The organism is Photobacterium frigidiphilum (assembly GCF_003025615.1).
In the GTDB taxonomy this organism is placed as follows: Bacteria; Pseudomonadota; Gammaproteobacteria; order Enterobacterales; family Vibrionaceae; genus Photobacterium; species Photobacterium frigidiphilum.
In genome coordinates, this window is sequence record NZ_PYMJ01000043.1 from 1 (window position 1) to 43,131 (window position 43,131).

Genomic DNA, 43,131 nt, shown 5'->3' on the forward strand with positions numbered 1-43,131 from the left:
TCAACGGCGGCTACAACCTGCAATTTAAAGCCCAAAGTATAATCGCGTTGAGTACGTTTAACGGAGGGGGTGATTGATGTAGTCATAATAAGTCCTAAATGTGTAAACACATTTCAGGACGGGACAATTATTCAATAAAAAGCCACCGTTCAGTCAACTGGGCGGTGGTTTTTTTTAGGGGAAATATGGCCTATAGAATCAGTTATTAGTTTGTTTCTGCTGAATAGGCGATATGAAACTTGCCACTATGTTAAATGTTTTTAACATGTCATTTGTTCCGCTTACTATTTTGTGTATTGTTTGTTTATATTGTTTATTTTGAATAAAAAGTGAATATACCGCACTGGCATGGTGCGCTCCTGCCTTAAGTTAGTGCGTTTTAATGCGGTGAATTATAAGAGTCGTTATCAGTTTCATATTTAATTCTGATGATTACACGCATGAATACCTGTTGCATATCAGTGGATTGCTGTGAATAAATAGTTATATTTAGCCATTGAGTAGAGTAGATTACCTTGTGTGAATGTTATCTTTTTGTGCTTGTTGTCACACGGAATGGTGTTACAAAATAAAAAACTTAACAATCTGCTTACAATCTGTTTATTATGCTGCTGAACATTATTTACCAAACTATATAACAGGGAGTTTTATGCAGGAGTTTGTAGATTTTCTAAACGGTATTATTTGGAGCCCAATACTCATTTATTTGTGCTTGGGTGCTGGTTTGTTCTATTCCATCGCAACACGCTTTGTACAGTTAAGGCACTTCCGCGAAATGTGGAGACTGCTTCTATCTGGTAAAAGTTCCGATAAAGGTATTTCCTCTTTTCAAGCATTAGCAGTTTCGTTATCGGGACGTGTAGGTACAGGTAACATTGCAGGTGTTGCAGCGGCTATCGGTTTTGGTGGTCCTGGTGCAGTTTTCTGGATGTGGGTTGTAGCATTTCTTGGTGCAGCAACAGCGTACACTGAATCAGCGTTAGCACAGATTTATAAAGAAGAAGATGAAGACGGTCAGTTCCGTGGTGGCCCAGCTTACTATATTGAAAAAGCAATGGGACAAAAATGGTATGCATGGATCTTTGCCATCGCAACCATCTTTGCATGTGGCATTTTGCTTCCTGGCGTTCAATCAAACAGTATCGGTAATGCAGTAGAAGCTGCATTTGGCCCTGGTGAAATGATTGAAACGGCTATTGGAACAATCAGCTTTGCGAAGATTTTGACGGGTACTGTAATCTCTATCTTTCTTGCTTTCATCATCTTTGGTGGTGTTAAGCGTATTGCTAACTTCACACAGATTGTTGTGCCATTCATGGCATTGGCATACATCGTTGTTGCTTTCATCATCATCCTTCTAAACATCGGTCAAGTACCGGCTGTTTTTGCAATGATTTTGGGTGATGCCTTTACGCCGATGGCTGGCTTTGGTGCTGCGATTGGTTGGGGTGTTAAGCGTGGTGTTTACTCGAATGAAGCGGGTCAAGGTACTGGTCCTCATGCTGCTGCGGCTGCAGATGTTGAGCACCCAGCGCAGCAAGGTCTTGTTCAAGCGTTTTCTATCTACATTGATACATTACTTGTTTGTTCAGCAACGGCGTTCATGATCATCATCACTGGTGCGTATAACGTACACGGTGGTGCTGAAGGTGTATTCCTTGTCCAGAATCTAGCAGCAAATATTGGTGCGAATGGTCCTGTATTTACACAAATGGCAATTGAAAGTGCAATGCCGGGTATTGGTAAACCATTTATCGCCTTTGCGTTGTTCTTCTTCGCATTTACTACGATTCTTGCTTACTACTACATCGCTGAAACGAATATCGCTTATATCCGTCGTACGTTTAAAGTGCCGGGTCTGATGTTTATTCTGAAAGGCGTACTGATTGTTGCTGTGTTCTACGGCACGGTGAAAACCGCAAACCTTGCATGGGCGCTGGGTGATGTTGGTGTAGGGCTAATGGCTTGGTTAAACATTGTCGGTATTCTGATTGTCTTCTTCTTAGGTAGACCTGCGCTTAAGGCTCTTAAAGATTATGAAGCGCAACAGAAAGCGGGCGTAACTGAATTTACGTTTGACCCTGTGAAGCTAGGCATTAAAGGTGCAGACTTCTGGGAGAAGAAACTTAAATCTCAGGGTAAACCAAAGGCAGTTGAAGACGTTGTTGATGGTGAACCAGTTAAGCCACTTGCTTAATAACGGTTAACTTATAACGTGAAAAAGGGCTAGCCATTGTGCTAGCCCTTTTTTTTTAGGACGAGACAGGGCTTGGTTAGAACGAAAGTTATTCACATTCTATTTATCTGATTTTACGATATCTACGCTAGTACAAGAAGCAATGCTAGCCCGAGCTCATGAGTCGATAGAGTTTGTATTCATTCCATTATAATAAATTTAAATTATCATTTTTATAAATAATGATAATTTAAATAGATTAAAAGAGGATCATATACTCACCCCATCAAGACGAACAATGAATCAATTATCTGAATCTGGAGCAAATTATGAAAATGAATCATGTCGGAATTATGGTGGGTGACATGGATAAAGCTGTTGAGTTTTATACCAATGCTCTTGGTCTTAAAGTAGTAATGGGCAATACCAAAGTTGAAGAAGAGCGCGAAACAGCAATCGGTAGAATGTGTGTTGCTGTTTTTGGTGAAGGTTTTAAAGGCTTTAACATTGCACATCTGGTCACTACTGATGGTATTGGTGTTGAGCTATTTGAAATGAAAGAGCGCCAAGAGCGTCACGAAGTTGATTTCTCTCGAATCGGTATTTTCCACTTTTGCCTTCAAACAGATGACTTCCATGGTGTTATTGAGCGCACTGAAAACTTTGGCGGTAAAGTACGCATGGATATTATGCGTTACCACCCAGAAGATAATAACAAGCAAGCTAAGATGGTGTACCTAGAAGACCCATTCGGCAACCTATTTGAGCTTTATTCGCATACTTATGAAGAGACTTATGCGTCTGAGTATGAGTAATTAATAACACAAAGAACAATGATGAGGGTTGGCCATAGCGCCAGCCATTTTTTGTGCTGCCTTTGCTTGAATTCAATCAGCTATCGCCCTAATTGAGTAAAATCCACATTCACTAGGGGCTAAAACACGTCATTCCTCGAAGATGTAGATCTAGTAAAGTGTAGGACTAATTTATGAAGGCTGATGCTAAAGCGTTTCTGCTCCAAGACGTTTTAGAACGCATCTTTTTGGCGATAAATCTGGCTAATGTGTTTAGATACTGTACTTCAATACTGTACTTCAATTGGGCAATAAGCTGCTGCCCAATTACGAAATAGGTTGTTGGACAAAGTAATCAAAACATTTGTGCCCCTTTATCATTTACAGTAAAAGCTCATTCCACACATAGTTCCCCCCCCTTTGTTCCTTACAACAGTTAATGAGATGGTACGAGGAATTTTTCCGCAATTCGTCGTTCATACACACACAAGATACTTATTCTAATCGGAACAAGCCTAGTAGGGTGAATCCGCTAAGGTAAAAGGAGCTAAAGTGGGAACTTGGATCACTACAAAAAATCAGTGCAGTTCTTTTCTAAGTGACAGAATTGGATATAAATCTGGGTTAGCGCTCTCAAAAATGGATATGCTAGAGCTGCTAGATAAAAAAGACCCTTTAGTTGAAACTATCAGTAGTGATAGTGAAGAACTCGTACGTATTAAATCAGATCATATTGTTGATTCATTTCAAATTATATTCCATCGACTTGGTGTGACTGAGAAGCCATTTGTTGGTCATGGACCAACAATTCTTGATATTGATTACATGAATAAACCCAATGAACGTGCACTTTTTCAACGCGTATTACAATATTTAGGCGAAACTCACTTTGATCAAGGTAAACATTCGATATTTGATGACTTTGACGAAGATACATACTTCAAATATGTACAGAGTACATTTGGTGATGATGCCCTAAAGATTGCTAGCAAATTAATTCATTTAATAAAAGAGAGCGAAGAGGCTAGTCCATGGGACTGGCTGAGAGCTAGAGTTGTAGAATGGAAATCACCCATAGAACTCAAGAGCTTATTTGATAGTGAATCTCTTTCTGCTATGTATGGTTCGTTTCTAGATCAACGATATATAAATTTTCTAGCTCAAAATTCAGATAAAATTTCTACGATGCATTGGCGAAAATTTGAAGCGCTGACCGCCGAATATTATGAAAGTTCAGGGTATAAGGTTGAACTTGGCGCGGGTAGAAATGATGGAGGGGTAGATGTAAGGGTATGGTCTCCAGAATCAACTATGGAAGATGCTCCAGTCACAATCGTTCAATGTAAAAGGACGAAAGCTAAAATTGATAAAGTTTTGGTTAAGTCGTTATGGGCTGATGTTGTTTATGAAAATGCAAAAAGTGGTGTGATTGTTACTTCCTCTTATTTTTCACCAGGTGCAAGAGAAGTATGCAAAGCCAGAAAATACCCTATACGATAAGCCAATCGTGAGACTGTAATTAGCTGGATAAATGAACTAAAAAGAACGGGTAAGGGAGTGTTCATGGGTGGGTAATTTCACTTAACAAATTATTCAACAGCGAACGTTACGCTGATAGAGGAGCATTATTATTAATGAACGTTAATGACTACACAGTTAGCATTTATAAGTTGTACTACAAAGTAGCAAAGGAAGGCTCTGTCGCAAAGTTCTGTAGAAGTACAAGTGTACTGATTTTCAGATACAGTTAGGCTGCTAGCGCGTAAAACTGCTCCCAAACAGATAAGCCTTCAGGGTTGTCGATCTGTCCATTTTTATCTACACCAGCTAATGTGGCCTTTGCTCAACAATATTGTTCAGATACTTAATTGAAAGGATCTCAATAAGGCTCAGCATGCGGCCGCTATGCCAAAGCTCAACGTTGAGATTGTGCAGTGCCAATGCACTCATGACAGACCCTGCTTTTGCAGCTGAATTTGTTCGTCGAACAGGTATTGATGCTCTCGCCGTTGGTACCGCTCACGGTCTTTACAAAGCAGAGCCGAAACTCGATTTTTCTCGCTTAGAAAAAATTCGCGCAGTCGTTGATATTCCATTGGTATTACACGGCGCGTCAGGTGTGCCAGATGACATGGTAAGACGCTGTATCGACCTTGGTGTGTGTAAAGTGAAGTTGCTACTGAATTGAAAATTGCGTTCTCCGATGCCGTAAAACAGCACTTTGCTGAGAACCCAGAAGCGAATGACCCACGCAAATACATCACGCCAGGTAAAGCGGCGATGAAGCAAGTCGTTATTGATAAAATTCGCATGTGCGGTAGTGAAGGCAAACTTTAAATTAATACCACAACAACAAATCGGTGTAATTCCCCTTATTAAAACTTCTTATATAGGTTGCCTCCACGTGAGGCAACTGCATTACTTACGGTGAAATCGTTTTCAGTAAGGGATTACAACCAACAAAGCTCAATTCGCAAATGCGCTTCGTCTTCGTAAGCAAGTACTGATTGAAAGTGAGCACTTTTATCGATCTGTTCTGAAAATATATCTTTATACTCTGGTGAACCGACAAATAATATTTGAGTTGTTTTAATCGTCAACCCTTCCTCGTCGAAAATAGCTTTCAAATCAGATTCAATCACACTGACAAGCATTCCTCATATGCAAATGCTATTGCTCGCTTGAAAAAAGAGGGGCGATTACGAGCAGATGTCGAACAGCGGCAGTAAGTTTCGTCGAACTGCCCTGGATTGCGTGCGGGTTGGGCCACCTAATCATGAACATAGCGATTCTTATTTGTTAGCTTACTCTAACCAAAGTTGAGCTAACGACATCACACCCATGTTGTCCATTTTCTTACCATGTAGTTTGTCTGAGATGTTGTAGAAGGCATGATCACGCCATAACGGAATGTAGTGACAATTTTGAATTAACCAATCTTCTCCACGGTAAAGTTTTTCCATAAAATCAGTATTATCACTACTTTCTTGCATTATTGTATCAACAAAAAGTAACAGGCTACGTCGCTCTTTTGCATTTAAACAGGTTTGAAAAATATTACCTGTGAGTAACCATTCGTAGTATTGAAAAGACAGATTATTACCAAAGACATAACAGCTATAGTACAAATCAACACCGTCACTACCATTCCATGGATAATTAGTTCTTTCGACGACATGATGTGAAACTGAAATACCATGCAAATCAAGGTAGTCAAAGAGTGGTTTTAACTCCCATTCATCCCCTTTTCGATATTGGACCGAAATAGTTCTCTCTGGCTTTTTCATCGTATGATGAAAAAGATGAAAGGCTCTTTTTTGATGGTAAGGCATAATACTATTGGCAAGTGAGTTGATTAGTGTGTTGTGATCTACAGCAAACTGTCGAATCTTGTGTATTAACCAAGCTCTTTCATCAATACTTAATTGATTCTTATGGTTGGCAAATTCTAAAGTCGCACAAGCATGCTGCTCAACAGAATGGGCGTTTTCATGGTCTTCTGGTTGAACGGGACATTTTTCGTAAACATGCCCTGATTGAATTGCTTCTTGATGTTGTGTAGACCAAAATTCCGCACGTTCAATTAACCCTCCAATACCAAAATAACGGTCAAATTTACTCAATATCCAATGATCTTTTTCCTGGTGCGAGAGGCTATATGCCCCTGTTCCAATAGCTTGTTTAAATTGATCTTCAGAGACCTTTGTTTGAGTCGGATCCATATAAAAGACCGCACTATGGATATCAGTCAATAGGTGTAAAAATGTGGGATCTTTTTGTTTCAAATGAAAGATGACCCAATCATCTTTTATTTCTATTTTTTCGATATGACGATATAAAATCAGATAGGGATGTTCTGCTATACAACGATAATCAAAACAACTTTTTATATGCTGTGGCCTTAATCGTTCACCATTATGAAAATAGATATCAGGACGTAATCGGAAGTGGTACTGATTATCCTTAAAATAATAATGATGTGCGAGGTGAGGACGAATTTTTCCTGTGTCTTCGTCATAACGAACGAGTGTGTCGAAGACTGCTTCTAATAACAAGATAGAACTGGAAGACCGTGCGTACATAGGTCGACATTCTGGGAACGAATAAGACACGATATACAGTAAGGTATTTGCTTTTGATAACTCAACTTTTGTTTCATTCAACCAAAGGGGAAGCTTCTTTTGCAAAAGAGTGCGCTTTTCAAAGTGCTCAGCGTATACGAACGCCTCATTGATTTTCCCTGAACAAACTTGATATTCAAGCTGTTTCAGTAGTATTTCTTCAAAAGACATTGGTAGTGATAGGGAAGATTTATTACCGCGCCCCCGCCCTGGCACCCAGTCAATAAAACCTTTATTTTTCAATGTATTCATTAACTTACTGGCGTTTCTATCTGAGCAGAAAAAGATACCTGTCAGTTGATTCATATCGACATAAGATGGCGTCTGGCCAAAAGCACTATACAGTTGCTTCAAACGCTGTAAGTGAATCAATGAGATAAAAGGGGAACCTTGATTAGACATCATATCGTTCTTTATTCCGGTGAATCTTTAGATAATAAACATACAAAGAATAAGGAGCAGGTAACTATGAACCCTATATATTATCCCCGTTATACCTTAAATGCTGAACGTCACGCAACTAGGCTTAAATGCCGCTCAACAGTGAAGAAGAAGAAAAACAAAACACATCAACACGCTTTTTTACTCGGTGTTATCATCTTATGTTGGCTTTGTTACACTGTTACTAAATGACAACTTCACGAATGTGACTGATGTATTTATTGAAGAATATTAGCCATTCCTGCTGCAGATTGAAAAGGGCTTTGAGTGGTTTGTCTGGATGCATAGACAGGAAGATACCTGTCTATGTTTATGATGAATAGTAAAACTAACAGGTCGTTAGTTACTGCCGCAGGCAGCCTACGTTCATTTACTATAGACTCAGAAAGTTTGTTTATATTTAACTTCCAGGACCAAATCCAGAACCATTACCTAAACGTTTATTATCATTTGCACCAAGCCCACCAATCCCAGTTCCACAATTGTCTTCACCTGGTGTTCCTACTAATAATTGATCGCCATCTGAATCTAGTGCAAGTGCTGAACCAAACATATCACTAGGGTCAGTATTAGGCGTTTTTATATATGCGTCTAATATCCACTTATCAACTTGTTTTTTATAGATATAAACGGCACCAGAATCTCGAGCACTATTGTCATTTAATCCTGGGTTAACATAAGTGCCACAAACAGAATTGTTACCTAAACGTTGGTTTAAATTTTTACCAGTACCACCAACACCTATTCCACAATTATCTTCACCTGTTGCCGCAACAGCAATTGTATTATCATCGGCACTAATATGGATAACGCCACCAAAGTTATCTTCTAGACTAGGGTTTGGTGCTTTAATATACGTTGTAAACGTGAGAAGTTTATTACCAGATGCTGTAATAATATTATTATTATTATTTGCAAAATCACCATTACCTTCAAAAAGGTATACTGCACCTATATGAACTGAATTTAGTGGATTCCCCGAATCAGCATTACTCCCCATATCATATGAGTTACACTGAACTCGACTGTACGGTCCTATTAAATTAGCATGTTCCGTGGCCCCAATATTTGCTCCACAACCTGATTCACCAGTGGCACCAACAGCAAGAACTTGGCTGTTGCTTGAAATAATTGCTGCCTCCCCAAATTTATCAGAATAATCTGCATTTGGAGCTTTTATTAACGCTGTTCCTAACTGCCCTTGTAATGTTCTCCATTTCAAATAAACAGCACCTGAGTTTGTTAAAGAATCACTTCTTGGTTGGTTAAAAGCACTGTCTTCAAAAGGCGCGCCGATAACGATAGGTGAAAAACTAGAACTACTGGCTAAAGGTGCACACATATAACTAGCCAGTGTAATAGAAATTGCTGCTCTTAATATGTTCATAATTATTTCTCACATTAATATGTTTTTGAGCTTACTTTCTAGTTGCGAGTATTAAATTACTCTTAACAATAAAGCAATGTATAAAAAACAAACTAAAATGAAAGACTAATAAAGCGTACAAAAAGCAAGCTAAATTGGACTCGGAATCATAATTGGCACTTATTTCTGGGCATGTTGCAAAAAATTAGATAAGGTAGATCTAGCCAACCATTGGCTTAATGTTACGAGTAAATTACTTTAACATTGAATAAATGATTCATAAAAGCGGCTCTCTTCCGCACAAGGGTTTTACGTTCATCATGACGTAACCAACAATCAAATTGCCCTTTGTTCAACATCCGTAATGATTCGAATCCCTGGAGAGTTGGCCAAGCTCGCTTTCGTATTTTAAACCCACTGGTGGCTACAACGAGTTTCTTTATTGGGGCGTGATCAGACTCGATACCGTTATTGAGGTACTTCACTTGCCGCTGCTCGACATCTGCTCGCAGTCGTCCCTCCTTCTTCAAGCGAGCAATCGCATTGGCGTATGAGGAATGTTTGTCAGTTCTGTCGCAAATAGCAAATTTGGACGTTTTTTCATTTTTTAACCATCTGTTTTCAATCGATTTTAAATTTGGATTTTGGCTAAAAAACTCTATTTGCGACAGAACCAAATTCCTTACCATAAATCGAGCATCTATTATTTTGAAGTAAGTTTTTATTTATTAAAACATCAGACGGAATCATAGGTAGAAGTGTATTCAAATATATCTCCAAACCCTGATCAAATAGAGACATAAATATTAACGTTCCAGACGCATCATTTTTCTTGTTAAATTCAACATAAACATCATTTGAAGAAATGCGATTTTCACCTACTAAATAATCACTCGGAGTATATACAGCACCTTGCTCCAACATGTGACAACCATGTTCAATCATTTCATTCAGTGCTTTTTCGAATTCGACAGTAAACTTCTCTGTCTGCGCTTTTGTCAAGCGCGACCCTACATTAAAGCTTAATGCTCCTTGCTGAACCGCTCCATTTATATTCAATAACAAGGCATCACTATTTTGAGGTGAAATCGAATTACCACTGGCTTCATCTGTTATTTGCCATAATTATGATGTTCTTAATCCAAATACAATTATTCTCTATAATCATCATTTTGTTCAAATCGACATGACTTTCTGATCATTAATTTTGGTGGGAATATGAGGCTTTTTATTGGCTCTTCATTGCCATTCATTCGCGCTAAAATGATTTCACCGGCAGCTCTGCCAATTTCTTTCGCACATACCGACACTGTCGTTAAGGCAGGAAAGGTATCTGCCGATTCAGGAACATCATCAAAACCAACAACAGCCACATCTTTTCCTACAGTAAGCCCTAAATCTTTGATTGCTCGCATTACACCAAATGCAACGATATCTTGATAACCAATAATTGCGGTAATTTGAGGGTGCTTTTCAAGCATTTTTTTGGTTTCAAATGCCCCTTCAGATCGGCTTGCTCCACAGGAGCTAATGTATTTTTCATTGAAGGGGATACCGTGTTCTATTAGTTTTGACATGTATCCACCTAAGCGATGAGAACGCGTTTTGGATCTTTCTTGCCCACCGATAAAGGCAATGTGCTTGTGGCCTAGTTGGATTAAGTGCTCGGTGGCGACCTGTAGTCCTAAAAAATTATTGGTGCCAACAAAATCAAATTGTCCTTCCCCAACGGGACGAACAGCAAGTACAACAGGAAAGCCTCGTCCTCTTACTGTTTTGAGGTAATCAACATTGGTATCAGTGGCTGGGCACATCACCATGCCGCCCGCATTTTGGCTAATTAACGAATCTATAAACTTATCTTGACGCTCTACATTTTCTTCGGCGTTGGCTAAAAAAAGTAATGTGTTTTGTTGTTCCAAATAATGGCTAAGTCCTGCAATCATCTCGGAATAAAACGGGTTGGTAATATCAGGAATGACTAACCCAACAAGATTGCTCCGCTTATGGCGTAAATTGGCAGCCGCTTGATTATAAACATATCCAAGATCTTCAATTGCTTGCAGTACTTTACTGCGAGTGGCTTCTGATATTCGTCCTTTACTGGTTAAAACCATCGAAACTGTTGCGGTTGAAACACCGCAATATTTTGCCACATCAGCAATGGTTGGTTTTGCCATAAATGTCCTTACATTTGGGTTAACTTTGCGATTAATCGTTTAACCTAATTTGAGCAAAAAAGCGGCGAATAACTGTGACCGATATCGATAAATTGGTATGTTCAAAGGGTTAATGAATGATAAATGATGGGTTAACCGCGTTAACCTATTTGATGAGAAGCGTATTTGCTGATTAATATATTACCAACAGATTAACCAAGGGTGATGTATGAAGTATCTATCTGGCAACTCGAATTATGACAAGTTTCCTCATGTAGAAATCAAGGGATTTCCTAATCAAGCTTGGCAAGGTTGGTCAACGATCGTTGAACAAGTTAAGTGTCGAGAGAGTAATAATCAAAAGCATGTTTTGGTTATCGATACATACCATGGTGTTGATCATAACGAGTTACTAGAGCAGCTCATCACGCCATTAAAGCCTAGCCACGTAGTATTTACAGATGAAGCGAAATATAGCGAAGAACACATCTTCGAGATGCTAGAGCGCAATATTACCGATGATCGTGTGTTTGGGGTGATTGCGCCGCATAAATTAAATGAGTTCTTTGATGCTGAAAAACTCTCCGAGATCAAACATCAAATTGAAAGTGCAACAGATGGTTTAATTGTGGTGTATGGCCACGGGGCAAAATTATTTGCTGAAGGTGATACGTTCATCTACGCCGATCTTGCGCGATGGGAGATTCAACAGCGTTTCCGTCATGGTGAATTGGGTAATTGGGGGGTTGAAAATACCGATGAAGATGTCCTTCGTCGCTATAAGCGTGCATTTTTCATTGAATGGCGTGTATTCGATCGTTATAAAACGAAATTACTCCCTCAAGCTGATTTTCTGTTGGATACAAACGTTGCACTAACGCCGAAAATGGTGACGGGTAAAGCATTTATGGCGGGTTTAGAACAAACCGTACAACAGCCTTTTCGTCTAGTGCCATTCTTTGACCCAGGTGTTTGGGGCGGACAGTGGATGAAGGAAGTCTGTGATTTAGATGAAACGAAGCCAAATTATGCTTGGTGTTTTGACTGCGTGCCTGAAGAAAATAGTCTTTTGCTTAAATACGATGATGTGATTGTTGAAGTGCCTTCCCAAGATCTCGTATTACTCGAACCTAAGCGATTGCTCGGTGAAGAAGTGCACGCACGGTTTGGGGCTGAATTTCCGATCCGCTTTGATTTTCTCGATACCATGGAAGGTCAGCACCTTAGCCTTCAAGTGCATCCGTTGACCGAATACATCCAACAAGAGTTTGGCATGCATTACACTCAAGATGAAAGCTACTACATGCTTGATGTTGGTGATGATGCGAGTGTGTATTTGGGCACTAAAACAGGTACGAACCCTGGTGAGATGATGGCAGATCTTGAAGCAGCACAGCGAGGAGAAAAGACCTTTGACGATGAACGCTTTATAAATCAATTTCCAGCCAAGAAACATGATCACTTTTTGATTCCTGCTGGCACTGTTCACTGTTCGGGTTCTAATTCGATGGTGTTAGAGATAAGTGCAACGCCGTATATCTTCACATTCAAACTCTGGGATTGGGAACGTTTAGGTTTAGATGGCCAGCCGCGCCCTGTGCATTTAGATCATGGTAAAGAAGTTATTCAATGGGATCGCAATACGGAATGGTGTGAAGAGCATCTGGTGAATGCCATTACGCCTATTGCTGAAGGGAAAGGATGGCGAGAAGAGAAAACGGGGCTTCATGAGCGAGAGTTCATTGAAACGCGCCGTCATTGGTTCAGCCAGCCTGTTAGTCACAATACTGAGGGGAACGTTAATGTTCTGAACTTGGTGGAAGGCAAAGAGGCGCTGGTATTGAGCCCCGACAATTTATTTGCTCCATTTGTTGTTCATTATGCAGAAACCTTTGTTATTCCGGCTCAAGTAGGAGAATACATTATTCAGCCGTATGGGGCGAGTGAAGGGACAGAAATTGCAACCATTAAAGCATACGTAAGGGGTTAATTATGCTGCATTTTTTAATAGCAACTCATGGGCCACTGGCTAGTGCATTAATTTCAAGCGCAAAAATGGTGTTTGGTGAACTTCAGAATACATCGTGTGTATCGCTTACCGAAGAGGGCGGTATAGAGCAATTCAAACAAGACTTTAATACTGAGATTCGAGATATAGCCAGCCAAGTCGAGGGCATTGTGGTGCTCTGTGATCTGGAATGCGGTACACCTTATAACATTGCCTGTACTTACGCATTTGATGGGAGTTTTCCTGTTCCTGTCGAAGTAGTTACGGGCATTAATTTTCCAACTTTGCTGATGACGGCTGATTTTGTGGAAGAGTCAGATCCAGCATCCGTTGCACAGACATTACAACAAGAAGCGCTTAACACGATCGTGGTTGCAAAACCGGTGAGTGTTGAACAAGACGACGATTTTTAAGGAGCAAGCATGACTATTTCATTTGTAAGAATCGACGATCGTGTGATTCACGGTCAGTTAATGACTCGCTGGGCGAAAGAATTACCGTGTGATGGCATTGTGGCCATTGATGATGCAGTAGCTGCCGATCCATTACTCTCTCAGGTAATGAAAGGGGCGGTGACCGATGTGAAAGTCTGGTTGTTTGATGCAGATACAGCGATTAGTAAGCTGCCGAAAGTGATTGCGAGTGATAAGAAATATTTTGTTATTGCCAAATCACCAGTCACGCTGCAGAGAATCAGCGAAGCCGGTATCGATCTTTCTAATTTAAATGGAAAGATTAATGTAGGCCCAATGAGTGCACGAGAAGGAACGACAACAATAGGAAATAATCAGAGCGTAAACCCAGATGAAGTTTCAGCTTTTGAATACCTATCTCAATTGGGACATCAAATAGATTTCCGGCTTGTTCCGGATGCTAGCGCCTACAACTGGGATACCGCACAGAAAAAATTAAATAAATAACAGCGGTCCAAATTTTTTGACGTGATTAGAAGGAACAGATTATGTTTTTTGAAGCAGTTGTTATCGGGATACTGTGTTATCTCGGTGCGTTATCAACCCCTTGGTTGCTAGGTCTTACTGGTGGCTGGTACACATTAAGTCGACCACTGGTTTCTGGAATGTTGGTTGGCATTGTATTAGGTGATATTCAGACGGGAATAATGGTGGGTGTAGCCGTTCAGGCAGTCTATATTGCGATGGTGACACCGGGTGGTTCGATGCCAGCCGATCTTAACTTTGTCGCGTACCCTGCTGTTGCTCTCGGTATTATGTCGGGGCAGGGTGTCGAAGTAGCCGTCGCGATTGCGGCAACAATTGGTATTGCAGGAACCATTATTTTTAACTTCATGATGGTACTGAACTCTTATTGGAATCACCGTGCCGATTTGTCGGTAGATGATGGTGATGACAAGGGGGTATATATGAATACCGCTATTTATCCTCAGATCACCAACTTTTTGATGCGCTTCATTCCTACCTTTATCGCTGTTTATTTTGGCAATCAATATATCGAAGGCTTCATGGCAAGCTTGCCTGACTTGGTTATCAATACCATGACTGTACTTGGTGGTATCTTGCCTGCCGTTGGTATTGCCATCTTGCTAAAACAAATTATCAAAGAAACGTCGATGCTGATTTATTTCCTTGTTGGTTTTGTCGGCATTGTCTTTTTGAACCTCAATATGGTTGGTCTTGTGATGATCGGTGCACTGTTTGCGTTACTGCATTACAACTACAAGCCAGATCCACAGCCTACGGCTGTAACACCAAATCAAGTAATGGACGACGATGAGGATGAATTCTAATGACTACAAAACATGATCAACTCAGCACTGATATTAATGCCAAGATTGCGTTAGATAAGAAAGACCTCATTAAATGTTGGCGTTCATGGATGATGTACAACCTTTCATCAATGAGTTTCGAACGTTTAGAGTCATTCGGTTTTTGCCTTGGAATGATGCCAGCACTTAAAAAGCTTTATCCCAACAAAGATAAGCGTCAGGAGGCAATGAAACGCCACTCCTCTTTCTATAATACTGAACCACAGCTCGGCGCCATTATCAGTGGTTTGGCGGTGGGTTTAGAAGAAAAGAAAGCCAATGGTGAGCCTATTGATGGCGAAACCATTAATACGTTAAAAGTTGGCTTGATGGGGCCGATTGCCGGTATTGGTGATTCTATGGTACCCGGCATGCTTGTGCCTATTCTACTCAGTATCGGTATGGCCTTAGCTGCTGGTGGCAGTATGCTTGGCCCACTGTTTTATATCGTTGCGTTTAATGCCATCGTCATTGTCGGTTCTTATACCTTGTTTATGAAGGGGTATAAGATGGGGACGGGTTCAGTCGAAGTACTGGTAAGCCATAAATCGACAAAAATTAGAGAAGCGCTCTCGCTTCTGGGGGTTTTTGTAATGGGGGGCGTGGCGGCAAGCTATGTCAATCTTGGTACGGGACTTGAATTTGTGACCAGTGATGGTGTGAATATCAATGTTCAGGCGATGCTTGACGGTATTTTCCCTAAACTGATGCCATTAGTGATCGTTCTCGGAACTTGGTATGCAATGGCAAAGAAAAACCTAAGTCCAGTAAAAGCCATGCTGTCTTTGGTTGTTATCTCTGCCCTTGGTGTCGCGGTTGGCCTCTTTTAAGGTAAGCGAATAATGAGAGGGCTTTGGCTCTCTCTTCCCTTCTAAACAGAGAGATATCACTATGAATACCATTTCGCAGCAAGCGAAACGCTGTCAGGTATGGCTTTCTGAACACGCACTTCCACGATGGCATCACTACTTTGATAAAAAGACAGGCATTTTCCCTGAAGGCATTTATCAAGATGGCCGTGTTTACCAAGAAAACGTTATCCGCTTTCGTGTTCAGCCTCGTCAATTATATGTTTATGCTCATGCCACAGAGCTTGGTCTTATTGATGCTCGGCAAGAGATAGAGCAAGCAATTAATCTTGGCTTCCCTCAATTTCAAACTGAGAAAGAGACATTTGTATTCTCACTTGATGATGAACTGAACATTAAAAATGGTGAAACCAATGCTTATGAACATGCTTTTGCGTTATTAGGTTATGCATGGCATTACCGTTTGACGAGAGAACAAGTCAGCTTAGACAAAATGGAAGCCATCTATCAATGGTTTGAGTGTGAATTGGCAGACGTAGAAAATGGTGGGTTTTACTCATCAACACATTATTTTTCGTTACGCTGCCAGAATCCGCACATGCACTTATTTGAAGCTTTAATGGTGTGCTATGAACACACTGATGATGTTCAATGGCTGGAGAGAGCAAGAAGTATTTTTAATTTGTTTATAGACCGCTTTATGCAAGATGAGTATTTATGTGAGTTTTTTGATAGTCAGCTTACCCCGAAACACCCGCTAAGTAATCTCGTCGATCCTGGGCATCATTATGAATGGATTTGGCTGCTACATCATTATCAAAAGCTGACAAGAATCGATGTGTCAGTTTACATCGAGAGATTGAATCATTTTACTTCGATGTATGGGCATAACGATAACGGTTTGGTCAGAGATGAAGTGGAAAATAACGGGGCGGTATTTCGCTCAACATCTAGGTTATGGTGCCAAACTGAATATCTTAAAGCTCAGATAGCACTACAGGAACGCCACCCATCTCTTGAACGGGAACAACGTGTTTGCCAAGCTGTTGATGTGATTTTTAGTGCTTACTTGAATCCGGCTCAGAACGGTCTTTGGTTTGATCAACTGGATTGCGAAGGGCTGCCATTACAAAAAAACTCACCAGCGAGTACTTTTTATCACCTATTTCTAGCATTTTCAGAACTGCTTAGAATTGCAAAGTAAGGACGCCATATGAACGTATTAACACCTCCCAGTATTAACTATGTGACGGGTAAGATAAACGCTGGAAACCTTGTTGAGAAAGTAACGTTGTTATCATCGCTTGATGGTATTTTTGCCGATAAAGCTGCCTATGCATCGCTACCTGAGGATCGTGTTATATACAGTGTTGAAATGCTGCCAGCAGAATCTGCAGAAGGAGAGCTTAACTTTGGTGTATCACATATTGAAGCGGGTAGCGTTGGTGATGAATTTTTTATGACCCGAGGTCACTTTCACGAACGTATCGAGCAAGCTGAATACTATTTTGGAAGTGCTGGTGAAGGCCTGCTTATCTTGCAAACTCAAACTGGTGCAGTGACCATTGAAAAAGTCGTTCCGGGGAGTATTCATCATATTGGTGGCTCTATTGCGCACCGGTTAGTCAATACTGGAAATGAGCGACTATCAGCGCTTGCGGTTTGGCCATCAATAGCCGGACATAATTATGATGGCCTAAAAGTGCAAGGGTTTAATGTTCGAGTAATGAAAGATGAAGGTGGGTTTATAATTACTGAGTGTTTTTAATATTCTAGGTTAGCAAGAGAGCGGTATTCAATTATTTTATATTAAGTCGTTAGTGTTTTAATGTTACCTGTTACTGCTTGAGCCAAATTAGACTAATTACAAATATGGCCTGTGTATGTGAAGTGATATGTTATATGTAATTAATTTGACACTGTACTCGTGTCAGAAAATATGTTGGACTCAAATGCTCTTAGCATTTTTTTCGATGTTAATTACACATTTACATGATAAATAATTTTATTATTTATTTTACTAAAGTTTCAATTAAAAATTTTATTACAGGCCCTTGTTGCAAACCAGATTTCCATAAAAGGTCTACAACAGAAAATAATGGTGTGTTGTTGAACTCGGGCTTGAATTGAACTAGGGTTCCCATTGAAACTCTTTTGTCTAACATGCTCTTGGGAAGAAACGCCCACCCCAGATCTTGCTCGACCAGTCGTAGCATATCGTCTTGGTCAAACGCTTCCCATGTTTCCTGTGAAATCTTGTTAGCTAGAGTTAGCTGCTCATTATCTAGCATGCTGCTGCAGGTGATTTGACGTTCGGTAATTAGCAGTTCATTGTCTACGATCGTCATATCAGCAAACTTTGAATCAGGGCTGCAGACGCAACCCCACTCAATCTGTTGAATCGAGACAAAATCCATATTTTCAGGTACGGCTAACGAGGCAATATTTAGCCCTAAGTGGACCTCACCATTGATTAAGGCGTTGTTGAATTCTGAACCATAAAGTTTAACATTTTCCATTTAACCTATATTGATTGTTGGTGTGATACTAGAGCCTGATTCTTTTAAATATAGAAATAACTCAAGGCTAAACTATGAAAAAATCATAGTGTATATTTACTATTACAATCTTATTTTCAATCAATTCTATCGCGGCAGAAGGCACCATTGAAAAAGAAGGAAACTACGGTGATCCGACAGCAAGCTTTAGTACGGTAGGTATCAGTGCTAATAAAGATGCGATTCAGTTCAACGGTACGATGGGAGTAGGGGCAAATATCTACTTAATGGATATTACTCGAGACAACCATAGTCCTAAACTGTGTTCTTCCCCACGAACTATAATTGTTAAATGCGGTTTATTGTTGCCACTGTACTTTCAAATATTCGCATAACCAGTGGTTAATCGACTTGGTGTGGTTGGCTTGTGGATAGAGGGCATGGTATGCATAGACCAAACGCCGATCGAGTTCTGTTTCTAGCTTAACTAGATCATATTCATCCTTGTTATTTAGGTAAATGACCTCGGGCACTAAGGCGTAACCAACACCAGCATTGACCAATAATAGGTGCTGCTGGATAGTTTCAGCCTCTATGATAGTTCGTGAAAAGTTTAATTCTTCTTTATTCCGTTGTCCGACAGGCATGCTGAATGCGATTTGCCGATAGGACTCTAATACCTGTAAATCTATGATTTCTTTGTTTGCTAACGGATGTTCAGGGTGACAGACAAAGCAAGCTGGAATCGTACCTAATCCTAACGATGTGATCCCATTACCGTATTCCATGGTCATGATATTGAGAGCAAAATCAACTTTACCTCGCTCAATTAGGCTGATGATTCGATTGACAGATGGTTCGACAAAAGAAAATTGAGTTGTAGGGAATTGAGAAACTAGTTTGGCTACCAGTTGTTTGGTTTGCTTTTTATCGAACAGCTGTGGCAAGGCAATGGTTAACTCAGGTTCGACACCTGTACTAAGGCCATGGCAGAAGCTTTCTAGTTCATTGAATATATCTAAAGTCTGTTTACATCTTAATTGGATGATTTGACCGTGCTCGGTCAATGTAAGTCGCTTGGACGTAAAAGACCTATCAAACAGAGACAATCCTGTTTCATCTTCTAACTGTTCGATTAAACGGCTTATGGTTGATTGAGAGCAAAACAGTTTTTTAGCGGCTTTACTCATGGATCCCGCTTCGACAACTGTGAGGAAGGCTTTTAATTGGTTTGGGGCTATCATCGTCACTCTATCCGAAATGTGCATAGTAATGAGTTAATCATAATCCCTATATTGGTAGTAAGCTACTCCCGAACTTAAGAGATGCCAACCAGGAGAAGTATCATGAAAAAGGCTCTGTTAGCGACGCTTATACTTACCTTACCTATGTTTGCCAATGCTGAAGGTGAACATCATCCACTAGAAACTGTTAATGCACCAATGTTTGGTCAATCTCGTGATGCAATTGAAACGAAATTGAAAACTCATACGGTGAGTGGAAGTGCATTCACTAAAGCTTATGCAGATCAATTTGTTGAGGCGATAGGTAAAGTGGAGATATTAAAGGCTATTGACTCAGAGTTGGCGACCATCAAAGGAACTATAGAAGACTTTGAGGCGTTCAAACAAACTGCGACTAAACAATTGCCAGTATTGAAGGAATTTGATGCAGATATGCACGCATATGTATTCCGTATTGCTGAACTGCTCGATATCCCGGTAGAGGATTATTGGGTAAGCATGTATATGGATGGGGCTTGGGTCGAAGGTATGCAACCAATGGTTTCAAGAGTTTGGAATGGTAACCAAGCGCTATTAAAGTCAGCTTACGAAGATATGATACAAGGTCGTGGGGGATGTACCACAGCAGCCTGGACTAATGGAATTATCGGCGGCAACATGGATTTTTCCTCTTTATTCCTTGGTCATCAACAACTTATTCAATCTGATGATTTGATTTTTGAAGGGACCTATTACGGTGCTTTCCGTGCGATGGGTAAAAATATTGGTATTGTAGTGAATACTTTGGTCACAGACAGTACAGGTTATGGTGCTAACGGTCTACCACAGCAGATTATTATTGCTAGTGTGGCTAAGCGGGCAGTTGACGTAGGCCATGCTCGAGAATTACTGGCATCGGTAAAGGCAGAATCACCATTTAACTATACCCTCGCGGATAAAAAGGGCAATGCTGTTGCTTACAATATGGTGGAATCAGATCAACCGGTTACGGTTGAAGCTGAAAATGGAGCCGTTGTCCATACTAATCACCGTACCAGCTCTCGTGAAAAGTTACTTGCTGCGTGGGACAACGATTATCGTGTTGCCAATGAGCATGTTGGTTATTCAATAGCCCGCCGTGATTTGGCAAGTATATTGCTGAAAATTGTGCCAGAGAACGAACGTAATGTTGAATCGATGAAAACCATTTTGCGCACCCAGCCAATTTTGATGAAGGCAGCGAATGGACTGGATTTTGGTACCACGAATAGCTATGTGATAGATCTCAATGCAGGCTGTATGTATATGTCACCCGATCGCCCTGACCTGGTTAATTACGAGAAGTTTTGTTTTGATGATAAATAAGTACTAAGCTCGTTTTCATCCAATGATGATATCTAATAAGCCGCATAATGCGGCTTATTTTGTTTGCGATATAACAACTTGGACAATTCATTAATAGTTCTTGGAATTAATATTGTTATGCTTCTATGGAATTTTATTTGCGGGCGATGATATGTACAGTGAAGAACAGTTGACAATATTTGTCAAAGTGGTCGAGAGTGGTTCATTCAGCAAGGCCGCTTTGGCGTTGAGTCGTTCGCAGGCGGCGGTATCACTGGCAATACGTGCCCTTGAAGAGGTGCTAGGATATTGTGTTTTTAATCGCCATGGTAAAAAAATACAGCTAAATGAGCAGGGCGAGCAGCTGTATCGGTTGTGTCAGCGTCGGCAGATAGCATTGCAACGCTTATATGATATTGCTGATAATCTTCACCATGCCGTTGAAGGTGAAGTGACTATCTATATTGATTGCGAAGTGGATCCGTTACCGATGGCCGTTTTGCTAGAGAAATTCCATCGTTGTTTTCCTCTTACACAGATTGTGATGAAACAGACTTGGCAATCCGCCTCTTTGATTATCATACCTGAAGAGCGGCGAATGGGGGAACTGGAAGAGAATAGCTGGAATTGGCAGCGGTATGCAGATGTCACGTTATTGGCGGTTTCAGGACCTGCGGTGAATCATCGTCGGCAGTATATTGAGGTGCCTTGGGGGCCCCAAAGCCCGACATTACATCATGTGATGACTTCGAAACCGACGGCAGCGCTACAGATGGTATTGGGTAATATGGGTTGGTGTTGGCTTCCTAGTTTTTTGTTGGCGAAATATCAAGCAGGGCAGGATTACCACCAAGTCGAGAATATTGACCCTATCATCAGGCGATATGTATTGGGGGCAAGCAAAGATCGGGGACCTGCGTTGCAGTGGTTGGTAGAGCAGGTTACAGCGGATCAGGCTGGGGAGCTATAATATGGTGCAGAATGATTGCTTAAGGGCAATGCTTGCGGTTAAGCAAGCTGGTTCAATTTCTACAGCTGCCAAAATTGTAGGGAAAAGCCCCTCTCAGGTCAGCGCCTGGCTGAGCAGTTTGGAGATTGATATGGGGTTGACGCTGATTAACCGCGAAGGCTACCGCGCTAATTTAACCCCGGAAGGCGAAGTTATTGCACGATATGCCAAAGATGTATTGAGTGAACTTGAAAATATAGACAGTAAAATGACTATTCCTGCGTTGGCAGATCCAGCTCAGCTCAATATTGCATTACTCGATGCTTTACCAGTTGCCCCGTTTCGCGATGTAATGTGGCAATTGCAGCAGTATAAGCCGGACCTTGGTATCCAGATCGAGCATCTACATACTGGTGATATCTTGCAGGGTATTGAGCTGGGTGAGGTTGATTTCGGCGTGATCTTTTTTCATGGCAATGTTTATTCGGGTATCACTGAACATATTATGGGCTACACCGAGATTGTTACGGTTGTCGCGGCTGATCATGAATTGGCAAAGAACCCGCATGAATTTAGTACCGATGATCGACTTGGCCATCTGCAATTGTTACCAGCGAGTTATCTGGGCTTTGGCATCGATAAAGTGTCAAAATACTCGGAAAACTATTGGTTGCTAGATAGCTTCGAGATGCTGCTGTCCCTGCTCGAAAAAGGTGTTGGCTGGGCAGAGCTTCCTCGCCACTGGGTTGAACCCTTGCTGAGAGCGGGCAAGTTGATTCAATTAAAACCCAAGGGGGTGAGTCCGTTATGGTGGCCATTGCAGCTGGTATGGCGAAAACATCGTCCTTTAGATAGTACAGCTTTATGGTTGATTGAAAAATTGACCAGTCCGAAACCTGGCTTATCGGTTGCCGGTTTACCGTTCTGCGATTAATTTCAAAACATACATCGTGACCTGAAAAATGGTCACGACGATACCTTCTTAATCATCATTTATTTAGCCTCAGTTCAACTTTTCTGCCTTTCCTTATCTTTGATATAAATAATTCTGAATAAGTTTATTCGTACATTCGACTGCTTTTTGACTAAAAGCAAAAAAATGTTGTGACTGTGATTACATTTTTCTGCTCTACGCTCTTCCTCCTTATAAGTTTTATCGAACGACATCAACTTAGCTTTTTGGGCATAACTGAATAAAATTTCTTCAGTCCAATGATAACTTTCAGCATGCGTTGCTTGTTGATTGACACCAGAATGAAAGGATACACCTACGATGACTAACGTTGAACGATTCCTGAATCAAGTCCGCCAAAGCAGTTTGGGTATGAAGCGGCTAGTGGTGGTTGCTCCCCATGATGAAGCTACCCTCTTGGCAGTGGAACACGCCCGTAAAGAGCTGTCTATTGATGCGGTTTTAGTTGGTGAGGAGGAAAAAATCGTCGCTGCCGCAGAGCTAGCTGGGGTGTGTCTAATGCCTTATGACGTGGTGGCGACATACGGCGATTCTGCGGCAGCAGATTGTGCGGTGAGGCTGATAGCTGAAGGGAAAGGCCAAGTGCTAATGAAAGGACTGATTGATACGTCGATATTGCTCAAAGCGTTATTGAAGAAGGAATACGATCTGCGTACCGGACGCTTGCTTAGTCATGTCGCGTTACTACTTCCGCCTCAAGGGCATGGGTATTACCTGTTGACTGATGCAGGGATGAATATCTCCCCATCGTTGTATGACAAACAGCAGATCATTGAAAATGCCGTTGATATTGCGCATGCCCTCGGAAATGACAATCCAAATGTGGCTCTGCTATGCGCAAAAGAAAAAGCGTACGACAAAATGCCGGCAACCCTGGATGCGGTAGAGCTGCAAGCTCTCAATCTCGCTGGTGATATAACGGGTTGTACCGTCAGTGGTCCGTTGCAGCTAGATCTCGCGGTCTCGGCACAGGCAGCTATGATGAAAGGCTGCAAGGATCCAGTTGCGGGTAATGTCGATATCTTTGTCGCACCGACGATCGAAGTGGGTAATGTGTTTGGCAAGGCATTGAAATATATGGGTGGGTATGTTTATGCCGGGGTTGTCGTCGGGGCAAAAATACCTGTGGTATTAGTGTCGCGGGCTGATAGCGAACAAGAGAAGTTGCTGTCCATCGCGATGGCTTGCGTGTGTACGACTTCGATCCCAATGGAAGCGGGACGGATGATGCCAGAGATGGAGAGTGCATAATGAGAATTCTTGTTATTAACCCTGGCTCTACCTCGACCAAAATTGGTGTATTCGATAACCAAGCGAAATGCTTTGAACAGGTTTTGCGCCATAGTAGCGAAGAGCTGGCACAGTTCAACAATGTCACGGCCCAGTACGGATTTCGTAAACAAACTATTGTTGATGCGCTAATGCAAAGTGGTATCGCCTTGTATGAACTGGATGCGATTGCTTGTCGTGGGGGGGCGTGCAAGCCGATATCCGGTGGCACTTACCTGGTTGATGAGCAGCTTTGTCACGACCAAGCCAATAACCCTATTCAACATCCCTCTAGCTTAGCGGCTTTGATTGGCTTTGATCTGGCGAAAGAGCTTGGGATTAAAGCCTATTTTACTGACTCGCCAATGACCAATGAGCTCAGTGAGCTGGCGTCATTCAGCGGTCATCGCGACATCAAACGTCATGGTCGTTTCCATGCTCTTAATGCAAGGGCTGTAGCGCAGACCTACGCCCAGCAGTGTAACAAGCACTATTCGGAGTTAAATTTGATTGTCTGCCACATGGGGGGCGGGATCACTATCAGTTTGCATCAGCAAGGACGGGCGGTGGATGCGACAGATGCGATAGCCGAAGGACCGATGACCCCGGAGCGGAGTGGTCGATTGCCAGCTCGAGATTTGATTGATCTCTGTTTCTCTGGTCAGTACAGCCACGACGAGATGAAAAAGCTGTTGCAGGGTGAAGGCGGGGTATTTAGTTATCTTGGTACTGCCGATATGCGTGAAGTGGAGGCGGCAGCCGAGGAAGGTGATCGCGAGGCTCGCATGGTGCTGGATGCGATGATCTATCAGATTGCGAAAGAAATAGGGGCAATGGCGCCAGTTGTAAATGGTCAAATTGACGGTGTGATCCTCACCGGCGGCATTGCCTATAGCCAGTACGTTACCAGTGAGCTGAACAAGCGTGTTGGATATATCGCAAATATTGCTGTTTTCCCTGGAGAGATGGAGCTGGAAGCCTTAGCGGCAGGCGTTCTCCAAGTTTGTAATCAAAAGCAGCCCGCCAAGTGTTATGGCGACAATATCAAAGTAGACGTGTAAGTGACTTTACGACAATTAAGAGGACTGGTGTTTGTAAGCTCTGGCCTCGATAAGGATAAGCATTATGAATCAGCAAGTTAATTCAGTTTTTCAGACTATAGATGGTGAACAGTTTGGGGTTTATGAAACAGCGGTAGAGGCGATTGCCGCCAGTGCAGCCGCCCAGGTTGAATTTCAAAACGAATTTGGTACAGAAGCACGAAACCGCATTATTGCTGCTATTCGTCAAGTGATTCTCGACAGCGCAGGTCCACTGGGTGAGATGGCAGTAGAAGAGAGTGGTTTAGGTAGAGTTGCCCATAAAATCGCCAAAAATCAACTGTCCGCTACGGCAACACCGGGGACGGAAAGCCTGCTTACCCAAGCCATATCCTCCGATGATGGATTGACGATCGAAGAGCGTGCGCCATTTGGTTTGATTGGTGCGGTAACACCAGTGACCAACGAAATTCCGACGATTGTCAGCAATGTAATATCGATGTTAGCAGGCGGTAATGCGGTTGTTTTCAACGTCCACCCTTCAGCAAAAATGACGTCGGCAGTGGCGATTGATCGGATTAATCGGGCAATTATTGCCTCTGGTGGTCCTGCCGATCTAGTGACGATGATCAAAGATCCGACCCTCGATACTCTACAGGAAATTGTCCAGGCGCCGGAAGTTCGTTTGCTCGTGGGAACGGGTGGTCCAGGTCTGGTAAAAGCATTGCTTAGCTCGGGTAAAAAAGCCATCGGGGCTGGTGCTGGTAATCCACCCGTTGTCGTTGACGGATCTGCCGATGTAGCACTGGCTGGGGCATCGATTGTGGCCGGGGCTTCTTTCGATAATAACCTGCTGTGCATTGGCGAAAAAGAAGTATTTGTGGTGGAGCCTCAGGCAGAAGCATTGATCGACGCGATGATGCAATCTGGGGCTTATTTACTCAATACTGAACAAGTCGAGCAAGTCACAAACTTGGTACTGACCGCAGATGACAATGAAGAAATGGCGATAGCCTGCAGTTTTGGTATGGATCGCGAGTATCACCTACGCAAAGAGTGGGTGGGACAGGATGCGAAGAAGATTCTTGGCGCTATTGGTGTCGAGGTGGATACCCCGGTCGATTTGCTGATTTTTGACGCGCAGGTCAATAATCCGTTTGTCCAGCTAGAACAAATGATGCCAGTACTGCCAATCGTTCGTTGTCAGGGCTTCGCTCAAGCAGTCGATTTTGCCGTCGACGCCGAGCACGGTAATCGTCATTCAGCCTGTATTTATTCAAATAACGTCAATAACGTGACTTATTTTGCCAAGCGTATTGGAACTACAGTCTTTACTCAAAATGGTCCGACGCTCGTGGGGCTGGGCTACGGAGGGGCTGGAACAACTTCGTTCACCATTGCAGGGCCAACTGGGGAAGGCATCACCACTGCCCGAGACTTTACTCGAGTTCGTCGCTTTGCAATTGCCCAGGGTGGTAATCGTATTATCTGATTTTTTGTGCCGGAGGTGATGGCTTCCGGACATTTTATATTTCATACAAAAGGAAATGATTATGACTACTAGCTTTTATCGCCACCCTGAACTTTGGTTACCGGAAATTGCTGGCACCCACGTTGATCTTGACCATCTTGAGCAGCTGTATAAACAAGAAGAAGTACTGTACGAATCACGGATGACAAAAAGTAAAACGATGCATGAACGTGCCGTCAAATCAATGCCGAACGGCGTCACAAACTCATGGCAAAGTGTATGGCATGTACCGCATCCGTTTTATATTTCAAACTGTAAAGACAATTACGTTACCGATATTGATGGCAATGAATATATTGATTTTAATCTAGGTGATACCCCTGATTTTTATGGTCACTCACCAAAGAATGCCGTTACCGAAGGCATTATTGAGCTGTTGCAAAACAGCGGTATCAATACCTTGGTAACCAATGAAGATGCGATCGTTGCTTCTGAGTTGTTGACCGAGCGTTTTGGTCTGCCGTACTGGTTTACTGCTTTGTCTGCATCTGATGCCAACCGTTTTTCGGTTAAACTTGCTAAGCTGGCAACGGGGCGTAACAAAGTCATGCAATTTAATATGGCTTATCACGGTACGCTTGATGAAACCAACGCTTGGATGCCAGAAGAAGGTGTAGTGGAATATCGTGTACCTGAAATTTACCCAGGTCAAGATCCAAACCAATTTACCCGAGTCGCTACTTTTAATGACTTGGCTTCTGTAGAAGCGCAGCTGAAATATGGTGATGTGGCAGTGGTGTTGACTGAGCCTGCTTTGTCGAATTCGGGATTGACCCTGCCTAAACCCGGTTTCCACGATGGTCTGCGTGAGCTGTGCACTAAGTATGGTACGTTATTGTTAATTGATGAAACCCATATGCAGACCACGGCTCACCACGGTGCAACTGGTGAGTGGGGTTTACAGCCGGATATCTGGGTTGCCGGTAAATGTATCGCTGGCGGTATTCCATGCGGCGTTTATGGTTTTTCTGAAAGTGTGGCTGAGCTGTTCCAATCTACTATAGGCAAAGGACCCTGGCACATGGCGGGTTTGTTGGGCCAGCAAACGACCATGACAGGTAATGCGTTGTCTCTGCGTGCCTTGCGTTTGAATCTGGAGCATAACGTGACCAAAGAAAACTTTGCTCACATGATTGGTACCAATACCTATCTAACACAGAAGCTGAATGCCGTAATTTCCAAATACAATGTGCCATTAAGCACTGAGCAGGTTGGTGCGCGTACTTGGCTTCATTTCTGCGAAAGTACTCCGATAGAAATTGAAGATTGTGTTAGAGGGATCGGCATGGTTGGCCACTTTATTGATTACATCTTTATGTATCTGTTTAACCGCGGTGTAATGATCATTCCTTTCGGACTGAATATGTGGCTGGTCTCTCCGCAAACGACCAAAGCTGACTGTGATGTTTTTGCTAAGCATTTTGAAGGCGCGGTGATTAACATGTTCCAGCTTGATTCCGTGATAACAGAACCCTGTACCGAAGAATTTGAAGTGTAAGTGATTTACGAATTTGTCGCGGACCCGAAAGGGTCCGTATTTTTCGGATTTAAAGGGGCTGTGTATGTGGTTATATAAAATAATTGTTGGGGTGAATAAACAGCTGAAGAAGCTGATCCCTATTCCTTTTCCAGAGCTTGTTCATGGCTCTGGCTGTATCGCTGATGCGGGTGACTTGCTCACTGCGCAGGGCGTGAAAAGGCCATTAGTGGTAACAGATAAGATGTTGGTATCTTTGGGAATAGTTGAAAAGTTAACCCGTTCTTTAGAAAAACATCATATTGAGTATGCGGTGTTTGATGAAGTGACGCCAGATCCATCTATTGCTACCGTTAATGCCGGGTTTGAAGTGTATCAGTGGCATAATTGCGATGCCATTGTGGCTATAGGGGGGGGCTCTCCGATTGACTGTGCCAAGGTGATTGGGGCCAAAGTGGTAAAAAAAGCGGATGTGAAAGCGTTCTCCGGTAAATTAAAAGTCCGGAAAAGTTTGCCGCCATTTATGGCTATTCCTACCACTGCGGGGACGGGATCGGAAGCAACGATCGCAGCGGTGATCACCGATCCTGTAGCACGCAGTAAGTTTGCTGTTATTGATCCTGTTCTGGTACCCAAAATTGCGCTGCTCGACCCAGAGTTAATGGTGGGCTTGCCAAAGTCAATTACTGCTGCAACGGGGATGGATGCGCTGACCCATGCGATTGAAGCCTACTTAGGCTCATTCAGTAATCAGCTTACAGATCGCTATGCTAAAGAGGCTATCGTCACGATTTTTGACCAATTGCCGAAGGCGTATGCTGACGGGGGGGATCTGCATGCGGGTGGGAGCATGGCGATGGCCTCGTATCTTGCGGGGTGTGCCTTTACTCGAGCGTTCGTTGGTTATGTTCATGCTATCGCTCATCAGTTGGGAGGCTTGTATCATATTCCCCACGGTCAAGCTAATGCGGTTTTGTTACCCTTGGTGCTGCGTTTTAGCTTTCCTGAATGTCGACAACGCTTTTCTGATATGGCGGCGCTAATTGGGTTGTCTGATGGTGAGCAGTTTATTCTGGCGGTAGAGCAACTTAACCAGCAGCTTAATATACCGAATACGTTTGAACAGCTAAAAGCTGATGATATCCCTGAGATTGCACGGCGAGCGTTGACCGAAGCACACGGTACATATCCCGTCCCCCGTTATATGAGTCAGTCGCAATGTGAAAATTTATTAACACAACTGTTGCCATTATCATTGTCTCATTAGCCAGTGATAATGTAACAAATTGAACGACGAAGATGGCTATTCTATGAGTATATTTGAGCAAATTACGCATCACCAAATGGATGAGATTAGCACGGTTAATCAGTGTATTAAGTCTGATAGACGCCCCAAAAAACGAGACTTGGTTTCTGGTGTGATCTTAGATGAAGCGGGGTTGCCGATAGTATTACCGACAGTGGTTGATTGTCGACAACAGCTCATGCGGCACTGGGCGAAAAATCAGTATTTGGCGCCTGAAGGCACCGCGAGGTTCAATACAGCAGTAACTGAGCTGGTATTTGGTCGCGCATTGAGTGATGCGTTTTGTTCTCAACTAATTACTTTGCAGGCTCCTGGTGGGACAGGAGCTTTGCGATTAGCATTCGACTTTTATGCCTCGAGTCTCAACGGTAGACGTTTGTGGGTGGGAACACCTAGTTGGCCAAATTATCAGCAGATTGCAACTGCGGCGGGAGTGGAAATGGTCAATTTCCCGCAACAGACAACGGTGACGCAATGGCTGTGTGCCCTAGAGCAAGCACAGCCGTATGATGCAGTCTTGTTTCAGGCAGGAGCCAATAATCCGACTGGGATGATGTTGGATACTGAGGATTGGCATAAAATTGCTGATTTATGTCGTCGCAAACAATTGTTACCCATTTTGGATAATGCCAGTCAGGGGTTGGGACAAGATATTGAAAAGGACGCAGAGGGGATTCGGATCATGGCGCAGTCATGCCCTGAATTAATTGTCGCCAGCTCTTTTTCGAAAAATTTCATGTTGTATAACGAACGTGTTGGCGCTGTCTCTGTTAAAACCAGCGTACCCGTATTTGCCACCCAAGCTAAAGAAGAACTGCGCACTATTATTCGGGCTAACTACTCTTCGCCTGCGTCATTTGGCTCAGCGATAGTTGCTGAAATTTTAGGTGATCCGCAATTGTACCAGAAGTGGCTGGTAGATTTGGTTGCGGTCAGAGTAATGTTAGCGAAACGTCGTGACAGCCTGCTGGCAGCGCTCGATAATAGATGTAAAGAATCTTCTAGCGATGTGCAACGGTATGGGCTGTTTATCCAATTGAATCTAAGCTCGCAGATCATCCGTGATTTACGGGAAAAAGATGGCATCTATTTGTTGGATAATGGTCGATTGAGCCTTGCTTCGTTATGGCAACATGATATTGCGAGAATCACTACAATAATAAATTGCCGTAACTTTTTAAATACCAACCCATGCAATATAAGTGTGTATAACAAATAATCGAGAACTTATAAATGCATTTTGAATATCTAATAATTAGAAACTATTGGCTAAAGTAAGGAATACATAATTTCCTTCATATTGTGTTTTAAATGTTACATCATCTAGGTTGTGTCTGAGTAGCCATACATTAAACCAATATCCCATGCTGGGTTTAATTTATAATTAATACCCACCTCGGCATATAAATAATTGTCATTATCCCACCACTGGTACTGAGTTTTTATAGGTAATGAGACCTTTTCCGTAAAAGAATACCTTCCTCTAACGCTTAAGTTTGGCATTGCTCGCCAATGATCTTCTGTTGCGTACTTTCCTCCACCAGTATCATTGTCTCGCGGCTGGTTCATCTCGCTTATCACGCAGTAGAAAACCAATCACATCACCATACTTATCAACGGCTTGATAGTAATATGTCCATTGGCCTTTTACATTGATATACGTTTCGTCCATTCGCCATGAAGAAGCTACTGGCTTCTTCTTTTTGCGAGCTCGCTGTTCCAGTAATGGCGTATATTTGAGTACCCACCGATTCAATGTTGAGTGGTCAACAATGATGCCACGCTCTGCCAATATCTCTTCAATTTCACGGTAGCTCAGCTGTAGGTAAAATTATAGCAAACAGATTGCGATTTACGACACAATTTCAACGATAGGTTTTTCCTATCAGAATTATAAGTTTAATCTATTATCTTTCATCCATAGTTCTGTTTATTGTGTATCTATTGCTTTGTGAGGAAATTATTCTTTGGTGTCAGTTTTTCTATGGCCTAACACCAATCGCGCCAGCTTATAAGCTGTATTTTCAATAGCACTTACGCCAGAAAGATAGGTAAATGTATAAAATCTCCAGCATGTGAATGTAGAGCTATCCTTAATGTGCTCAACAAAGCCAAACTAAATAATCAAAAGAGTTATTAATGGAAAATGAAATCTTACAAGACCAATTAATACACGTGAAAGCAAATTATTGGATTCTTACAATATTAAGCGGAATATTTTTATCTTTACTTCTTTTTATGGTGACTAAAGGCCATTTTAATTATCTGACCCTAGCGTATGGGATCATATTCGGAGGCGTAGGATATTGTTCATTAATCGTATCAAAGCATGTTGATAAAATTAAGCGTAAAATAACAAATTTGTAATGATTTAAATTAATGATTTCAATGTAACGAACGCCACCCCATAAGGCTTTGTTATATTGAGATAAAAACCATTTATCAATCGAAAGAACGTTTTTTACTCTGTGATTTTTTCACAAACAGTGAAAACCTCAGCCTCACTGAATCTGATTCAACAACAGTGTTAAAGTGGTCATCTCTAACAAAATCCCACTCTCCATCAGCCCAATAAACGTTGCAGTCATATATTCGGCATCTAAGTTAAACTTGTGCCCTGATGTAAATCCGCACTTTTCTTCCTCATCAGAGCCTCTAAGGGCCGTGTCGCAAGACAGGTTTTAGAAGAGCAGGTAGCTTTGGGCATCCCGATGTGAGTAAAGCGATTTAAAATAGAACAACCGAGTAACATTTCCTTCGATTGATTTTCAAACTCTCTGCTGTGTAATGTATTGCCTATTATCTTCTTGTAACGTTGCATGGCAGTCTCTGAGATATTCCGTTTTCCATATTGCCGCACGCTCTGCCAACCGATAATGCCAAGGGCGAAGCAACCTATCAGGTTGCTCATCCGCTTTGGGGGATGAACCTCATCGGCAAACGTATTGTCTTTCGGCGGTATAACAATCTCAGCATCCGGGAAATGATTATCTAATGTCTTGTATACCGCATTGGTATCATACATTTTGTCGGCACTTACATGCTTGATATCCGTGATGATGGACTGACATAACGTCCCGACAACCTGATCATCTATTGTGTTTTTATCAATAAAGACAGCGCCTTGAATGAAGTGACCCTCATCAACAGCAAAGTGCGCCTTTCGCCAGCTTCGTTTTGCATTAACCTTATGTTTCTCCTGGTGCCACTCATCCTTCCCGAACCGCTTGAGTCCCGTAGAATCAATGGCTATCGCTGCAATTTTGTCCTCTGGTTGTCCATGCCAAGCTTCATTAGTAAGTTTTCAATGAATCTCTGAGCTTGACGTAGGGGAAGTTTATATACCAATCGAATGTAGTGGCAGGCCTCGATGGTGCTGTCAGGATATTTAACGGAAGAGCCGGTACCATCATAAACGCGTTCATCGTGTTGCCAATTATGGATGATCTCTTCAGAGATCCAAATGTCGAACCGCCCGCGTTGCCTGAGAGCCTGGTTGTACTCACGATAATTATTTAGCGCGTAGGTATGCTTCTTAAAATGATGGCGTTTGGCGTCATTGTGTTTGTAAGGCATGTGTTAAACAGCGAACCGGAATGAAGGGCTGGTTATGATAACTGAACTCAGTGTTAATGGAATAATTGGATATTATCTGAGCGCTTCAACAAAGCCGTTAATAAGTGAAATCTAATTTAGATTACTTCCTCTTACCATTTCTGCGCACTTCTAACTGTGAAATTAAACCTATAAATTGATGCTGATTTCGTACATTGGGACCAACGTATTATTTTCGATGTCAATTCGATTAATTTTTGAATAGTGACCACGTTGGTGAATATTGATTCTTATAAAAATGTATTATTTTAATATAATCGACTTCGTAAAATATAATGACATTAACCGAAATTAAATCAACCTTTAGTTTATTCAAACTAAATCCAGGAGAATAATTTATGTTATTAAAAAAACTGTCAATTGCTTTATTTCTTTCTGCATCTTGCTTTCAAGTAAACGCTAATGTTTGGGTGCAAGATAATATTGTTGTCGCGTCAAAAACCACCGATGCCGCGGGGAATACAATGCCAGAAACGATGACTTATGACTTTTCATATAGTGATGATGAGCTCTCTGCAGTTCATATGGTCATGCAGTCTGGTGATGCAGTTAGAAAATACGATGTTCTAACTGCAAGTCACTTTTTCAAATATGAAACAGTCGATGGGAATAAACGACTGAAAGCCATTTTGCTATTTGATCAAGGGCGGTTCCGACTAGATAACAACCAAGACTTTGAGCAAGATTTTTCATTCAAAAATACGGTTAAAAACCTGTTCATGCAGTCTATGACTAAGTGGATACTAGTTGTTTCTGAAAGGGACGCATTAGGCCGAGCGACGGTTGTAAATAAATATTATGTAGGGAGTGCATTAACTCGCAGCATGTCTACAAATGTTAACTCCGGACTCGAGCCACTAACAAACATAGAGATAACCAATCAAAATGTCGGTGACCCTATCGGCGTTTTCAAGATAACTTATAAAAGTCAAACCGCCGGAGCAGATTTTCAAGAAGTTAACACTTATAAGTTAGATTGGTCCCAGTGTTCAACTTGTCCAGCGCCACCAGTTGCAGATCCTATTCCTGATTATAATTATATACCGAGTATTGATTATAAATGGGATTACAAAAGTGATGGAGGGTTTACGACCACATTTGATTACCACGTAATTGATGCTGTGAATGATCACATTACTCCTTTCTACCAACAAGAAGTAAATATTGAAGATTTTAATAGTGCTTCAAATCGTCCACAGCGGATAGAAGAGTACGCCAACAATATCTATAACTTGGCACCTAACTCCTCACCTATTCTCTTATGGGAGTATACTCTTAACGATACGCAGTTGCCTAGTGGTGCTGTCGATGATTATCTATTTGGCTTGTCTATGATGGGGATAGGAACTCAACAGGAAAATTCCACAGATATTAGTTTTGGCAGCATATTACAAGGCGGTGGGTCTGGTGGATCCAATGGGCAAGGAGAGAACCCTCTTCTTGATGGCATGATCAGCTTCCTAGATAAGCGTTATCCTGGCCTTGGAACAGTGATTTCGCAAGTAGCTTCATTTGGCCCTGGGGGGGCTTTGTAGAATCGTTCAGATAACGCTCATTTATTCTAGTAGCACTGAGTTCAATTATCATGGCGAACCTTTTTAGACTGGTTCGCTATTTAACGGCTTTAGTGTTGCAACAAAGCCAATCATTATGGATGTTGAACAAAGGGCAATTGATTGTTGGTTACGTCATTATGGTGAGGTTTTGTTGCAAAACGTGCCATTACATTTGGGCTGTTCTTCTTTGGCCTGCAAAGTCATATTAGTCGCCAACTGGCGGCTTTTTTTTGAGGTAAGTTGTAATTTTTAGTGGTAAATATGCGGCGTGTTGTATATTGCTTTTTAGTTAAAAAGCCTCTTCCGCATTTTTACCCAAGTAAAGCCAACGTTATTACGTAAGGTGGGATGGATGATTCGGCAATTGCTTAAGCTCGATACTTTTAAATTTCGAAGTTGTTCTCTGTCTTATGCTTTATGGTCTGATGGGGTCATTGAAAAAGTGGTTACAAAAAAAGTATGATTGTTTTTTATAAAGAAATCCAAATTATTGATGATGAAATTTTTTGTGACGAGTTAATGGTTAGGTATGGATTCATTCGTATTCTGTTAATACTGGTTTGCCATAGATTTATTCATGCTTGTTTTATGAACAAGTTTCATGGTGTCGTTATCGTAATGGGCAACAAGGGTGGCATGTGTTAAATAGCCAACCCGATTTCATATTTTTAACAGCATTTTTTCTCCTGATGTGCACGTTTTTTATTATACTGATCTAATACGCTTGAAGGCATCTATCTCTCCATATAGCCGCGGAAAGTGGCTGATATATATCACGAAGGTATGTATCAAAGGAGCTGTACATGAACAAAATTCTGGTTGCTACTATTGTAGGGCTTTTTGCATATCTGGCTCAGGCCAGTGAGGAATTGCAGCTTTTTCATGCCAACTATGAAGCTTACTATCAAGGCGCTCACTTGGGAAATGGCGTCAGAAAGTTAGAGCGTTTGCCAAATGGCAAGTACCGGATGAGTAGCGAAAGCAAACTCAGGTTCCTGCTCATATCTGATACACGTTACGAGGCGACTGAGTTTATATATTGTGGCGGGCAGTTGCAGCCAGTCTCTTATTATTTTACCCGGAAAGGAACTGGCCGCGACCATCGAATGCTGGTTAATTTTTCCGCCAGGCAAGCCTGGGTGAACTATGACAATAAGAAGAAAGTGATTCAGGTAAAAGAGGTTTTATTTGATCCTCTTTCTTACCAGGTACAATTAAGGCTCGATGTAATGCAGGATAAATCAACCTTTACTTATCCGGCTGTGATTAAGGGTAACTTGCGTCAGCTTGATTTTGAAGTGGTGGGAGAGGAGTTATTGAAGCTGCCTTATGGCAAACTAAATACCATTAAGCTGAAAAAAGTCAGAAAAAACAGCAAACGCGAAACCTATATCTGGTTAGCCAAAGAGCTGAATTATATCCTGGTGCGCCTACAGCAAAAAGAAAACGGTAAAGAAGAAGCAGATTTAAGATTAGCCAGAGTCAAATTTCTATAAATGGCACTTGAGCCATGTGGCCGGACTTGTACTGAATAGGATGAGGATATGAACCAACAAAGTTTGAATTATATATTGACTGCGAGTTGCCCCGGACGCTCGGGTACGGTGGATGTTGTAACTCGCTTCCTACGGAAATTTGGCTGCTACATTACTGAACTGAATTCCTTTGATGATGCACTGAACCAGCGTTTTTTTATTCGCACGGTATTTCGCATGGAAGATAATGCCCCGCTTGATCAATCTGCGTTTTGCGCCACCTTTGCCGAGCGGGCCGAAGCGTTTGATATGGAGTGGGAACTGACGCCGTCAGATTACCGACCTAAAGTGGTGATAATGGTGTCTAAATACGAGCACTGTCTGAACGATCTGTTATACCGCTTCCGAACCGGCAATCTTCCGGTCGATATTCGAGCTGTGATTTCCAATCACCCTGATCTACAGTCACTGGCCCAGTGGCACGATATTCCTTATTACCACTTTCCGATCAACGCAGATACTAAGCCGCAGCAGGAAGCTCAGGTACAAGCCGTTTTAGATGAAACTGGCTGTGAGCTGCTGGTGCTTGCCCGCTATATGCAGGTGCTTTCCCATGAAATGTGCGTTCGCTGGGCGAGGAAGGCCATCAACATCCACCACTCGCTGTTACCTGGCTTCAAAGGGGCTAAGCCTTATCATCAGGCCTATAACAAGGGGGTCAAGTTGGTGGGGGCTACAGCCCATTATGTCAGCGACCATCTGGATGAAGGGCCGATTATTACTCAGGGAATGGGAACCGTAAACCATACCTATTATCCCGCTGATTTGGCTAGAAAAGGGATGGATGTCGAATCCCTGACATTGGCCCGAGCCATTCAATATCACGTCGAGAAACGCATATTTCTATTTAACGACAAAACCGTAGTGTTCGAACGCTCGTGAGCTGAAGGTTAGTTTTCACCAACAGTTTTGCTGAGAGGGTTACGCGGGGGGTGTTGCAACTAACCAGGTAAGACAGATCTACCCCAGTGATGGACCCAATGATTACTAGTAAATCGCCTCAACATTAAAGAGACGATTCAAGGGGGCTAATGTAATGAACCATCCCGCCCGTCACGCTATGATTATGGTGACAATTAATAAGCAATTAATTGATAAGTGGGAAATGAATGAATAGAAAGTTATCGGATTTAGTATGATTGCAGCGCTCGCTTCACCCCTGCAATATATTCAGGATACAGTGAAATATCGTTATGATCGGCTCCGCTGACTAGAACCGAGTCGATCAGTTGCTCTGTGAATTGAGCTTTTAACCGCTCGCTTCTTGCCCGCGGGATCACCCGATCGTTTTCCGCAATAAAGATATAAGTTTGTGCAGTAATGTTTTTCGCCCTGTTTATTGATTGGAACTTATCCTGAAGAAGCAGGGAGACCGGAAACATCCAGTAGATATTCTTGGCGACATTTACGATGCTATCAAAGGGAGTGACCAGTAGCAGTTTTTCCACCTGCCGGTTAACCGCCACATAGGTGGCAACACCTGAGCCAAGGCTTCTACCCATCAAAGAGATCTGTTCATGGTTTACCTTTACCCGATCAAAAATATACAAGGCATCGTGATAGAGATATGCTTCGCTAGGCGTACCAGTACTGTTACCATAACCCCGATACGGAATTAAATATACGCTATAATTCGACAATACAGCTTCAAAAAATGCGATGTTATTTTCAATACGTTCTGCATTGCCACCATAATAGATTAATGCTTTCGGCTGGCCCTCATTAACCACCCAGCCACTCAACTGTACACCGTCGGTAGTAAAGCTGATTTCAGTTATTCCTCTCACCGCAGCTGACGGTTGCGGAAAATATATAAATTTACGTTGCAAAACGAACAGCAGCAGACAGAAAATAATATAGATTAGCAGTATTGTCGTTAAGGTACTTTTCATCCCCGTTTCCCGCCGTGCTTAGCCATACGCTTATAATAGACAAAACAATAAATACTGAGGTTAATTAGTAAAGCAAAGATGCCAAGCATGACCTGAATATTAGGAGTTAAATTATTCGGATAAATGATAGGAATCAGATAATGCTCGACAAATCCTTGCTCATAATCAGCCGAACCAGCAACTCGCCTCAAGTGATTTTCCAACGGAGTCAATGGACAAATCCAACCCTTAAAACTAATCAGCGCTGCCCAGATGACGGCAGGGAGATGCACAAAAATAAGAGAGCCGCGTAACATAAGCAACAGCCCGCCCAAAAGTACAAAAATGATAAATAGCAAATGCACTAGCACCAGCAAATCTGCCAGTATTAGGTAAGTCATTATTTTCACCTTACATATTAGCCCATGCTTGATATTATAAGTTATATACTCGTTACCTATCGAAATGCAAAAATCAGCATATCTATAGCAATTTCATAAATTGATAACGCCTATTAAGGGTTTTGTTGAAGCGCTCAAATAACCCACAAAATGCATTTCACACCGCATAAGTCTGCTGTAAATAACGCAGAATATCTTTTGACTCAAACATTTCTATGCCGGTATTCGGATCAATCAGATAGGGCACCTGTACATTGCCGTGTCGCCTGAAAAATTCATCCCGCTTGGTATTTGGCAATGGCCTGTAAGTCTTAAGGGTCCAGTGGATATTGGCCGGCCCCATATCTGAAAATTGCTGTTTTCCAAGGTTGATCAGGATATAAGTCAGCTCAAGTTCGCATAGCCGCTCACGGACAGGACGGGAAAAAGGACTGGACTCAAAACTGTATAAGATCAACGGCAGATCTGGTTGTTGAGATGGCCGCGCCTTAATGCCAGCCCCAAAACGAACTCCTGTTGCCAATTTGGATGTCAGACTGCTTTTTAGTATGCTGGCAAATTCTCTTGGTGCTTGCATTTCTTTGTACTGTTTAAACAGGTAACGGACAATTTCAATAGCCCCTTTGGTTACGCTTGGGCTATTGAGATCAACCAGCATTGGGGGGCTAACACCATTGAATACCGATTTAAATTTTGTGATATTTTGCCCGCCGGCGGGACAGGGAGCGACGATAACATCCAAGTTCAGCTCGGTTAGTACTTCGCGCACAAGCCGACACTCCGGGTTGCCTTCTTGATCAAACAAGATCAGCATTTGCTTAGGCTGAGCGGTGGTTTTGCTGGCCAAGGTTCCGTGCCAGAACCGACAACTCGAGGCCAGAGTTGATGTCGTGATATCCAGCAAATGGTTCATGTGCTCACCTGTTATCCATATTAGAGGGGGGGGATGGAATATACATCCAGGGTAAGTAAAAGCAGTTGCAGTGAGTATTTAATCTAAAAAAGCACCCGACGGCGGTTCTGTCGCAAATAGAGTTTTTTAGCCAAAATCCAAATTTAAAATCGATTGAAAACAGATTGTTAAAAAATGAAAAAACGTCCAAATTTACTATTTGCGACAAAACCTTATCTTCTCCCTTTATATTCCTGGATTAGAGTAGATACGGTTACCTTGTGTTTATTGTGTATCTTACAAAGATAAGCCGTTTTTCTTTTCAAATAATTGTCGCTCTGGATTGGGTTCCACGTAGTCGATGATGCCGCGATAATCTATACGATCAGAGTCGATTTCTTCAAAAGCCGCTTTATCAAGCGTGACGATCAAAATACGTCGTTCTGGCATAGCGTCAGTGATTGTTCCACCAAGCTTATTCACTAAAGATTCAGCTTTTTCCTGCATGTCAGGCTTATATTTCAGATAGTAGCTTATCTGCATATTTTCCTGACCTTGCTCTGACTGTTGATCAGAGGCTGGAAAAAGCATGTTTGGGTTATTAGCATGTGCAGGAATACTAAAAAGAGCAGTAAATCCAACAGCTAGCCCAACACTCAATAAAGCCTGTGAACGTAGTTTCATTTGCATAGGTCAACCTTATTTAAAGTTGATACGCCAGTTGTTTAGAGTACCAGTATCACGGCGAGAATCATCGTACACTTTCAATTGCCAAGTGCCTTCAGATTCGACACCAGTAAAATCAGCTTCAAATAATTTAATGATATCATTGCTTGAACGTCCGCTATTATTATGTAAAACAACGCTTTGACCTGTTGGTGATATTAACGCCACGTTTAGATCACCGATATAGGTATGAGTGATGTTAAGATCAACCGTGACCACACCTGCGTCACCTTGACGGGTGACATTAATGTCGCTTGTGATATCTGAAAGGTTATTGTCTGGAATAGCTGTTACTTGTGTATTCTCAAAGCTACTTGCCTTAGAACCACCTCCGCTACCGTCTGGGCCATTACATCCTGCATCTAAATATTCTTTAGCTGCGACAGCGTTGATAAGACCATTACCAGTACGATTATCTCGACCTACAACATCAATATCTTCCGCTGTGGCATTTAGCGCATCTCGGACTTGTTTAGCTGAACATTGAGGGTGATAACTCCATACTAGTGCTGCAACACCTGTTACGTGTGGTGTTGCCATTGATGTGCCGTTGTAGTATTCGTAATCTTCGTTAACCGAACTATCGACAGTAATCGTTTGGCCAACAGCATTTGTTAGCTCAAGACCAAGATCTCGATCGACAGATACAGACACTAGATTGTAACTGTCATTAGTATCAACGAGGAACGGATTTTGTAGACCAGCAAGTTCAGCATTACTGTATACAATTGCCGCAGATGCCCCCGCGTTGTAGCAAGCTTTTACAGCATCAACTTCAGGATAGACACCGGATGAATCTTGATTACCAATACGCTCAGTAAGACAGATTTTCCCGGTCATATCACCACAGTTAAAACTACCTGAAGAGGTGTCACAACGAGCAAGTTCACCCGTTTTTGAACCTGGAACTGGTGACGATTCATAGCTGCCGTTAATATTAACTAAACGGTTATGCGGAACCACGCCACGATCAAAATAACGTTGACCAGCCAGTGAAATATCCGCAAGGCGACCTTCACCTAATGTAACGGTAGATAAGATCGCTTCGCCAGGTGCAGAGATCTCTACTTGATTAGTTGCCTGTGAAAAATCAGCATGATGTTTTTGGTTATCAATAGCAGCTACCGATACTACTGAATCATATGAAGCAGGGTAGCTGTGTGCGGTATTACCATCATTACCTGCAGCAGCAATTAGTAGCACTCCATTGTTGTAGTGATCTTTTAGTGTATTTTCTTCTGTTCGGCTTGAGTTATCACCACCTAAGCTCATATTGATCACGTTAGCGCCGTTTGCAACACAAGTATCAATCGCTTTCACTAAGCTTGAAGAGTAGCCCCAACCTGATTCATTGAATACCTTAACGATATGTAAGTTAGCATTCTGATTGGGTAAAACTCCTACTACACCTTCTGTGTTAGATATTGCTGCGATGGTACCGGCAACATGTGTACCGTGTGCGTTGTGATTACCTGGTGAAGACCAATTACCTGTACCACTATCGTTGGTTCCATCAACTTGGTTGCCGCTCAAATCGTTGTGGGCTAAATCGTAACCAGAATCGATAATACAAACGGTACGGTTGCCTGCATTACTGTCACTGAGCTGCGTAGCCCCAACAAAGGTTTGTCCCCATGGAAGGCTTTGGGAGAGTAGATAGCGAGGTTGATCGACTTCAACGTACTCAACCTCAGGGTTGCTTTGCAATTGGTTAATTGCTTTCGTATCGAGTAAAGCACTGTAAGCAGAAGCACTGCCAAACTTCTCAACCTGTTTAGCACTTAAGCGGTCAAGAAGCGTTTCTTGAGCAACACGTTCCCCTGAGAATGCTGTGCTTGCACTTCTTAGTAAACGAGTATTGTCCTGCTGATCTTTAAACTTAACAATATATTTAACTGGGATATTCGGTTTACTAAAACTAGCCAATTCATTAGCGTTTGCTGATGCACTTACACCGAGGGCAATGGTTATCACTGATAACGTAATACCAGCAACGCTAATTTTATTTTTTCTGTTCATCCGCTCTTTCCTTTTTTTATGAGCATTTTTTATTGCTTATAACCTAATGATGTTTATTCATTTTTTGTGAATAAACGCACCCAATAGGCAATATGTTACATATAGCTCAGTTAATTTATAAGCGTGAATAAAAACAAAAAAAAGATTAATAATTGCGCTGAAGATCTGATTATCAACTAACCAAGTAAGCATTCGCAGTGTGAATATTCTCTTTGTAAGTGATTTGACTGGTCAATCAAATGAAATTGTATGTAACTTATCTGACTAATTAATCCAGATGGGAAATCTGTGACTGCAGCAGTCACGCTGTAAATACGTAATGGGCATAGCAAGGGAGGAGACCATCTGACCTTGTAGGCCACATACCAGCGGACCGCCATTAGAATAGTGGTGGAAGGAAACTGTTTTAGTGAGAACACTCTAATTTAAATTCTTATTCTGTTTATAAGCAGTCAGGCAATACTCACTGGCTGACTGCAGATTTTATAGGAATGAGGGAGGAGGCAATAATGGGCATCTTTAAACAAACATCTGAAGATATAATCAAAGAGAAAAAGCTTTATAACATTTGGTTTGCTGGACTGGGCGCATACGCAAAGAGCGCTGAAGAAATAAACCAGTTATCCGGTAAAAGCCAAAGTTTATTTGATGAGTTGGTTGAGCGTGGCCGTGCCGTTGAATTAAAGACTAAAGAACGAGTACATACTGATCAGAGCCACACGTCAGTTGCGATTGAAGGACGCATGCACCAAATGGTGTATAAATTTGTTGGTATCGACAATGAGCGTTTAGATCGTGTTAATGACAAAATCGATCAACTAACGGCAAACATTGAAGCGTTATTAGCTCGCCAACAAGAGAAAATAAAACCTGCTGCAAATAAATCAACCAACCGTTGCTAAAGAGGCACTAACTACTCTGGCGTAGCACGGTAAGCCGAAAAAGAGGTAGTTGCAGGATTATTTGAGACAACGAAAAATCACTACAAAAAAGGAATTTTCTATGAGTGATAAAAAGGGGGAAATCCCGAACCTGGTTCGTCCATTGATAAAAAAGCTACTTAATAAGTACAAGAAAAAGACGACCGATATTTAACGTAACACCAGTAATGCGTCTCGCGGATGTTAGAACCATTTAGAAGTGTCAGGTTTGAGCCAGATAGAAATGTCATGCTGAACTAACTTCAAAACACCATTTACTTAATGTGTGCTCTGGAGCCAATGAGATGTTGCTGACTATGACTGATAAC

Annotated in this window: 39 protein-coding genes and 5 pseudogenes; 26 read left to right on the top strand and 18 right to left on the bottom strand. The window is 42.0% G+C overall.

Features of this window, described 5'->3' with window-relative positions; translation table 11 throughout:
- The first annotated feature begins 649 nt into the window (after window positions 1–649).
- The 3 genes from C9J12_RS25850 (at window position 650) to C9J12_RS25860 (ending at window position 4,470) form a co-directional block, all read left to right on the top strand.
- Window positions 650–2,197, top strand: coding sequence for an alanine/glycine:cation symporter family protein (locus C9J12_RS25850; RefSeq protein ID WP_107245419.1), 1,548 nt, complete (start codon window positions 650–652; stop codon window positions 2,195–2,197).
- 308 nt (window positions 2,198–2,505) lie between these two features.
- Window positions 2,506–2,991 (top strand): VOC family protein, encoded by a 486-nt coding sequence (locus C9J12_RS25855; RefSeq protein WP_107245422.1) that lies wholly within the window; start codon window positions 2,506–2,508, stop codon window positions 2,989–2,991.
- Window positions 2,992–3,522: 531 nt separating this feature from the next.
- The gene (locus C9J12_RS25860) at window positions 3,523–4,470 is read left to right on the top strand and encodes a restriction endonuclease (protein WP_107245425.1); all 948 of its coding nucleotides are present in this window, start codon (window positions 3,523–3,525) and stop codon (window positions 4,468–4,470) included.
- 247 nt (window positions 4,471–4,717) lie between these two features.
- On the opposite strand, the pseudogene C9J12_RS31245 reads toward C9J12_RS25860, so the two are convergent.
- Window positions 4,718–4,917: pseudogene (locus C9J12_RS31245) on the bottom strand (IS6 family transposase); the annotation flags it as partial.
- Between C9J12_RS31245 and C9J12_RS25865 the strand changes: the two are divergent.
- Window positions 4,898–5,307, top strand: a pseudogene (locus C9J12_RS25865) (class II fructose-bisphosphate aldolase); the annotation flags it as partial. The pseudogenes C9J12_RS31245 and C9J12_RS25865 sit on opposite strands and share 20 nt — an antisense overlap.
- A 113-nt stretch (window positions 5,308–5,420) precedes the next feature.
- On the opposite strand, the gene C9J12_RS25870 reads toward C9J12_RS25865, so the two are convergent.
- Window positions 5,421–5,609, bottom strand: coding sequence for a DUF2913 family protein (locus tag C9J12_RS25870; protein WP_407675704.1), 189 nt, complete (start codon window positions 5,607–5,609; stop codon window positions 5,421–5,423).
- On the opposite strand from C9J12_RS25870, the pseudogene C9J12_RS25875 reads away from it, so the two are divergent.
- Window positions 5,610–5,696: pseudogene (locus tag C9J12_RS25875) on the top strand (IS6 family transposase); the annotation flags it as partial.
- Window positions 5,697–5,774: 78 nt separating this feature from the next.
- Here the strand turns inward: C9J12_RS25875 and C9J12_RS25880 are convergent.
- The 5 genes and pseudogenes from C9J12_RS25880 to C9J12_RS25900 form a co-directional block, all read right to left on the bottom strand.
- Window positions 5,775–7,496: an SgrR family transcriptional regulator gene (locus tag C9J12_RS25880; protein ID WP_107245428.1), complete on the bottom strand. Its 1,722-nt coding sequence runs from the start codon at window positions 7,494–7,496 to the stop codon at window positions 5,775–5,777.
- A gap of 436 nt (window positions 7,497–7,932) precedes the next feature.
- Entirely contained in the window at window positions 7,933–8,919 is a 987-nt protein-coding gene (locus tag C9J12_RS25885; protein WP_227876465.1) for a hypothetical protein, read from the bottom strand.
- A gap of 221 nt (window positions 8,920–9,140) precedes the next feature.
- Window positions 9,141–9,554 (bottom strand): annotated as a pseudogene (locus tag C9J12_RS25890) (DDE-type integrase/transposase/recombinase); the annotation flags it as partial.
- Window positions 9,547–9,900 (bottom strand): hypothetical protein, encoded by a 354-nt coding sequence (locus C9J12_RS25895; protein WP_146150116.1) that lies wholly within the window; start codon window positions 9,898–9,900, stop codon window positions 9,547–9,549. The pseudogene C9J12_RS25890 and the gene C9J12_RS25895, both read right to left, overlap by 8 nt.
- A gap of 149 nt (window positions 9,901–10,049) precedes the next feature.
- Window positions 10,050–11,078, bottom strand: coding sequence for a LacI family DNA-binding transcriptional regulator (locus C9J12_RS25900; RefSeq protein ID WP_107245436.1), 1,029 nt, complete (start codon window positions 11,076–11,078; stop codon window positions 10,050–10,052).
- A gap of 208 nt (window positions 11,079–11,286) precedes the next feature.
- On the opposite strand from C9J12_RS25900, the gene C9J12_RS25905 reads away from it, so the two are divergent.
- The 7 genes from C9J12_RS25905 to C9J12_RS25935 all read left to right on the top strand — a co-directional run bounded on the left by C9J12_RS25905 (window position 11,287) and on the right by C9J12_RS25935 (window position 17,425).
- The gene (locus C9J12_RS25905; protein WP_107245439.1) at window positions 11,287–13,047 is read left to right on the top strand and encodes a class I mannose-6-phosphate isomerase; all 1,761 of its coding nucleotides are present in this window, start codon (window positions 11,287–11,289) and stop codon (window positions 13,045–13,047) included.
- A 2-nt stretch (window positions 13,048–13,049) separates the two neighbouring features.
- Window positions 13,050–13,478: a PTS sugar transporter subunit IIA gene (locus C9J12_RS25910; protein ID WP_107245441.1), complete on the top strand. Its 429-nt coding sequence runs from the start codon at window positions 13,050–13,052 to the stop codon at window positions 13,476–13,478.
- A 9-nt stretch (window positions 13,479–13,487) separates the two neighbouring features.
- The gene (locus C9J12_RS25915) at window positions 13,488–13,985 is read left to right on the top strand and encodes a PTS system mannose/fructose/N-acetylgalactosamine-transporter subunit IIB (protein WP_006229943.1); all 498 of its coding nucleotides are present in this window, start codon (window positions 13,488–13,490) and stop codon (window positions 13,983–13,985) included.
- A gap of 41 nt (window positions 13,986–14,026) precedes the next feature.
- Window positions 14,027–14,830 (top strand): PTS mannose/fructose/sorbose/N-acetylgalactosamine transporter subunit IIC, encoded by an 804-nt coding sequence (locus C9J12_RS25920; RefSeq protein WP_107245444.1) that lies wholly within the window; start codon window positions 14,027–14,029, stop codon window positions 14,828–14,830.
- Window positions 14,830–15,678, top strand: a complete 849-nt coding sequence (locus C9J12_RS25925; RefSeq protein WP_107245446.1) for a PTS system mannose/fructose/sorbose family transporter subunit IID — start codon at window positions 14,830–14,832, stop codon at window positions 15,676–15,678. Before C9J12_RS25920 ends, C9J12_RS25925 begins: the two co-directional genes overlap by 1 nt.
- A 61-nt stretch (window positions 15,679–15,739) precedes the next feature.
- Window positions 15,740–16,861 carry an AGE family epimerase/isomerase gene (locus tag C9J12_RS25930; protein ID WP_107245448.1) on the top strand — a complete coding sequence of 374 codons (1,122 nt, stop codon included), beginning with the start codon at window positions 15,740–15,742 and terminating at the stop codon, window positions 16,859–16,861.
- A gap of 9 nt (window positions 16,862–16,870) precedes the next feature.
- Window positions 16,871–17,425, top strand: a complete 555-nt coding sequence (locus C9J12_RS25935) for a glucose-6-phosphate isomerase family protein (RefSeq protein ID WP_107245451.1) — start codon at window positions 16,871–16,873, stop codon at window positions 17,423–17,425.
- Between the two features lie 244 nt (window positions 17,426–17,669).
- On the opposite strand, the gene C9J12_RS25940 is transcribed toward C9J12_RS25935, so the two are convergent.
- Window positions 17,670–18,176 carry a LysR family transcriptional regulator substrate-binding protein gene (locus C9J12_RS25940; RefSeq protein ID WP_107245454.1) on the bottom strand — a complete coding sequence of 169 codons (507 nt, stop codon included), beginning with the start codon at window positions 18,174–18,176 and terminating at the stop codon, window positions 17,670–17,672.
- Window positions 18,177–18,514: 338 nt separating this feature from the next.
- Entirely contained in the window at window positions 18,515–19,399 is an 885-nt protein-coding gene (locus tag C9J12_RS25945; RefSeq protein ID WP_170111887.1) for a LysR family transcriptional regulator, read from the bottom strand.
- Between the two features lie 102 nt (window positions 19,400–19,501).
- Here C9J12_RS25945 and C9J12_RS25950 point away from each other — a divergent pair, with 102 nt between their 5' ends.
- The 9 genes from C9J12_RS25950 (at window position 19,502) to C9J12_RS25990 (ending at window position 30,486) form a co-directional block, all read left to right on the top strand.
- Window positions 19,502–20,743 carry a C45 family autoproteolytic acyltransferase/hydolase gene (locus C9J12_RS25950; protein WP_170111888.1) on the top strand — a complete coding sequence of 414 codons (1,242 nt, stop codon included), beginning with the start codon at window positions 19,502–19,504 and terminating at the stop codon, window positions 20,741–20,743.
- Between the two features lie 151 nt (window positions 20,744–20,894).
- Complete coding sequence (locus tag C9J12_RS25955; RefSeq protein ID WP_146150117.1) at window positions 20,895–21,692, top strand: LysR family transcriptional regulator; 798 nt, start codon at window positions 20,895–20,897, stop codon at window positions 21,690–21,692.
- Between the two features lies 1 nt (window position 21,693).
- On the top strand, window positions 21,694–22,605 hold the full coding sequence (locus tag C9J12_RS25960; protein ID WP_107245463.1) for a LysR family transcriptional regulator: 912 nt from the start codon (window positions 21,694–21,696) through the stop codon (window positions 22,603–22,605).
- Between the two features lie 537 nt (window positions 22,606–23,142).
- Complete coding sequence (locus C9J12_RS25965; protein ID WP_227876467.1) at window positions 23,143–23,895, top strand: phosphate acyltransferase; 753 nt, start codon at window positions 23,143–23,145, stop codon at window positions 23,893–23,895.
- Window positions 23,895–24,974, top strand: coding sequence for a butyrate kinase (gene buk / locus C9J12_RS25970; RefSeq protein ID WP_107245467.1), 1,080 nt, complete (start codon window positions 23,895–23,897; stop codon window positions 24,972–24,974). Before C9J12_RS25965 ends, buk begins: the two co-directional genes overlap by 1 nt.
- A gap of 64 nt (window positions 24,975–25,038) precedes the next feature.
- A complete protein-coding gene (locus C9J12_RS25975) occupies window positions 25,039–26,445 on the top strand; it encodes an aldehyde dehydrogenase (protein ID WP_107245470.1) in 1,407 nt (468 codons plus the stop codon).
- A gap of 61 nt (window positions 26,446–26,506) precedes the next feature.
- Complete coding sequence (locus C9J12_RS25980; protein WP_170111889.1) at window positions 26,507–27,982, top strand: aminotransferase class III-fold pyridoxal phosphate-dependent enzyme; 1,476 nt, start codon at window positions 26,507–26,509, stop codon at window positions 27,980–27,982.
- A gap of 64 nt (window positions 27,983–28,046) precedes the next feature.
- Window positions 28,047–29,228 (top strand): iron-containing alcohol dehydrogenase, encoded by a 1,182-nt coding sequence (locus C9J12_RS25985; protein WP_107245475.1) that lies wholly within the window; start codon window positions 28,047–28,049, stop codon window positions 29,226–29,228.
- A 19-nt stretch (window positions 29,229–29,247) separates the two neighbouring features.
- Complete coding sequence (locus tag C9J12_RS25990; RefSeq protein ID WP_146150118.1) at window positions 29,248–30,486, top strand: aminotransferase class I/II-fold pyridoxal phosphate-dependent enzyme; 1,239 nt, start codon at window positions 29,248–29,250, stop codon at window positions 30,484–30,486.
- A gap of 104 nt (window positions 30,487–30,590) precedes the next feature.
- Here the strand turns inward: C9J12_RS25990 and C9J12_RS25995 are convergent, their stop codons facing one another.
- Together C9J12_RS25995 and C9J12_RS26000 are read right to left on the bottom strand one after the other, a co-directional pair.
- Complete coding sequence (locus C9J12_RS25995) at window positions 30,591–30,836, bottom strand: hypothetical protein (protein WP_107245479.1); 246 nt, start codon at window positions 30,834–30,836, stop codon at window positions 30,591–30,593.
- A pseudogene (locus tag C9J12_RS26000) lies at window positions 30,820–31,098 on the bottom strand (IS6 family transposase); the annotation flags it as partial. The gene C9J12_RS25995 and the pseudogene C9J12_RS26000, both read right to left, overlap by 17 nt.
- Window positions 31,099–31,406: 308 nt before the next feature.
- Between C9J12_RS26000 and C9J12_RS26005 the strand changes: the two are divergent.
- Window positions 31,407–31,634 (top strand): hypothetical protein, encoded by a 228-nt coding sequence (locus C9J12_RS26005; RefSeq protein WP_107245485.1) that lies wholly within the window; start codon window positions 31,407–31,409, stop codon window positions 31,632–31,634.
- A gap of 232 nt (window positions 31,635–31,866) precedes the next feature.
- On the opposite strand, the gene C9J12_RS31250 is transcribed toward C9J12_RS26005, so the two are convergent.
- Entirely contained in the window at window positions 31,867–32,529 is a 663-nt protein-coding gene (locus tag C9J12_RS31250) for an IS5 family transposase (protein WP_227876468.1), read from the bottom strand.
- Complete coding sequence (locus tag C9J12_RS31255; RefSeq protein ID WP_227876466.1) at window positions 32,517–32,843, bottom strand: transposase; 327 nt, start codon at window positions 32,841–32,843, stop codon at window positions 32,517–32,519. The genes C9J12_RS31250 and C9J12_RS31255 overlap by 13 nt, the downstream gene beginning before the upstream one ends.
- Window positions 32,844–33,220: 377 nt before the next feature.
- Between C9J12_RS31255 and C9J12_RS26015 the strand changes: the two genes are divergently transcribed.
- The 3 genes from C9J12_RS26015 (at window position 33,221) to purU (ending at window position 36,855) form a co-directional block, all read left to right on the top strand.
- Window positions 33,221–34,417, top strand: coding sequence for a hypothetical protein (locus C9J12_RS26015; RefSeq protein ID WP_107245487.1), 1,197 nt, complete (start codon window positions 33,221–33,223; stop codon window positions 34,415–34,417).
- Between the two features lie 824 nt (window positions 34,418–35,241).
- The gene (locus tag C9J12_RS26025; protein ID WP_107245492.1) at window positions 35,242–35,934 is read left to right on the top strand and encodes a DUF3108 domain-containing protein; all 693 of its coding nucleotides are present in this window, start codon (window positions 35,242–35,244) and stop codon (window positions 35,932–35,934) included.
- A 48-nt stretch (window positions 35,935–35,982) separates the two neighbouring features.
- Window positions 35,983–36,855 carry a formyltetrahydrofolate deformylase gene (gene purU / locus C9J12_RS26030; protein WP_011218182.1) on the top strand — a complete coding sequence of 291 codons (873 nt, stop codon included), beginning with the start codon at window positions 35,983–35,985 and terminating at the stop codon, window positions 36,853–36,855.
- A gap of 248 nt (window positions 36,856–37,103) precedes the next feature.
- Here the strand turns inward: purU and C9J12_RS26035 are convergent, their stop codons facing one another.
- From C9J12_RS26035 to C9J12_RS26055, 5 genes are all read right to left on the bottom strand, one after another.
- Window positions 37,104–37,865 carry an alpha/beta hydrolase gene (locus C9J12_RS26035; protein WP_011218183.1) on the bottom strand — a complete coding sequence of 254 codons (762 nt, stop codon included), beginning with the start codon at window positions 37,863–37,865 and terminating at the stop codon, window positions 37,104–37,106.
- Window positions 37,862–38,245, bottom strand: a complete 384-nt coding sequence (locus tag C9J12_RS26040) for a DUF2784 domain-containing protein (protein ID WP_011218184.1) — start codon at window positions 38,243–38,245, stop codon at window positions 37,862–37,864. Before C9J12_RS26040 ends, C9J12_RS26035 begins: the two co-directional genes overlap by 4 nt.
- Before the next feature lie 157 nt (window positions 38,246–38,402).
- A complete protein-coding gene (locus C9J12_RS26045) occupies window positions 38,403–39,158 on the bottom strand; it encodes a glutathione S-transferase N-terminal domain-containing protein (RefSeq protein ID WP_107245494.1) in 756 nt (251 codons plus the stop codon).
- Between the two features lie 276 nt (window positions 39,159–39,434).
- Entirely contained in the window at window positions 39,435–39,827 is a 393-nt protein-coding gene (locus C9J12_RS26050) for a hypothetical protein (protein WP_107245497.1), read from the bottom strand.
- 9 nt (window positions 39,828–39,836) lie between these two features.
- Entirely contained in the window at window positions 39,837–41,882 is a 2,046-nt protein-coding gene (locus C9J12_RS26055) for a S8 family serine peptidase (RefSeq protein ID WP_107245499.1), read from the bottom strand.
- Between the two features lie 509 nt (window positions 41,883–42,391).
- Here C9J12_RS26055 and C9J12_RS26060 point away from each other — a divergent pair.
- The gene (locus tag C9J12_RS26060; RefSeq protein WP_107245501.1) at window positions 42,392–42,784 is read left to right on the top strand and encodes a phasin-related domain-containing protein; all 393 of its coding nucleotides are present in this window, start codon (window positions 42,392–42,394) and stop codon (window positions 42,782–42,784) included.
- The last annotated feature ends 347 nt before the right edge of the window (window positions 42,785–43,131 follow it).

Bases quoted from the DNA above. Each gene is read 5' to 3' on its own strand.
- C9J12_RS26040 (WP_011218184.1), bottom strand. From the start codon at position 38,245: ATGACTTACCTAATACTGGCAGATTTGCTGGTGCTAGTGCATTTGCTA.
- C9J12_RS25930 (WP_107245448.1), top strand. From the start codon at position 15,740: ATGAATACCATTTCGCAGCAAGCGAAACGCTGTCAGGTATGGCTTTCT.
- purU (WP_011218182.1), top strand. From the start codon at position 35,983: ATGAACCAACAAAGTTTGAATTATATATTGACTGCGAGTTGCCCCGGA.
- C9J12_RS25920 (WP_107245444.1), top strand. From the start codon at position 14,027: ATGTTTTTTGAAGCAGTTGTTATCGGGATACTGTGTTATCTCGGTGCG.
- C9J12_RS25995 (WP_107245479.1), bottom strand. From the start codon at position 30,836: ATGAACCAGCCGCGAGACAATGATACTGGTGGAGGAAAGTACGCAACA.
- C9J12_RS26035 (WP_011218183.1), bottom strand. From the start codon at position 37,865: ATGAAAAGTACCTTAACGACAATACTGCTAATCTATATTATTTTCTGT.
- C9J12_RS25885 (WP_227876465.1), bottom strand. From the start codon at position 8,919: ATGAACATATTAAGAGCAGCAATTTCTATTACACTGGCTAGTTATATG.
- C9J12_RS26060 (WP_107245501.1), top strand. From the start codon at position 42,392: ATGGGCATCTTTAAACAAACATCTGAAGATATAATCAAAGAGAAAAAG.
- C9J12_RS25915 (WP_006229943.1), top strand. From the start codon at position 13,488: ATGACTATTTCATTTGTAAGAATCGACGATCGTGTGATTCACGGTCAG.
- C9J12_RS25975 (WP_107245470.1), top strand. From the start codon at position 25,039: ATGAATCAGCAAGTTAATTCAGTTTTTCAGACTATAGATGGTGAACAG.
- C9J12_RS25880 (WP_107245428.1), bottom strand. From the start codon at position 7,496: ATGATGTCTAATCAAGGTTCCCCTTTTATCTCATTGATTCACTTACAG.
- C9J12_RS25950 (WP_170111888.1), top strand. From the start codon at position 19,502: ATGAAAAAGGCTCTGTTAGCGACGCTTATACTTACCTTACCTATGTTT.
- C9J12_RS25910 (WP_107245441.1), top strand. From the start codon at position 13,050: ATGCTGCATTTTTTAATAGCAACTCATGGGCCACTGGCTAGTGCATTA.
- C9J12_RS25980 (WP_170111889.1), top strand. From the start codon at position 26,507: ATGACTACTAGCTTTTATCGCCACCCTGAACTTTGGTTACCGGAAATT.
- C9J12_RS26050 (WP_107245497.1), bottom strand. From the start codon at position 39,827: ATGCAAATGAAACTACGTTCACAGGCTTTATTGAGTGTTGGGCTAGCT.
- C9J12_RS25905 (WP_107245439.1), top strand. From the start codon at position 11,287: ATGAAGTATCTATCTGGCAACTCGAATTATGACAAGTTTCCTCATGTA.
- C9J12_RS26055 (WP_107245499.1), bottom strand. From the start codon at position 41,882: ATGAACAGAAAAAATAAAATTAGCGTTGCTGGTATTACGTTATCAGTG.
- C9J12_RS25985 (WP_107245475.1), top strand. From the start codon at position 28,047: ATGTGGTTATATAAAATAATTGTTGGGGTGAATAAACAGCTGAAGAAG.
- C9J12_RS25850 (WP_107245419.1), top strand. From the start codon at position 650: ATGCAGGAGTTTGTAGATTTTCTAAACGGTATTATTTGGAGCCCAATA.
- C9J12_RS25935 (WP_107245451.1), top strand. From the start codon at position 16,871: ATGAACGTATTAACACCTCCCAGTATTAACTATGTGACGGGTAAGATA.
- C9J12_RS25955 (WP_146150117.1), top strand. From the start codon at position 20,895: ATGTACAGTGAAGAACAGTTGACAATATTTGTCAAAGTGGTCGAGAGT.
- C9J12_RS26025 (WP_107245492.1), top strand. From the start codon at position 35,242: ATGAACAAAATTCTGGTTGCTACTATTGTAGGGCTTTTTGCATATCTG.
- C9J12_RS25855 (WP_107245422.1), top strand. From the start codon at position 2,506: ATGAAAATGAATCATGTCGGAATTATGGTGGGTGACATGGATAAAGCT.
- C9J12_RS26015 (WP_107245487.1), top strand. From the start codon at position 33,221: ATGTTATTAAAAAAACTGTCAATTGCTTTATTTCTTTCTGCATCTTGC.
- C9J12_RS26005 (WP_107245485.1), top strand. From the start codon at position 31,407: ATGGAAAATGAAATCTTACAAGACCAATTAATACACGTGAAAGCAAAT.
- C9J12_RS25945 (WP_170111887.1), bottom strand. From the start codon at position 19,399: ATGATAGCCCCAAACCAATTAAAAGCCTTCCTCACAGTTGTCGAAGCG.
- C9J12_RS25925 (WP_107245446.1), top strand. From the start codon at position 14,830: ATGACTACAAAACATGATCAACTCAGCACTGATATTAATGCCAAGATT.
- C9J12_RS25960 (WP_107245463.1), top strand. From the start codon at position 21,694: ATGGTGCAGAATGATTGCTTAAGGGCAATGCTTGCGGTTAAGCAAGCT.
- buk (WP_107245467.1), top strand. From the start codon at position 23,895: ATGAGAATTCTTGTTATTAACCCTGGCTCTACCTCGACCAAAATTGGT.
- C9J12_RS25900 (WP_107245436.1), bottom strand. From the start codon at position 11,078: ATGGCAAAACCAACCATTGCTGATGTGGCAAAATATTGCGGTGTTTCA.
- C9J12_RS31255 (WP_227876466.1), bottom strand. From the start codon at position 32,843: ATGCCTTACAAACACAATGACGCCAAACGCCATCATTTTAAGAAGCAT.
- C9J12_RS25965 (WP_227876467.1), top strand. From the start codon at position 23,143: ATGCCTTATGACGTGGTGGCGACATACGGCGATTCTGCGGCAGCAGAT.
- C9J12_RS26045 (WP_107245494.1), bottom strand. From the start codon at position 39,158: ATGAACCATTTGCTGGATATCACGACATCAACTCTGGCCTCGAGTTGT.
- C9J12_RS25940 (WP_107245454.1), bottom strand. From the start codon at position 18,176: ATGGAAAATGTTAAACTTTATGGTTCAGAATTCAACAACGCCTTAATC.